This window comes from Enterococcus sp. ARL09-542 (assembly GCF_005234805.1).
In the GTDB taxonomy this organism is placed as follows: Bacteria; Bacillota; Bacilli; order Lactobacillales; family Enterococcaceae; genus Enterococcus_D; species Enterococcus_D gallinarum.
Genome location: NZ_QPQX01000017.1, coordinates 1 through 50,722, shown reverse-complemented (window position 1 = coordinate 50,722; position 50,722 = coordinate 1). Strand labels below are relative to the sequence as shown.

At 37.7% G+C, this 50,722-nt stretch carries 44 protein-coding genes and 9 pseudogenes; 38 read left to right on the top strand and 15 right to left on the bottom strand.

Features of this window, described 5'->3' with window-relative positions; all coding sequences use genetic code 11:
* Window positions 1–1,023, top strand: a pseudogene (locus DVW06_RS14690) (IS3 family transposase); the annotation flags it as partial.
* A gap of 215 nt (window positions 1,024–1,238) precedes the next feature.
* Here the strand turns inward: DVW06_RS14690 and DVW06_RS14685 are convergent.
* The 5 genes and pseudogenes from DVW06_RS14685 to DVW06_RS14665 form a co-directional block, all read right to left on the bottom strand.
* Window positions 1,239–2,051, bottom strand: coding sequence for a PTS system mannose/fructose/sorbose family transporter subunit IID (locus DVW06_RS14685; RefSeq protein ID WP_060805085.1), 813 nt, complete (start codon window positions 2,049–2,051; stop codon window positions 1,239–1,241).
* Between the two features lie 16 nt (window positions 2,052–2,067).
* Window positions 2,068–2,799 (bottom strand): PTS mannose/fructose/sorbose/N-acetylgalactosamine transporter subunit IIC, encoded by a 732-nt coding sequence (locus tag DVW06_RS14680; protein ID WP_137264815.1) that lies wholly within the window; start codon window positions 2,797–2,799, stop codon window positions 2,068–2,070.
* Between the two features lie 16 nt (window positions 2,800–2,815).
* Window positions 2,816–3,271: a PTS sugar transporter subunit IIB gene (locus tag DVW06_RS14675; RefSeq protein ID WP_060805081.1), complete on the bottom strand. Its 456-nt coding sequence runs from the start codon at window positions 3,269–3,271 to the stop codon at window positions 2,816–2,818.
* Complete coding sequence (locus DVW06_RS14670; protein ID WP_060805079.1) at window positions 3,264–3,674, bottom strand: PTS sugar transporter subunit IIA; 411 nt, start codon at window positions 3,672–3,674, stop codon at window positions 3,264–3,266. The genes DVW06_RS14675 and DVW06_RS14670 overlap by 8 nt, the downstream gene beginning before the upstream one ends.
* 530 nt (window positions 3,675–4,204) lie before the next feature.
* Window positions 4,205–5,164, bottom strand: a pseudogene (locus DVW06_RS14665) (IS30 family transposase).
* A gap of 433 nt (window positions 5,165–5,597) precedes the next feature.
* Between DVW06_RS14665 and DVW06_RS17855 the strand changes: the two are divergent.
* Window positions 5,598–5,784: pseudogene (locus DVW06_RS17855) on the top strand (IS1182 family transposase); the annotation flags it as partial.
* Window positions 5,785–6,024: 240 nt separating this feature from the next.
* On the opposite strand, the gene DVW06_RS14655 reads toward DVW06_RS17855, so the two are convergent.
* Entirely contained in the window at window positions 6,025–6,240 is a 216-nt protein-coding gene (locus DVW06_RS14655; RefSeq protein ID WP_137264814.1) for a DUF3955 domain-containing protein, read from the bottom strand.
* A 482-nt stretch (window positions 6,241–6,722) separates the two neighbouring features.
* Between DVW06_RS14655 and DVW06_RS14650 the strand changes: the two genes are divergently transcribed.
* The 8 genes from DVW06_RS14650 to DVW06_RS14615 all read left to right on the top strand — a co-directional run bounded on the left by DVW06_RS14650 (window position 6,723) and on the right by DVW06_RS14615 (window position 16,237).
* Window positions 6,723–9,341 carry a sigma 54-interacting transcriptional regulator gene (locus tag DVW06_RS14650; RefSeq protein ID WP_137264813.1) on the top strand — a complete coding sequence of 873 codons (2,619 nt, stop codon included), beginning with the start codon at window positions 6,723–6,725 and terminating at the stop codon, window positions 9,339–9,341.
* 64 nt (window positions 9,342–9,405) lie between these two features.
* On the top strand, window positions 9,406–9,906 hold the full coding sequence (locus DVW06_RS14645; protein ID WP_281515164.1) for a PTS sugar transporter subunit IIA: 501 nt from the start codon (window positions 9,406–9,408) through the stop codon (window positions 9,904–9,906).
* An 11-nt stretch (window positions 9,907–9,917) separates the two neighbouring features.
* Window positions 9,918–10,412, top strand: coding sequence for a PTS sugar transporter subunit IIB (locus DVW06_RS14640; protein WP_002287026.1), 495 nt, complete (start codon window positions 9,918–9,920; stop codon window positions 10,410–10,412).
* A 21-nt stretch (window positions 10,413–10,433) separates the two neighbouring features.
* Entirely contained in the window at window positions 10,434–11,243 is an 810-nt protein-coding gene (locus DVW06_RS14635) for a PTS sugar transporter subunit IIC (RefSeq protein WP_060805052.1), read from the top strand.
* The gene (locus DVW06_RS14630) at window positions 11,240–12,061 is read left to right on the top strand and encodes a PTS system mannose/fructose/sorbose family transporter subunit IID (RefSeq protein ID WP_002295014.1); all 822 of its coding nucleotides are present in this window, start codon (window positions 11,240–11,242) and stop codon (window positions 12,059–12,061) included. Before DVW06_RS14635 ends, DVW06_RS14630 begins: the two co-directional genes overlap by 4 nt.
* Before the next feature lie 50 nt (window positions 12,062–12,111).
* The gene (locus DVW06_RS14625) at window positions 12,112–14,211 is read left to right on the top strand and encodes a glycoside hydrolase (RefSeq protein ID WP_137264812.1); all 2,100 of its coding nucleotides are present in this window, start codon (window positions 12,112–12,114) and stop codon (window positions 14,209–14,211) included.
* Window positions 14,208–15,326 (top strand): glycoside hydrolase family 172 protein, encoded by a 1,119-nt coding sequence (locus DVW06_RS14620; protein WP_002287020.1) that lies wholly within the window; start codon window positions 14,208–14,210, stop codon window positions 15,324–15,326. Before DVW06_RS14625 ends, DVW06_RS14620 begins: the two co-directional genes overlap by 4 nt.
* Before the next feature lie 38 nt (window positions 15,327–15,364).
* Complete coding sequence (locus tag DVW06_RS14615; RefSeq protein ID WP_098381779.1) at window positions 15,365–16,237, top strand: ROK family protein; 873 nt, start codon at window positions 15,365–15,367, stop codon at window positions 16,235–16,237.
* 141 nt (window positions 16,238–16,378) lie between these two features.
* Here DVW06_RS14615 and DVW06_RS17850 read toward each other — a convergent pair.
* Window positions 16,379–16,510: pseudogene (locus DVW06_RS17850) on the bottom strand (lipase); the annotation flags it as partial.
* Window positions 16,511–17,071: 561 nt separating this feature from the next.
* On the opposite strand from DVW06_RS17850, the pseudogene DVW06_RS14605 reads away from it, so the two are divergent.
* From DVW06_RS14605 to DVW06_RS17110, 9 genes and pseudogenes are all read left to right on the top strand, one after another.
* Window positions 17,072–17,630: pseudogene (locus DVW06_RS14605) on the top strand (IS3 family transposase); the annotation flags it as partial.
* Between the two features lie 288 nt (window positions 17,631–17,918).
* The gene (locus tag DVW06_RS14600) at window positions 17,919–19,583 is read left to right on the top strand and encodes an extracellular solute-binding protein (RefSeq protein ID WP_137264811.1); all 1,665 of its coding nucleotides are present in this window, start codon (window positions 17,919–17,921) and stop codon (window positions 19,581–19,583) included.
* Window positions 19,584–19,670: 87 nt separating this feature from the next.
* Window positions 19,671–20,585, top strand: a complete 915-nt coding sequence (locus tag DVW06_RS14595) for an ABC transporter permease (protein WP_005470258.1) — start codon at window positions 19,671–19,673, stop codon at window positions 20,583–20,585.
* 20 nt (window positions 20,586–20,605) lie between these two features.
* Window positions 20,606–21,493, top strand: a complete 888-nt coding sequence (locus tag DVW06_RS14590) for a carbohydrate ABC transporter permease (RefSeq protein WP_005470260.1) — start codon at window positions 20,606–20,608, stop codon at window positions 21,491–21,493.
* Between the two features lie 72 nt (window positions 21,494–21,565).
* Window positions 21,566–22,186 (top strand): YesL family protein, encoded by a 621-nt coding sequence (locus DVW06_RS14585; protein WP_005470262.1) that lies wholly within the window; start codon window positions 21,566–21,568, stop codon window positions 22,184–22,186.
* 13 nt (window positions 22,187–22,199) lie between these two features.
* Window positions 22,200–23,822: a glycoside hydrolase family 13 protein gene (locus tag DVW06_RS14580; protein ID WP_086268985.1), complete on the top strand. Its 1,623-nt coding sequence runs from the start codon at window positions 22,200–22,202 to the stop codon at window positions 23,820–23,822.
* A 38-nt stretch (window positions 23,823–23,860) separates the two neighbouring features.
* Window positions 23,861–25,795, top strand: a complete 1,935-nt coding sequence (locus tag DVW06_RS14575) for a glycoside hydrolase family 66 protein (protein ID WP_117474738.1) — start codon at window positions 23,861–23,863, stop codon at window positions 25,793–25,795.
* Between the two features lie 192 nt (window positions 25,796–25,987).
* Window positions 25,988–26,983 carry a LacI family DNA-binding transcriptional regulator gene (locus tag DVW06_RS14570; protein WP_005470268.1) on the top strand — a complete coding sequence of 332 codons (996 nt, stop codon included), beginning with the start codon at window positions 25,988–25,990 and terminating at the stop codon, window positions 26,981–26,983.
* A gap of 158 nt (window positions 26,984–27,141) precedes the next feature.
* Entirely contained in the window at window positions 27,142–27,642 is a 501-nt protein-coding gene (locus tag DVW06_RS17110; protein ID WP_005470270.1) for an MSCRAMM family protein, read from the top strand.
* Between the two features lie 93 nt (window positions 27,643–27,735).
* Here DVW06_RS17110 and DVW06_RS14560 read toward each other — a convergent pair whose 3' ends face one another.
* The 4 genes and pseudogenes from DVW06_RS14560 to istA all read right to left on the bottom strand — a co-directional run bounded on the left by DVW06_RS14560 (window position 27,736) and on the right by istA (window position 30,823).
* Window positions 27,736–28,176 carry a hypothetical protein gene (locus tag DVW06_RS14560; RefSeq protein WP_137264810.1) on the bottom strand — a complete coding sequence of 147 codons (441 nt, stop codon included), beginning with the start codon at window positions 28,174–28,176 and terminating at the stop codon, window positions 27,736–27,738.
* 199 nt (window positions 28,177–28,375) lie between these two features.
* Window positions 28,376–28,765, bottom strand: a pseudogene (locus tag DVW06_RS14555) (tyrosine-type recombinase/integrase); the annotation flags it as partial.
* Window positions 28,766–28,824: 59 nt separating this feature from the next.
* Entirely contained in the window at window positions 28,825–29,586 is a 762-nt protein-coding gene (gene istB / locus DVW06_RS14550; protein WP_137264809.1) for an IS21-like element helper ATPase IstB, read from the bottom strand.
* A 10-nt stretch (window positions 29,587–29,596) separates the two neighbouring features.
* The gene (gene istA, locus DVW06_RS14545; protein WP_137264808.1) at window positions 29,597–30,823 is read right to left on the bottom strand and encodes an IS21 family transposase; all 1,227 of its coding nucleotides are present in this window, start codon (window positions 30,821–30,823) and stop codon (window positions 29,597–29,599) included.
* Between the two features lie 696 nt (window positions 30,824–31,519).
* Between istA and DVW06_RS14540 the strand changes: the two genes are divergently transcribed.
* Window positions 31,520–31,720 (top strand): LPXTG cell wall anchor domain-containing protein, encoded by a 201-nt coding sequence (locus DVW06_RS14540; RefSeq protein ID WP_002337566.1) that lies wholly within the window; start codon window positions 31,520–31,522, stop codon window positions 31,718–31,720.
* A gap of 314 nt (window positions 31,721–32,034) precedes the next feature.
* On the opposite strand, the gene DVW06_RS14535 is transcribed toward DVW06_RS14540, so the two are convergent.
* On the bottom strand, window positions 32,035–32,118 hold the full coding sequence (locus tag DVW06_RS14535; protein ID WP_071869432.1) for a type I toxin-antitoxin system Fst family toxin: 84 nt from the start codon (window positions 32,116–32,118) through the stop codon (window positions 32,035–32,037).
* 197 nt (window positions 32,119–32,315) lie between these two features.
* Between DVW06_RS14535 and DVW06_RS14530 the strand changes: the two genes are divergently transcribed.
* Window positions 32,316–32,672 carry a helix-turn-helix transcriptional regulator gene (locus DVW06_RS14530; protein WP_021150498.1) on the top strand — a complete coding sequence of 119 codons (357 nt, stop codon included), beginning with the start codon at window positions 32,316–32,318 and terminating at the stop codon, window positions 32,670–32,672.
* Window positions 32,673–33,051: 379 nt separating this feature from the next.
* Here the strand turns inward: DVW06_RS14530 and DVW06_RS14525 are convergent, their stop codons facing one another.
* Window positions 33,052–33,546, bottom strand: coding sequence for an AAA family ATPase (locus DVW06_RS14525; protein WP_002337568.1), 495 nt, complete (start codon window positions 33,544–33,546; stop codon window positions 33,052–33,054).
* 906 nt (window positions 33,547–34,452) lie between these two features.
* On the opposite strand from DVW06_RS14525, the gene DVW06_RS14515 reads away from it, so the two are divergent.
* The 7 genes and pseudogenes from DVW06_RS14515 (at window position 34,453) to DVW06_RS14475 (ending at window position 39,562) form a co-directional block, all read left to right on the top strand.
* A complete protein-coding gene (locus tag DVW06_RS14515) occupies window positions 34,453–34,875 on the top strand; it encodes a cupin domain-containing protein (protein WP_137264807.1) in 423 nt (140 codons plus the stop codon).
* A gap of 83 nt (window positions 34,876–34,958) precedes the next feature.
* Complete coding sequence (locus DVW06_RS14510) at window positions 34,959–35,612, top strand: ABC transporter ATP-binding protein (protein WP_002307505.1); 654 nt, start codon at window positions 34,959–34,961, stop codon at window positions 35,610–35,612.
* Window positions 35,609–36,373, top strand: coding sequence for an ABC transporter permease (locus tag DVW06_RS14505; protein WP_002318452.1), 765 nt, complete (start codon window positions 35,609–35,611; stop codon window positions 36,371–36,373). Before DVW06_RS14510 ends, DVW06_RS14505 begins: the two co-directional genes overlap by 4 nt.
* 175 nt (window positions 36,374–36,548) lie before the next feature.
* Window positions 36,549–36,755, top strand: a pseudogene (locus tag DVW06_RS14500) (IS256 family transposase); the annotation flags it as partial.
* A gap of 684 nt (window positions 36,756–37,439) precedes the next feature.
* Window positions 37,440–37,685 (top strand): annotated as a pseudogene (locus DVW06_RS14490) (MerR family transcriptional regulator); the annotation flags it as partial.
* A gap of 415 nt (window positions 37,686–38,100) precedes the next feature.
* A pseudogene (locus tag DVW06_RS14480) lies at window positions 38,101–39,009 on the top strand (IS982-like element ISEfm1 family transposase).
* Window positions 39,010–39,064: 55 nt separating this feature from the next.
* The gene (locus DVW06_RS14475) at window positions 39,065–39,562 is read left to right on the top strand and encodes a GNAT family N-acetyltransferase (protein ID WP_002295755.1); all 498 of its coding nucleotides are present in this window, start codon (window positions 39,065–39,067) and stop codon (window positions 39,560–39,562) included.
* 36 nt (window positions 39,563–39,598) lie between these two features.
* Here DVW06_RS14475 and DVW06_RS14470 read toward each other — a convergent pair whose 3' ends face one another.
* Window positions 39,599–40,282 (bottom strand): PHP domain-containing protein, encoded by a 684-nt coding sequence (locus DVW06_RS14470; protein ID WP_003125413.1) that lies wholly within the window; start codon window positions 40,280–40,282, stop codon window positions 39,599–39,601.
* Between the two features lie 306 nt (window positions 40,283–40,588).
* Between DVW06_RS14470 and DVW06_RS14465 the strand changes: the two genes are divergently transcribed.
* The 9 genes from DVW06_RS14465 to DVW06_RS14425 all read left to right on the top strand — a co-directional run bounded on the left by DVW06_RS14465 (window position 40,589) and on the right by DVW06_RS14425 (window position 48,387).
* Entirely contained in the window at window positions 40,589–41,341 is a 753-nt protein-coding gene (locus DVW06_RS14465; protein WP_003125416.1) for an amino acid ABC transporter permease, read from the top strand.
* A 35-nt stretch (window positions 41,342–41,376) separates the two neighbouring features.
* Entirely contained in the window at window positions 41,377–42,189 is an 813-nt protein-coding gene (locus DVW06_RS14460) for a transporter substrate-binding domain-containing protein (protein WP_117474740.1), read from the top strand.
* A 12-nt stretch (window positions 42,190–42,201) separates the two neighbouring features.
* Window positions 42,202–42,912, top strand: coding sequence for an amino acid ABC transporter permease (locus DVW06_RS14455; protein WP_021150492.1), 711 nt, complete (start codon window positions 42,202–42,204; stop codon window positions 42,910–42,912).
* A complete protein-coding gene (locus tag DVW06_RS14450; RefSeq protein WP_003125420.1) occupies window positions 42,909–43,655 on the top strand; it encodes an amino acid ABC transporter ATP-binding protein in 747 nt (248 codons plus the stop codon). Before DVW06_RS14455 ends, DVW06_RS14450 begins: the two co-directional genes overlap by 4 nt.
* Before the next feature lie 23 nt (window positions 43,656–43,678).
* Complete coding sequence (locus tag DVW06_RS14445; RefSeq protein ID WP_003125421.1) at window positions 43,679–44,899, top strand: aminotransferase-like domain-containing protein; 1,221 nt, start codon at window positions 43,679–43,681, stop codon at window positions 44,897–44,899.
* Window positions 44,900–44,911: 12 nt separating this feature from the next.
* On the top strand, window positions 44,912–45,883 hold the full coding sequence (locus DVW06_RS14440) for an NAD(P)-dependent oxidoreductase (protein WP_005470349.1): 972 nt from the start codon (window positions 44,912–44,914) through the stop codon (window positions 45,881–45,883).
* Between the two features lie 25 nt (window positions 45,884–45,908).
* Window positions 45,909–46,661 carry an amino acid ABC transporter ATP-binding protein gene (locus DVW06_RS14435; protein WP_003125423.1) on the top strand — a complete coding sequence of 251 codons (753 nt, stop codon included), beginning with the start codon at window positions 45,909–45,911 and terminating at the stop codon, window positions 46,659–46,661.
* A 14-nt stretch (window positions 46,662–46,675) separates the two neighbouring features.
* Window positions 46,676–47,848 (top strand): MFS transporter, encoded by a 1,173-nt coding sequence (locus tag DVW06_RS14430; RefSeq protein ID WP_003125425.1) that lies wholly within the window; start codon window positions 46,676–46,678, stop codon window positions 47,846–47,848.
* Between the two features lie 92 nt (window positions 47,849–47,940).
* Complete coding sequence (locus DVW06_RS14425) at window positions 47,941–48,387, top strand: Lrp/AsnC family transcriptional regulator (RefSeq protein WP_005470356.1); 447 nt, start codon at window positions 47,941–47,943, stop codon at window positions 48,385–48,387.
* 58 nt (window positions 48,388–48,445) lie between these two features.
* On the opposite strand, the gene DVW06_RS14420 is transcribed toward DVW06_RS14425, so the two are convergent.
* Window positions 48,446–48,877, bottom strand: a complete 432-nt coding sequence (locus DVW06_RS14420) for an Lrp/AsnC family transcriptional regulator (RefSeq protein ID WP_003125427.1) — start codon at window positions 48,875–48,877, stop codon at window positions 48,446–48,448.
* A 158-nt stretch (window positions 48,878–49,035) separates the two neighbouring features.
* On the opposite strand from DVW06_RS14420, the gene DVW06_RS14415 reads away from it, so the two are divergent.
* Window positions 49,036–50,382, top strand: coding sequence for an aspartate ammonia-lyase (locus tag DVW06_RS14415; RefSeq protein ID WP_003125428.1), 1,347 nt, complete (start codon window positions 49,036–49,038; stop codon window positions 50,380–50,382).
* Window positions 50,383–50,722: the final 340 nt, after the last annotated feature.

The window sequence follows — 50,722 nt, the reverse complement described above, 5'->3', positions numbered from 1 at the left end:
AAGAAAATACAACAACTGAAGAACGCGATCGTATCAAGGCATTAGAAAAGCAAGTCCGATCCCTTCAAATTGAGAATACCTTTTTAAAAGAATTGAGGAAGCTTAGAAAACAGGAAGTCTAACAAAGACGAACGAATCAATCGCACGAATCATCGACAACCTCCGAGGATCATTCAAATTAGTTGAGCTTCTTGAAACCTTGAAATTTCCTGAATTAACCTTTATGTATTGGCAAAGACGATTTGATCGAAGAAATTCAGATCAAGAAATCGAAGAGGAAATGCTTAAAATAAGAAGTCAATATAAAGATTATGGATATTTACGTATGACAAAGGAATTGTGGGACCGTGGGTTCCATGTTAACAAGAAAAAAGTACAACGTTTGATTCGAAAGCTGAGTATTGAAGTACGATCATTTACGAGAAAATATCGCCGCTATAATACTTATCGTGGAAGAATCGGCATGATTACAAAAAATCGAATTCATCGACGCTTTTACACAAGCAACTGTCATCAAAAGGTTACAACAGATACGACAGAACTAAAATATTTTGAAATGGATAAATACGGTGCCAATCGTGAAAAGAAGCTGTATCTTGATCCATTTTTAGATATGTACAACAGTGAAATTTTATTTTATCGCATTTCTGAGAAGCCAAGTGCGTTGGCTATCATGGAAGCTTTAGAGGAAGCTATCTGCGCAACGGAATGTATCTATCGTCGAACTTTTCACTCCAATAAGGATGGACCTACCAAATGAAAGCTTATAGTCATAAGTTGAAAGAACATAAGATCTTCCAAAGTATGTCCCGTAAGGAGACCTGCTTAGATAATTCGATCATTGAGAACTTCCTTAGTCTATTAAAGCAGGAAATTTATTATGGAAGAGACTATCGTATCTTTGAAGAATTGAAGCAAGCCATTGATGGCTATATTCATTACTACAACCATGAGCGTATGAAAAGGAAACTAAACTGGCAGAGTCCGGTGCAATTTAGAGTAATAGCATTCAAAGCTGTCTAAAATCATCAAGAAAAGCAAAGAAAAACGGAGTGAATTTTCTCCACTCCGAAAACATCTATCTTTTTTAGGTCACTACAGAATCAATTCTGATTCATCAGACCCATAAATTATAGATCCTAATAATTTATACCATGCTCTTTTTACTCATATTTACATTTATCTTTGGGTATTTTATGGTTTAAGTTGATGTCTGATCTAGTTTTATTCTGGATTAATTAACCTAATAATCCAATATAAACTCCAACAATACTAAAGACGAAGATAGCAAGTATAATCCAAAGAACCTTTACTTTTTTCTTTAATAGAAAGTAAACAAAGAATGTTAGCCCCAATGAGAGAATTCCTGGAAAAATATCATCGAGCATTTGCTGAACATTTATTTCTCCACCTTTTGATTTAAATACGGCGGGAATAGTAAAGCGTACCAGAGATGAGGTCATGGCTCCAATTGACATTAAACCTACGATAGATGCTGCTAACGAGAAACTTTCAAGGTAATTGTTCTCAAATGCTTTTTCAATGGCGTTTGCTCCCATCCGATATCCAATACGTAAGCAGCCATATCTGCCAAGAAAATGTAACAGCGTATAAATTGAAAAATACAATATTGGACCTAAAATGTTTCCTTGGGCAGCTAAAGATAAGCCGATGCCAGCAGCAATAACGCGAAATGTTCCCCAGTAGAAACTATCACCAATACCAGCTACAGGCCCCATCAATGCAGCTTTTATCGATGAAATTGTTTCAGTTTCAAATTGATCTGTTTTTGCATTTTCTTCTTCAAGTGCTAATGACATACCCATAATAAAGGTTGAAATATGAGGCGTTGTATTAAAAAATTCCGTATTTCGGTAAACAGCTTCATAATATTTTTCATCATTCCCTTGATATATTTTGTTTAAAGCAGGTAATATAGAAAAACTATATCCCATTCCTTGCATATCAGTGTATGACTCGGATCCCTGTAAAGCAAATGAACGCCAGAAAACCTTGTTTATTTCTTTTTTAGTTAATTTAGAATCTCCCATAATTATCACTCTCCCTTTAAATATTTACAGGATTGCGTTTAGTTTGGATAACTAATAAAGCAACCATAATTGCAGCAACAGCTACACCAACTACGGGGACTCCTAAATATGCCGCTAAAAGGTATCCAATGAAAAAATAAGGAACTGATTTTTTGTCAATCATTCCTTGAATTAGCATGGCAAATCCAACAGCGGGGAGTAAACCAGAAGCTACGGTGAAACCGGTCATTAATTTTTCTGGCATAATATTTACAAAACTTTCTGTAGCATTGGCACCAAAATATACTACTAAAAATGTAAGTACTGCGGAAGGTAAGCGAACGATTAATGGAAAAAAATGCCACTTCTGAAAAGATGATAATTTGCGGTTTTCAATTGCTTTTCTACCTTGTGAAACGGTAAAGGAGTTAATCGTAAAAGCCAACATGTTTAATCCTTGTGCCAATACAGCGAAAGGCATCGCCAATGTAACAGCTACATCAGCACCTGCTCCACTTTTTATTGCTAGAGCCGTTGCAATAGTACCAGCTACACCTACATCTGGTGGTAGTGCAGCACCAATCGTTACAATGCCAATAAACATTGCTTCTAATGCTGATCCTATCAAGATGCCTTGATGGAGATCCCCTAAGATAAGTCCAACAACAGGTCCAACTATTATCGGTCGATTCATCATAGATGCCCCAAAATATCTTTCATCTATTGTCGTTAAATACCCAACTATGCCAATTAAAATGCATTCAATCATTCTTATTCCCCACCTTCTAATAAATCTTCGCTTTACCAGTTGGAGTAGCCTGCATAATTAATTTGAAGCCGGACTCCTTTAATTTTGCTAAGTAGTTTTTGTCTTCTGATGTGATAGCCACATACTCGTTAACTTTCTCTTTTCCCTCGGCGTACCGTAAACCACCGATATTAATTGAATCGACTTCCCCTGGGATAGCGTTTACAATTTCAAATGCGCTTTTAGGGGAACTAGTGACTATCATCAAATTTTGATTTTTCCTTTTTTCAAAGGTACTTAAAAAATCTGCTGAAGTAATAATATCTAGTCCCGTTGATACAGGTTTTGCTAATGATAAAATCATTTGTTTCATTTTGTCATTAGCAGAGGCGTCATCAACTACAATAATGTAGTCAGCAGATACGGACTTAGTCCAAGCCATTGCAACTTGACCGTGGATCAGGCGATCGTCAATTCTTAATAGTTTAATCATTATCTTCTACCTCCATTAATTCTGAACAGTTTATAATGCTCTTTTGGCTTTCAGCAATAATCATGGAAATTTTTTCTCTCAATTTATAATCTTCAATGTTCATACTTAATTCCATAATTAAGGACAAAGTCATACCTGCAATTACTGTAATTTTTTTTGTTAATTTTTTTTCGTAAACATAATTCATCCAATGATTATTTACGCTACCACCAAGTAAATCAGTGATGACAAGGACTTTATCAGTTCCATCGAGAAGAATATTCGTATCTTTTTCAATATCATAGTTATCGTCTGTGTATGCAGTCATTACTTTTATGAATGGTGCAGGGCCAAGGATATATTCGACTGTCTCTTTCATTCCTTTCGCTAAATTTTTGTGGCTTGCAAGAATAATTGTGTACATAATCCACCTCCATTTATTTATAAATAATATACCATTGGTAATCTAAATGTCAATAAATTATTTCGTATTAAGAATAAATAAAATACCTTTGGTAATTAGTTGGGCGAATCTAAAAACTTTAACTAAAATTCTCTTTTGTAAATTTTTTTGAACGCGGCTATCGTGGTGATTTTTTATTTCTGTTTGTTTAATGAATTTGTAAATTAGGAGGTGATTTTTGTGATGGTGTAAACAAAGCCTATAAAAATGAAGTAAAGCATTGTGTTTTGTCCAGATGTCAAATCTTTTATGTATCGGTTGTATGTATAGTATGTTACACCCAAAATAGATAACCCAAGTCCAAATGGAGAGACAGATGTTCTTTATATTACTGGCGAAGACATGAAGTATTCTTATAAAATATCTAAAAATGAGTATAAGTTTAAAGAAAATAATTTATCTATATAAACTATTCTGCTTTGATTAGCAAGTCTTTCAATTGGTAAAATATTATTTGAATAGATGGGATATGGTTTATTATTTTCTAAATGTCAAATTAAGTTAGACAATTGCTCCTCACTTATGTAACTCAAAAATACTTCTAACGATGTTCGATAATTTAAAGATTTCCTTGGTATATGATTTCTTTTGGAGGCAACCGCCGCCACAAATTTTTGGTCAACCTGATTGAAATCCATTGTATTAGGAAGTCCGTCTTTACGTAACAATCCATTAGAATGTTCATTTAATCCCCGTTGTGACAGCGTTCCAGGATCTGCAAAATAAATAGAAATATCGTTAGCATTACTCATGTTTTTCCAATTCGAAAATTCTTTTCCGCAATCAAAGGTAATGGATTTGAACAAGTTTCGGGGAAGCTTTTGTAGCCAGTCAGTTGTCACTTTTTCAATATCTAGTGCTTTCCGTCCTTCGGGTTTTAAAGTAATAATCACTTTTGACAAGCGCTCAACCAGCGTGATGACAGCACTTTTATGATGGACACCCACAATAGTGTCGCCTTCCAAATGTCCAAATCCCTGTTGAAATTCAGGATAGTCCGTGAGACGTTCTGAAATATTCTGTTTGAAGGCTTGTTTCCCTCGACGTTCTTTATGCCCGTTGGGTTTCCGTTTTCCTTTCATGGGTAGTTTCGAGCAATCAAATTAGTTTGTTTTAAACTTGCGATAAAGGGTTCGAACAGAACATGAAATTGAAAACTCAGCACGACCGATAATCACATCGGGTGTCCATCCTTGCGCCACCTTGTTTCGGATATACGCATCTTGTTCTGCTGGCAAACAAATGGGTCGTCGGCCGCACCGTGTTTTATTTTTTTGATATTGTTGGTAATAGTCATGGATAGATTGGCCTTGTTTCAGGAAGTTGTACACATTGTAGATGGTCTGTCTGGAACGATTTAAGGTCTTAGCGACTACGGTAACAGATTGATGCATATTGAAATAGGCTTCTATCATCACGAGTTCATTTGTTGTAAGATGGATATAGGTCATTTGTCTTCACTCCTTATAATTCTTTGGTCGGAACTATTTTGAGTGTAGCACAAATGACTTTTTTAGTTGTCTAGCTTAATTTTACAATCTGCGTTTAATAAACTCTCAGTGGGATAGTTTGACACCGTATATGACTCCGGTTGATTTGATTGAATTCAGATGATTATACATACTATAAATTTCTCTATTATGTTGCCATTTGATTTGAATAATGCTGAAAGAAGGATTTTAGTCTATAACGAACAAGGGAATAAAACCAATAAAAAAAGATATAGAATATCAATATAACAAAAAGAGATTGTGACATAATTCTCTGAAAAAAGCTCTAGAAATGACGAGTCATTCGTCATTTCTGGAGCTTTTTAGGTAAAATAAAAGAGTACGAGAGGATACTCGCACTCTAAATCATTCAACCCTTGAAAGGATCAAAATCATGCATACAAATTATAACATGAATCAACTCACTTTAGATATCACAACTTCTTATTCCAAAAGAAGATAGCACCGCTGGGTTTGTCAATGAACTCGTTGAAACCCTTGAAATCAACGAGCCGTATCTTTTTGGCCGCCCTAGGAATTGTGATTTGAGTGCCATGTTAAAATTGGTTCTTTTCGCATATTGAAAATGATTGAAGAGGACTATCGGTATTACAAAAGACAATATAACCAGCAGGTGAAAAAATGGAGAAGGTAATTCCGAAAAAAGCTTCTTTTGGCGATTGGGAATAATTGTTGGTAATGGAGGAATAAAATGGATGTTTATGCAGACGTTTGATGTCTACATCAACATCCATTTTTAATACTCGAAGGTTCGTTGTTGAAAAAACTAACTTTTCTTCAACAGAGGATTTACGTGCAAATCAAGCCGAGTATTTCTTCAATAATCTTTGTTTGACGAAACTGTATAAGGCAGTAAAGAAAGCAAGTCCTAATGTTAAGTAGCCCAACGGAACACAAAAGAACGCTGGTTCAATCAGCATTCCGCTTGAATCGAGGTAAGAACCGACTAGGATGAAAGTCGAAAATAACAAAATACTCAAGAAAAGAAATATACAAGGAATAATGAATTTTTTCATGGTGTCTCCTTCTTTGTTTTTCTAGATTATATAGAATAGAACCTAGGAAAAGATAAGTGTGACAAAATTGATAGGTGTGAAAGGCATTGAGATATCAACCAGCTTTATCCTTTGGAGTATGCTATTGTGATTAATGAGACAGAGGATGTGGGACCAGACGATACTGAATCAACGGAAATTGTTCTAAACCACCATCAAATAGTAGTTTTTCTAGTATTTGAAGGTGATTTTTTTATGTTCGAAAGTAACTGTAAAAAAGATAAATAATCGGCAGTTATTCTTTCACATAAGTAGGTTGGATGCAGGTGAGAGAAGTTTATTGTATGAGAGGAAGATTGGTAATCTAACTATAGTTTTATAACTAATATCAGTTTAAGCTCGATTATTTTTGTTTCAAAGTAAAATTGGAACAGAAATATAGAATAGACATATTGTAGCCGATAGTTTATTATGCTTCTAGACACGTTGAACTGGAGGGGAAAATGAAAAAGAGCGCTAAAGATCGAGTTTTTGATGAGCTGATACGACTAACAGGGAACAAGTCTTCTGTCACTGCCGAGAAAATTTCGAAGAATCTAGGTATCTCTCGTCAGAATGCCAGCCATTATTTGACGAGATTAGTGGAAGATAAAAAGGTCGAGAAATTACCGGGAAAGCCTGTTTTGTGGAAGCCTTTAGATGAATATGCGATTGTAGATAATACGGAGCAAATAAACGAAGCCTTTCATTCTGTGGTGGGTCATGACGGAAGTCTGAGAGAGGTCATTCAAAAATGTATTGCAGCTGTCAAATATCCGCCTAACGGACTCAGTGTATTAATAAATGGAGCCACGGGGGTTGGAAAAAGTTTTTTAGCCACAAAAATTTTTGAATACGCTATCCACGAGCAAACTATTGAAGAAGATGCACCATTTGCTATTTTAAATTGTGCCGATTATGCGGACAATCCCGAACTGCTTTCGGCAACACTGTTTGGATACAAGAAAGGGGCCTTTACGGGGGCTGAGAAGGATACAGAGGGGTTATTGGCAACAGCCAACAATGGCTATCTTTTTCTTGATGAGGTCCATCGTTTGTCGAAAGAAAATCAAGAAAAGCTCTTTGTTTTTATTGATACTGGAAACTATCGTCCAGTCGGTGAAAATGTAAACTGGCATTCTGCTAAGGTTCGTTTTATCTTCGCCACGACGGAAAAAAGTGAAGATTATTTATTAGACACCTTTGATCGACGTATTCAAATCAGTGTTATGTTGCCAACTTTTGAAGATCGTCCCATTCGAGAACGGTTAGAGCTGATTCAATTATTTTTTCAAAATGAAGCGGATATTTTACAAAAAGATATTATTGTTTCAAAAGAAGCTTTGTCTCTAATGTTATCTCATCCCTTTAGTGGGAATATTGGTAAGCTGAAGAATATCATTAAAATCAGTTGTGCGGATGTGTACAGTCGAACACGGGAAGAGCCATTAACGATTGGGAAAAATGAGATCTTGATTCAGTTAAATATGCTGGAATCCGAAGTAGAAAGCTTGCCGATTGCTAGTTTATTGATAAAGAAAAATCAAAAGATAAAAACGGATCGAATCAAACCGTTTGATTATGATTCGATTTTGGAAAAAATTACTCAGCTGATAAATGAAGGTAATTTCAATGAAAAGTTTTCTTCGATAAAGAATGAAGTACAGCATTTGGTGCATCACATTGATAAGGATTCTTTTTTATCAATGAGTAGAAAATTGATGATTCAGATGTTTAGAAAGGTCTGGGTATCCGTTTTAGGAAAAACGTACGGATTGACGACGAGTGGACCTGTTGCAGAAATTATTAGCAGATCCTATGTCATTTCCCCAAGCTATAAGACAGACTTAACCGGGATAAATCGTACATTAGCTGCAAATCTACCTCGGACGACTTACTTATGTAATCAGTTCTTGGAGCATTTACCACCGCTCTCAGAAAAGTACGAGAACTTTCTAAGACTGCTTATTGTCGTGACTTTATCTGATTATGTAGATGAATCCATCGAGCTGAAGGGCCTGTTGCTTGCTCACGGAGATAGTACGGCTAGCAGCATTCAAGCAGTAGTGAATCAATTATGCGGCAATTATGTTTTTGAAGCGTTGGATATGCCAGTAGAGAGTAATGTGTCAGAGATTGTCGAATCGACAAGGAATTTCGTGAAACGGCAAGTGAATACAGATAGTCTAGTGCTGATCGTAGATATGGGCTCTTTAAATCAAATCTACACACAGATCAAGAACGATTTAAAAGGAGAATTACTTCTTCTGAATAATTTGACGACCTCCATTGCACTTGATATTGGCCTGAAGATGACGATGAATGCGCCATTTAAACAGATTGCGGAGGATGCAGCAGACAAGTATTCAATCAATGTTCAATACTTTGAAGGCTTTTCTCAAAGTAGCAACATCATCATTTCCTGCATGTCGGGATTGGGTATCTCGGATAAACTGAAGGATGTTTTTCGTCATCATTTATCGGATGAGTCCATCGAAGTTTTCACGAAGGAATACAGAGAACTACGTGAATTAATCGACCAAAATGATGAAACTTATTTTGACAAGACAAAATTGGTCATCACGACTTCGGATCTTCCACGTTCCTTTTCAATTCCTAATATCAATGTGTATGATATTTTAGATGGTGATGGAGCAGCCAATTTGAAGCATATTTTGAGTTCTGAGATGAAGCCGGTAGAATTTAACCGTTTGATTCAGGAGCTGATAAAATTCTTTTCATTGGAAGGAATCGCAGACCGTTTGAACTTTCTGAACCCAACAATCGTGATGAGTGAGGTGGAAACAGTCATTTCTAAATATGAAAATTACTATCATTTCACTTTAAATGGCCGCGTAAAACTAAATCTTTATATGCATACGGCATTGATGATGGAACGTTTATTCTTGGCGCGGACAGAAAAAGCAGAAGAACCAAATTATGATATGAAACCAGATGAAGATGAATTTTATTATGTTTCGAGAAGTATTTTTCAATCAATGGAGATGAAATATAATTTTAAAGTCAATGCTTATGAGCTTTCGCTGCTCTATGAATTATTAGGACCGTATATTCAAAAATAAAGTGTCTAAAAAAGTGTCTAATCTGATTTTTTCAGGTTAGACACTTTTTTTTTTGTGAATTAACGTGATTAAACCAATGTTTTTAAAAGTTGGCACAGGAATTGCTTATATGAAAGTGAACAGAAAGAAAGGAATTAACCATATGAAGAAAATTCTAATAGCGACTCACGGTCACTTAGCTTCAGGCTTTCTTAGCAGTATTCAATTACTGACGGGGAAGGTTCAAGAGATTACGGTGATTAATGCTTATGTGGATGAGTGTGATTATGAACAGGAGTTGAATGTATTTGTAAACCAGGTGAACGAGCAGGATCAGATTTTTGTTTTTACCGATTTATTTGGCGGAAGTGTCAATCAGAAGATTACCAAAACCTTTTTGGAGAAAGAGATTGCTGTAACTATTTTGTCTGGCTTTAATCTGCCAATTCTGCTCGAAATAGTATTGGCAACCAAGGAATTAACAAAGGAGGATATTCAGGAACTGGTAAATAAATGCCAACAGGAAATAAAGATGACCATTCTTGATGAGGTACATGTAGTAAATGAAGAGGAAGATTTTTTTTAGGAGGAAGAAAAATGATTAAAGCAGTGCGAATTGATGAACGATTAATTCATGGACAAGTAGCGATGACTTGGACAAAGAGTCTAAATTTAACCGGGTTAGTAGTAGCCAGCGATGAGGCGGCTACCAACGATATTCAAAAGATGACATTGAAGATGGCTGCACCATCGAATGTCAAAGTCATTATTAAAACAGTTGATGACGCGATTCATTTGTTAAAAGATCCGCGGGCGAAGGACATGCGCTTGATGGTTTTAGTCCCTAATGTCAAAGATGCGGTAAAAGTTGCGAAAGCTTTCCCAACGGAAATCGAATTAATGAACGTGGGGAATGCTGGGAAAATGACACCGCCATCGGAAGATAAGAAAACCTTATCAAAGGAAGTGATGTTAACGACGTCAGAAATTCAAGACTTAAAAGAATTAGTTGAACTTTATCCAGATACCGTTTTTCAGCCTACACCGGCGATGGAAAAACGTTCAGCTATCTCTATTTTGAGTGATTTTTAGAAAAAAGGAAGGAGAAAAATTATGTATGATGCATTTGTAGTCGCTTTGGCCGTTTTTATTGGAGTTGCTGGACATGAAATGTTCGGGATGTCCATGCTGAGTCGTCCGATTGTTGTTGCTCCGTTAGCAGGAGCGTTGATGGGGGATTTGCAGACGGGGTTGATTGTCGGGGCGTCACTAGAAGCCATTTTTATGGGTGTCGTCAATATCGGAATCTCTAGTACGGCGGAGCCTTCTTTGGCTGCTGGGTTGGCTACAGCGTTCGCAATCAAAATGGGAGGAAACGTGGATGCGATTATTCCCATTGTCTTTCCACTAGCAGTATTAGGATTACAGTTAATGAATATGATTTTTTCTTTTGTATGTGGACCGATGGCTGCTAAATTTTTCAAATTTGCAAAATCTGGTGATCAAAAAGGAATCATCAATCTGCACTTCGTTATGTGGTTTGTCCACTATGCGCTTTATGCTCTTATTCCATTCTTTGCCGTTTTATTTGGAGCAGATGTTGTCAAAAGCGTCTTGGATAATATTCCAGAGGTCATCATGAACGGATTAACAGTCGCTGGAAATCTGCTGCCGGCAGTTGGGATGGCGATGCTGTTACGGATGCTTTGGAGTAAAAATATTGCTGTGTGGTTTTTCTTTGGGGCCGTTGTTATGGCGTATCTCGAGTTACCATTGATTGCAATTGCCGCAGTTGGAACGATTATTGCAATTGTTATAGCCCAAAGAGATCTACAACTAAAAAATATATCTGTTCATGCAGTTCAAAGCGATGCTGCTGTAAATGCAACGCTTGACCAAGAAGAGGAGGATTTCTTTCAATGAAATTAGCTGATGGAATTTCTAAAGATGAGAAAAAATTGGTTCGGAAGATGTTTTGGCGCTCGATGACCATGTATGCTTCGGTGAATCCGGTGACGATGGGCGGCGGTGGTTTCGCCTATTCTATGATGCCCTTCATTAATCATTTCTACAAAAGTGAAGAAGATCGAGCTGCGGCGCTGGAACGTCATACACAGTATTTTTCGACGACCATTCCTTGCGCGTCCTTTGTCATGGGGATTGCGGCATCGATGGAGAAGGAAAATTCTGAAAAAGCTGGTTTTGACGTGGAAAGTATCAACGCGATCAAAACGAGTTTGATGGGACCATTGGCTGGAATTGGCGATTCATTGTTCTGGGGAGTTTGGCGTGTCGTTACCGCGGGACTAGCGATCAACTTAGCCAATGCCGGAAATATTTTGGCACCAATTATCTTTTTAGTTATGTTCAATATACCTAATTATTTGATGCGATACTATGGCGGCGTTTTAGGCTATTCATTAGGCTCTAAATATATTGAAAAGCTGTATGCGAACGGGTTAATTGAAATTCTGACAAAAGCTGCTAGTATCTTGGGTCTGATCATGGTAGGCGCAATGACGATCAGTATGGTCAAATTCAATACCGTTTTGAGCTTTTCAATGAAGGGCGAAGAACTAATGAATGTCCAAGAAATCCTCGATAGTATTTTTAAAGGAATTGTACCGTTATTGGTAACATTGGGCTGTTTCAAATTACTAGATAAAAAAGTCGGCGTCATCAAAATTATTTTTGGAATGGTCGTCTTGGGAATTTTATTGTCATTACTTGGAATCGCATAGTAGGAAGCTGCAGCTACTAGGCTGCAGTTTTTTTAGCAAGGAGGGAAAAGATGACTATTAATGAAGTAATTTATTCACCCAAACACCCATTATTTAATGCTGAGTTAAAAGACGGAAATGTGACTACTTCAAACGAATACAGCTACTATCGGAATATTCCTGATGTAAAGGGATTGACCTTTGATGTAAGTAATCAAAAGACATTAGGAAACCTTGATGTTTGCGGGACGATTCAAACGTTGACCTTTTATCGAGAAAATTTACTAACTGAGGAAAAACCAGGTGTTTGGGTCAATAAACAGCTTTCTCAAACCAATTCGTTATCCTTAAAGGTTGAAGTAAACGGGATTGTCTACCATTTGTCAGAATCGGATCATCGTATTGAAGTCGATGTGATTCAAGACTGTTTGCCTAGATATATTCATCATTATTCGACGTTTAAGGTCATTGTAGTATCCTTTGCTCCAATACTGGCTAATAAGCGTTTAAGTATGCTTGTTCAACAGGTTTACATTGTTAATGAAACACACGAAAGCCTTCAAGTTTCAGTGAAAGATGTGCCTTTGTACCAAGAGAAGTATTCGGATCAGCAAAATGTGTTGATTTCTCAAAAAGGAAATAAGGACACGATCGCACAACAGGAAGTGGCAAGCTTCGCCATTGCTTTTGTGGACCCAAATGCTTTTGAAGAAGTAATGACTTTTCAGGAATCTGATATCGAAAAATGGCTGAAGGAAACAATGAACTATTTTGCTCAGCTATTTGGGCAGCTGTCAATGTCAGACGATAGAGTTGTCCATCTCTATCGTCGTGCACTTTATCAAAGCTTTTCTAGTTTCGGTATGAATCGACATGGACAGGTCGTCGGCAGCAATTGGGGCAGCTATCCTGCTACTAATCGAATTTGGAATAAGGATATGTATTACGCATCATTGCCATTCACCATGTTTGAACCGGAGTTATGTCAAAAAACGGTTCTATGGTTTGATCAATATGGCGTTAAGTTTCCTGGTTCAAAATTTACAGGAGGTATCAATCATTCTCTGAGTAATTCGTTATCCAGTGCGTTACTGGCTAGTCTTTATTTTGAACATACTGGGGATACAAAATTCTTTGAGCGGTATCCGCAGGTTCTACTGAATGCTTCAAGAATTATTGAGGACATATTAGCTCAACGTCGGTCAGGGGAACCAATGCTTTTTCCATCTGTTTGGTTATCAGACGCCTTTGCACTTGGAAAGTATCATACCGGCAGCAATCTTTGTCTTTGGAAGGCCTGTAGTGGACTTGCAGAAATTTTTGAAGCCCTAGAACAACTGAGTCTTAGCGAGCGATACAAAGACATCGCCTGTAAACTAAAGGAATCAATTTGTAAACAAATGACCATAGATGGTACTTTTGGGGAGCAATTTTTGGAGGGGATCGGTGATGAGGAGAAAACAACCTATTCAGTGAAGAACTATCAAAAACCGATTCTTGAGCAAGGGTTAATCTTTTTAAGTGATGTGATTGTGGATGGGAAAATCAATTTATTGATGCATGATGGAGAAGAATCAGACACTACGTTGATGCCTTTTTATCAATTTTTAGATAATAAAGATCCTTTATATCAGAACACCATGACGTTTTCTGCTAGTTCTTTCAATCCAACTTATAGCGAGGAAATCAAAGGCATCACTTGGGGATTAGAATCCGGCGCCACTTTTCCTGGCTTTATCACTGTTTTAATGAGTGACCTGCACAACCATCAAGCCTTCGTAACCCGATTAGAGGAGCTGATTTGTTTGGCAGATTTAGACGGTTCATGGTGGTGGTGGCCGTATCGTTTAGAGGCTAAACAAGGAGAAGTTGTGCGAGACTTTGGCTGCGGCAAATGCGGCTGGGCATCGGGCCTTTTTGTCAGTATAATGATCAGTCAATATTTCGGATTGAAATTCAAAAAAGGAGTATTGCAAATTGATCCTGTTGATAATTTAACGTTTTCTTGGAAAAATTTGAAGTTCGGTCAAGCCTTCATTTCGATTGAATGTACGCAATCCGAGTTGAGTATTTCAAATTTGTCAGAAAAGCCATTGAAAATAAGTGATACGAAAAAAATTCTTCACGTAGAAAAGGGAAAAACGATTTACATTCAAAGGAGAAAAAGATGAGTATACTAAAAAATATTACCCAATTTAAAAAAATCCAGAGTCGAGCAATCACTCCCGAAAATCCAACAGGCGAGAAAGGTAAAGCTGCGATGTTGCCAAGCGAGCTAGGACCAAGCCGCAAAGGTCGTGGCGCAATTCCGCTGACTTCTGGTGAAGAAACTGTGATTGCGGATATTACTGGAACGGGAATAATTCGTCATATGTGGATGACGATTCGTGATCGAACAGAATTTGGCAGTTTTGTTTTACGTGATTTAATCTTAAGAATTTATTGGGATGGGTCGGATAGCCCTGCTGTTGAAAGTCCTTTAGGGGATTTCTTTTGTAATGGGTTTGGAGAGCGTTGCGAGGTGAACTCGTTGCCTATAGTGGTTAATCCTACGGGGGGCTTTAATTCCTATTTCGAAATGCCTTTCCAAACATCCGCTAAAATTACGATCGAGAATTTACATCCGAAGGATATGTCCTCATTTTTTTATACGATAAATTACGCTTTGGTGGACGAATTGGAAGAAAATAGCCTATATTTTCACGCAAATTGGCATCGGGAACGCATTACCAAATTACAGGAGGATTATAAGTTAATTGATCGATTAAAGGGTCAAGGCTATTACGTGGGTACTTACCTTGCGCTTACCTGCCTAGAACGTTATTGGTGGGGCGAAGGCGAGTTTAAATTCTACATTGATGGGGATAGTGAGTATCCGACCGTAACCTCAACAGGTTCAGAAGATTATTTTGGCGGGGCGTGGGCCTTTCATGAGTACGATGAGTTCGGACGTCCACATGCGAAAAACTATTCAACAGCCTTTTTAGGGTATCCTTACCAATCAAATAGAGATGCCACAAGAGATCGTTTTGAAACGGGAAAATTGAATGCCGTTCATGCCTTTGGTGACGACGCAATGCCACGACATGGTCTTTATCGTTGGCATCTTCAAGACCCCATCTGTTTTACCGAAGATTTATCGGTCACTTTACAACAAATCGGCAACGATGATGTTCGCTTATTTGAGCGGCAAGACGATGTTGCTAGTGTTGCCTATTGGTATTCAACAGAAGCTTCAGGAAATACTAAACGTCATTTCACTGATCGAGAACGCTTGCCGCGTTAATGAAGTGTTTTACACATATTCGAAGGGAGAAGCCTATGATGATATATGGGGCAATTGAAGCTGGAGGGACTAAATTTATTTGTGCAGTCAGTACTGAGGAATTGACGATTTTGGAAAGAGTCAGTTTTCCCACAACGACTCCAGTTGAAACAATGAAGCAGGTCATTGATTTTTTTAAACCTTTTAAGGAACAATTGGCAGGAATCGGGGTCGGCTGTTTTGGTCCAATTGATATTCAACGTAAATCAAAGAAATACGGTCATATCACATCAACACCGAAACTTGCTTGGCAGAATTTCAATTTTGTAGGAACGCTAAAGCAACATTTCAATATTCCGATTGAATGGACAACAGATGTTAATGCGGCTTGCTATGGTGAATATGTTGCTGGTTCTGGCAAAGGGTTAGCAGGTGTTGCATACTTCACTGTGGGAACAGGTATCGGAGGTGGTGCCTTGTTCAATGGGACTTTCGTGGAAGGGTTCAGTCATCCGGAAATGGGGCATATGTTGATCAAGCGACATCCAAAGGACAATTTTTCAGGAAACTGTCCCTTCCACCAAGATTGTTTAGAGGGGATGGCAGCAGGACCAGCGATTGAAAAACGGTTGGGTGTAAAAGGCCAGAATTTATTGGCTGACGATTCGTTTTGGCAGATTGAAGCCTTTTACCTTGCCCAATGTGCATACAATACAACACTGATGCTTTCGCCAGATAGAATTATTTTTGGCGGTGGTGTAATGAAACAAGAACACATGAAGAAAAAAGTTCAGGATAAATTTGTTGAGCTTATAAATGGATATGTTGAAATACCACCAATTGCTAGCTACATTGTTACGCCCGAATTAGGTGATAGTGCTGGAATAATCGGCGGATTGGCATTGGCTAGAAAGGCGATAAGAAATAAGTAATTTTAATGAATAAATGTTTCATTGGTACTCATGTCAAAAGTATTTAACTGAGTGATCAAATGATGTTTGATAAAGCGAAAATGAATTCAAATAAAAAAGGATCGAGCAAACAGGAACATTTGTCCGATCCTTTTTCACATTCTATTTATTTCGTTTATTCAACCAATCGGTAGAGACATCCATTGCGCTCTTGTCGCGTGGCTTTGATCCATATAATTGACCATTACGAAATCATGGATCATCGCTTTGAATGCGAACTTGTGTCACATCTACTTTTTTGACCAGATTTTGACCAGTCTATTTTACATTCTAATGTACTTATATGAGTTAATTTTTTGAGTAAATGGTAAGTTTTTCCTTGTTTGTTTTATCTTAAACTAGTGTGTAATTTGAAAATCTATATGGAAGGGTCTGTGGGGTAATAGAATTGTTTAAGCTAGAAATGCCTATTTGAAGGCGTTTCTGGCTTTTTTTGTTTGGGTGTGTAGAAAGTAACATCAAAATTAACACCAATGAGAAATGGATAGTTAGATTGTTATGGTAAAAATGATCTAAGTAATGAAAACCTTTCAGAGGAAAACGAAAATGTATAGGGGAAATAAAGATAAGATACTTTTTTTAAGATTGAAAATATAAAATATCATTGTTCTTATGCTGCTACCATTTGGAAATTAAGCTATCCGTCCGTTGGTGCACTACGTCAATGGTATAATGAATATTTGTTATCTGTGAAGCTTCATCATAATCACCGGAAAAATCAAAGTATTCTGAAGAACAAAAACGAATAGCCGTGGATTATTATTTTGAATATGGCCAATATTACGCACGAACCATTCGTATGCTCAGAAGATTTCTCCTGTACAACCAAATCTATTGAATCGTAACTTCAAAGCAAAAAAACCAAATGAAAAATAGTTAATAGATATTACTGAGTTTAAAATTCTTAAAGGGAAAATCTATTTGTTCCCGCTTGTCGATTGCTACGATGGAGCTTTTATTAGTTGGACCATTGAAACAAATCCTGACGCAGAATTAGTGAGTACTATGCTATATTGTGGACGAGCTGAGCTCTACCCTTCAAGGTCAAGAGCGTCCAATCATTCATTCTGAACGTGGGGCTCATTATCGATGACCAGATTGGATCGAGCGAATGAACAAAGCAAACTTGACTCGCTCCATGTCTAAAAAGGGGTGCTCACCAGATAAATTAGTGTATGAAGGTTTCTTTGGACGATTAAAAAACGAGGTGTTTTATCAACGTGACTGGAAAAACACAACAATCAATCAGTTTATAAACCAATTGGATAACTATATCCACTGGTATAATCATAAACGGATCAAGTTAACTTTAGGAGGACTAAGTCCTCTTCAATATCGGAAGAAACAAAGATGTATTTTTAAAAATGGTCCAGAAAAACATCCGCACCCCCAAACCCACAATTTTAAACTGCCCTTGACAGGAGATGATGGAGTCTCTAAATCACTATATTTTTAACTAGTGATACCGATATAGATATATATCTGTAATAAACAAAAAAATGAAAGCGCTATTGACAAGTTCGTATAGACAATGATACTATTATAGAGTAAACGTTTACGTTGTTTTGTTAGTAGTATTTTCTCATTTTTTTTAGTTATTTATGTAAACGATTACGTAAACCGAATAAAAGGAGTATTACGAATGAAAAAGATGCATAAAATTTTGACCGGTTCAGTTGTATTGAGTAGTGTTGTCTTACTTGCAGCATGCAGTGGCGAACAAGACAAAGAAGCAAAAACAGATACCGATGGAAATATTGTCATGACAGTGGGTCAACAGACGCAGCCAAACTCCAAACTCCCTGATGGAGACTCTTATGCAGATAATGCTTATAGAAGACTGATAAAAGACGAGCTAGGTGTGAGTATTGAGAGTGCATTTGAGGCAAATGGTGATGATTATACCAGACAAGTGTCGCTTGCCATTGCTTCAGGCGATCTACCAGATGTAATGGTTGTCAGCAGAGATGAGATGGAGGAATTGGCTGACAATGATTTGATTGCTGATTTAACAGATGTTTATGAAGAATACGCTAGTGATAATATCAAAAATATTTACAATTCTTTTGACAATGTCCAAATTGATTCTGCTAAAATAGACGATCGAATTATGGGACTACCAGGCACTGCGAATGATTTTGGTCCTAATTTGGTTTGGATTAGACAAGATTGGTTAGATGACTTGGATGTCCAATTGGACGAAGATGGCAATCATGCCATTACTTTGGAAGAGCTAGAATCAACGGCCAAAACGTTCAAAGACAAAGATGCAGGAGGAACAGGGAAAACACAAGGTCTCGCATTTGCCAATTGGCTAACTTCCGATAGTCATGGAGGATCTGGGTATACAGCAACTGCGATATTCAATGCCTTTGATTCATTTCCTAAAAATTATTTAGTTGGGGAAGATGGTCAGTTGGTTTACGGGTCAAATACTGCCAAAACCAAAGAAGGATTGAGCTACGTAAAACAACTATTTGACGATGGAATTTTAGATGATCAATTTGGTACGCGAACATACGACGACATCAATGCGATGATGATTAATGGAGAACTTGGTATTATACCTGGCCCTTGGCACTTATCTGATTGGGCTTTGGTTCAAGCAAAAACTGCAAACCCTGATGCAGCATTCACGCCTTATGCAATTGAGAGTAGTGATGGTCAAGTAAATGGTGTGAGCAAACCAGGTGTAGGTGGCTATGTAGTTGTTAATAAAAATTTTGCAAACCCAGAATTAGCCATAAAAATAATCAATTTATTGTTTGATGAAGTACCAAACTCAACCGATATGGAAACAGAGTATCCTGAAATATATGCCTATGCGCAAAAATCTGTAGACGGATCAGTACGTCCAATGAATATTGAAATGTTCGAAAACTTAAGTGAAATATCTGATGCAGTGGAAGCTTCTCAAGCGGCTGAAGGTGAGATAGATATTGATGATATTTCAAGTTTCACAGTAAAAAACAATGCACAAAAAATTAAAACCTATCTTGATGACCCGAGCACTGCAGATCCAACAGATTGGGCGGTCTATGCGTCGAGATTATTGGCTGTAACTAATGTGATGAACGGTGTACGGGAAGAGAATATCTATAATGAAATCACGCCATTTACGACATTTGAAACCATTAAAGCAAGTGAGCGGAATGGTGCCCAAATTTCAAAATTAGAAGAAGAGACGTTTATCAAATTTGTGACAGGGGAAGAATCTTTGGATAATTTTGATTCATATGTGAAGACTTGGAATAGTCAGGGTGGACAAGCGATTTTAGAAGAAATGCAAAAGCTTGCGGATGAATAAAGGTCATTTCTAAATTTTGGGTAGAGCATTTGTTCATTGCTGCAAATGCTCTACTATATTATCAATTATCAAATAAGGAGAAAGTTTATGGAAAAGCTTGCAACAAAAAAGAAGTGGTTTTCTAAAGATCAGTGGTTATTTCTAGCAATGATTGCGCCGGGAATGATTTTTCTACTAATCTTCTCGTATGCGCCAATGTTTGGTTTAATTATGGCATTTCAAGATTTTGTTCCAGCGCGTGGCTTTTTGGGTTCGGATTTTGTTGGACTAGATAATTTTATCTATATTTTTAATTTGCCTGATATCTGGCAAGTAACCTACAATACGGTTTTTATCGCAGTAGGGAAAATTGTGTTGAACACCATTATTCCGATTATCTTTGCCATTTTATTGAATGAGATTCGCGTCAAATGGATGAAGAAAACCATGCAAACAATCGTTTATTTGCCACACTTCTTATCATGGGTCATCTTGGCATCAGTTATTCTCAATCTATTTAATTTAGATGGTACTGTGAATCAAGTGTTACAAAGCTTAGGCTTGGACCGAATTAACTTTTTGGGCAGCAATGCTGTGTTTCCACATTTGTTGATTTGGACAGATGTATGGAAAGGATTTGGTTATAACTCTATTATTTTCTTAGCGGCAATCACATCGATTGATCCAGGGTTATATGAGGCTGCAACAATGGATGGCGCTAGTTGGTTGCAACGTGTAAAACATGTGACGATTCCAGGCATGATGTCTTTTATTATTTTGATGACCATCTTGGCTTTACCAGGTATCTTAAGTGCCGGATTTGATCAAGTTTACAACTTATATTCACCACCAGTCTATGCTAGTGGAGATGTTTTGGATACTTACATTTATAGAATTGGGTTAATCGGACGTGATTATAGTTTAGGGGCTGCAGTAGGACTTGTCCGGTCGATTATCGGTTTGATTTTGATTTATGTCTCGAATAAAACAGCTGAAAAAGCCACAAATCGGGTTATGTTTTAATTCATAGAGAGGAGAAAAAAATGAGAGAGAAATTCGGTATTCGACAATTTGTGATTTATTTAATCGTTATTTTATTAACACTATCTTGTTTGGTCCCTTTATTAAACGTTCTGGCGCTGTCCCTAAGTTCCTCCCAAGCAGCTGCAGGGAATAAAGTAGGACTTTGGCCAGTAGATCTCACGTGGGCAGCATATGAAAGAATCATTAACGATACACAGTTTTGGCGTTCGTTTGGGATCTCTGTTTTTCGTGTATTTGTTGCTTTGGTCCTTAATTTAGTGATGATCGTCACCTTAGCTTACCCATTATCAAAATCAAAAAAAGTGTTTCGGACTAGACGTTTCTTTATGGGATTTATGGTTTTTGCGATGCTCTTTAATGGCGGGATGATACCGACCTACTTGATTGTGCGTAATCTGGGAATGATCAATAGTATCTGGGCGTTAATATTACCGGGTGCTGTGCCTATTGGCAGTGTCATTTTAGTCATGAATTTTTTTCGAGGGGTACCTAAATCTTTGGAAGAGTCTGCATTATTAGACGGAGCAAATGCATTTGATGTTCTGCGTAAGATATACATTCCCATATCTTTACCTTCTTTGGCAACTGTATCATTATTTAGTATTGTCGGGAGCTGGAATGATTTCTTTGGTGGTTTGATTTATATGACAAAAATTGAAAATTACCCATTAATGACGTACATTCAATCTCTGTCTGTCAATATTGCAGAAACTTTGCAAAATGCAAGCGGCATGACATCAGAACAATTACAAAGTTTATTAGCTGTTTCAGATCGTAATCTGAATGCAGCGAAAATCATTGTAGCGATTGTCCCCTTGTTGGTGATTTATCCTTTTTTACAGAAATATTTTGTACAGGGAATTGTTGTTGGGGCTGTAAAAGAATAATTCTAATCATGAGATAATTGAAAAACAAGTCAATGGATTCGATAAGAACCTAAGAAGAAGGGAAGTAAACCTATGAATTCTTTTTTTCGAATAGATGGACCCGTCTATAACCTTTTGATGAAGTTGTGGAGTCTGTTCGTTCTCAATTTATGTATTTTAATAGGGAGTATCCCAATTGTAACAATTGGTGTTGCAACCAGCGCAGCTTATGCCGTTTGCTTTAAGTTGCATGAAAACAATGATACACGTGTTATTGAAAACTTTATTTTGGCATATAAACGAAATTTCAAACAAGCTATTGGTTTTAGCATCATGCAATCTATTGTTTTTTTCGTTGTGGTTGTCGATTTGAATTATATGATTCATTTGGATCAGCAAAATCTCATTGGCTTGCTTGGGGTATCTATCGTGGGTCTTGTCCTTGTGTTAAGTAGTCAATATACGTATGGTTATATTGCACGCTTTAAAGATTCGGCTAAGCTTGTTTTCATGAACTCTATGAGGCTTGTCTTAGCAAATATGCGGGTGAGCTTTTTGTTATCAGTTATCACATTGTTCTTGCTATTTTTGATAGTGACCTCCCCAATTGCATTTGTTTTTGTGTTGTATCTGAGCATTTTTATTGGGTGTAGTTTTCTTGTATTCTTAAAATCATTTTTAATGTTAAGTGTATTTAAAAAGTATGAAATGTAAAAGGAGATTCAATATGAGTTCATGGTGGCAAAAAGCAGTCGTATATCAGGTGTATCCTCGTAGTTTTCAAGATAGTAACGGGGATGGCATAGGTGATTTAAAAGGGATTATCCAACGATTGGATTACTTGGCGTATTTAGGCATTGATGCGATATGGTTAAGTCCTGTCTATAAATCGCCAAATGATGATAATGGTTATGACATTTCAGATTATCAAGAGATAATGGACGAATTCGGAACAATGGAAGACATGGAAATTCTGATTGCAGAAGCTATGAAGCGGAATATCCGAATCGTTATGGACTTGGTTGTTAATCATACCAGTGATGAACATCCCTGGTTTGTTGAGGCGAGACAGTCAAGAGACAATCAATATAGAGATTTTTACATTTGGTCAGATCCTGATTCACAAGGGAATCCGCCCAATGATTTAGGTTCAACATTTTCTGGTCCAGCTTGGGAATATAGTGAATTAACGGGACAGTATTATTTACACTTATTCAGTAAAAAACAGCCGGATTTAAACTGGGAGAATCAAGAAGTAAGACAGTCTGTTTATGACATGATGAATTTTTGGATTGAAAAAGGGATTGGCGGATTCCGAATGGACGTTATTGATTTAGTTGGTAAACAACCATTCAAAAAGATAACAGGGAATGGGCCTAAACTGCATGAATACTTGCAAGAAATGAATCGAGCTACATTTGGCAACAAAGATCTTATGACGGTTGGAGAGACTTGGGGAGCAACACCAGAAATTGCTAAATTATATTCCAAACCCAATCGTAATGAACTGTCAATGGTTTTCCAATTTGAGCATTCCGGTCTTGATCAGCAACCAGGAAAAGAAAAGTGGGATTTAATCGACCTGTCTATTCCAGCACTAAAGGACGTTTTTTCCAAGTGGCAAACAGAGCTGGCTTCCGAGGGATGGAATAGTTTATTTTGGAATAACCATGATTTACCAAGAATCATTTCTCGCTGGGGGAATGATAAAGAGTTTCGCGTCCAAAGTGGAAAAATGTTTGCAATTTTGCTGCATTTATTAAAGGGAACCCCGTATATTTATCAGGGAGAAGAAATCGGTATGATCAATTATCCGGTTGAAACCATTGAAGAAGTCGATGACATTGAGAGTATCAATATGTACAATGTCCGCTTGTCGCAGGGCTATGCAAAAGAGGATATTTTGGACTCGATCAATGCAAAAGGGAGAGATAACGCAAGGACACCGATGCAGTGGAATGATTCAAAAAATGCAGGATTTACCTCGAATAAACCTTGGCTACATATAAATCCTAATTATCCTGAAATCAATGTGGAGAAAGCTCTTGAGGAAAAAGATTCCCTTTTCTACACATATAAAAAATTAATCCAATTGCGACATGAACATCCAATTGTAGTTTGGGGAACTTATAATTTGGTTGATACCGAAGACGAAAATATTTTTGCTTATTGCCGTGTGCTAGATGAGCAAAAATGGTTGATCATTACTAATTTTCAAGAAAAGACAACTACTTTTGATCTAAAGGAAGAGCCAAAATCAGTTTTGATTCAGAATTATACGAAGAAAGAATATACAAAAGGTATGCTCTATTTGGACCCCTATGAAGCTGTTGTCTTAGAAATAAGCTGATTTACTTAGTGACTGAAATATTTAGAAAAGGAGTAAATATGACGAAAATAAGAGAAAAAAATAATAGAAAAGTTCTTGCAACAAAAAAAGATACACAAAAAAGCTGGACTGTTTCGATTATTATCATTGCCTTTCTTTTCGTTTTTATTTTTGGTAGTGCTTATATGAACAAAAAATTGCAAGAGGAGATGGTGGGCATTCAATATGATGCAACATTAAAGTTTTCAGTAGATAAATCTATGTATGATCCCGGGGAAACCATCATCTTGGCGTTATCGACAAGTTCAAATTCTCTAGAAACATCTAAAGGCAAGTATCTTGTCAACGTGAAATACTTGAACGAAACAATCGATACGATTGAAGGCGTTTGGGAAACGACATCAGAAGGGAGCATTCAAGAGGAAATTGAATGGACTGCACCAAACGAAGACTTTAAAGGCTATTTATTTGAATTGGACATACTCGATTCAGAGGGTCACGCTATTCGACACATGAATACAGCAGCAGATGTGTCAAGCACATGGACGAAGTTTCCTAGATATGGCTTTTTGACAAATTTCGATAAGGATATAGACACTGAAGCAGTGATTGAGCAAATGAACGACTGGCAATTAAATGGGATTGAATACTATGATTGGAAATACCTGCATCATCAATTAATTCCTGAAGATGGAACAATGGAGTGGCAAGATTGGGCTGGTCGCAAGATTAGTGGAGAGACCATCAAAAGCTACATAGCTGAAGCAAAAGCAAGAGGGATGACAAATATGTCCTATAATATGATTTATGCTGCGACAAATAATTATGCTCAATATGGTATCAAAGAAGAGTGGGGGCTGTGGTATGCAGAAGATCATGAAGCTGGTAAAAATAAAGGTGATCGATTTACATTCTCAATGGGTGCAAGTCCTACAGGTCAATCCAATCTCTTTTTCTTTGATATTCAAAATCCAGAATGGCAAAACTATATTATTCAAAAAAATTTAGAAGCTCTACAAGTGATGGGATTTGATGGTTGGCATGGAGATACAGTGGGTGAATGGGGAAAAATGTGGACTCATGATATGATTGGTGATGAGACACAAGGTATTTATGTGAAGGATGGGTATAAAGAATTCTTGGATATTGCCAAAGAGAAGCTTGATAGCTATTATCTATCATTTAATCCTGTAGGTGCTCAAGGTATCGAACAGGTAAATGCCTCTGCTGTGGATGTCCTATATGCAGAAATCTGGCCTTGGGATACAACAAGTGATGGAGAGCAGTACAATACTTATCAAAGTCTAAAGAACGTCATCGATAATTCTCGAGACCAAAGTGATGGGAAATCTCTAATCATTCCAGCATATATGGAATACGATTATGCTGAGAGTGTGGTGAGTGAACCTTTTAATATGTCTGCAGTTTTATTAACAGATGCGGCAGTATATGCTGCAGGAGGTTCACGTATTGAATTAGGTGATGGCGACGAAATGCTATCGAATGAATATTTTCCCAAGCATAATTTATATATGTCAGATGAACACAAAGTACGTCAAAAAGCGCTGCAAAATTTTATTGTTGCTTATCAAAATCTTTTGCGGGATGGATTAGAAGATAATGGGCATCAGATTGAATTTGTCGATCAAAATCAATCGAGCGATGGACAGCCTAATACAATCTGGGCATATAGTAAGTCTGGTAATGGATTCGATACGATTCAAATGATCAATTTACTTGGCGTTTCTGATAATGATTGGCGAGCAAATCAAGGAGAGAAAGAAACACCTACTATTGTTGAAGATTTGACAGTGAAATATTATACGAATGACACATTTGAAAGTGCTTGGCTCACTTCCCCAGATCCGAGATATAATTCCGTTTCTAAAGAACTGGATATGGAATATGGACATGATGCGCAAGGAAATTTCGTTACGATCACTGTTCCCTCGTTAGAGTATTGGGACATGCTTTACTTTAAGCAAAAAGGATGAACGACAGAAGATCAACCCGCAGAAGGCGCATGTTCAAACGTTGAACAAGAAAATTTATTGTGAACCCGTGTGCTTCATTTATTTCACTAATGAAGGCGCGAGGTTCTTTTTTTATACTAAAACCTCTCGCATTTCCCTCATATTTGTGTAATACTAGAGCTAACAACGTAAGCGTTTACTCAGGAGGTTTCTATGCAATATACAATTAAAGACATTGCCAAGAGAGCGAATGTCTCGATAGCTACAGTTTCACGAGTTATTAATGGTCTTGGTGGATACAGCGAGGAAACAAAACAAAAAATTTTAGCTATTACTCATGAGTTGGGCTATAGTCAGAATAAATCTGCTGTATCATTGGTGAGTAGAAAGTCAAATTTGTTAGGTATTATTATGCCGCAGTATGCTACTACTTTTTATGGTGATATTATTAGCGGGATTGAAGATGAAGCCTATCAAAGAGGCTATAACGTTATTTTGACACATGCAGGCGTAGATGGGTCTAGGATGAAAGAAAGCATCACGCTTATGAAGGAGAGAAATGTTGACGGGTTTATCATTTTTTCTGTAGATTTATCAAATGATGAGATCCATTTAATTAAAAAACACAATATTCCTTGTGTGTTGCTTTCTGCAGATACGGTGAAGGGGGATATTCCGTTTGTTAAAGTCAATGATGAACAGGCGATTGCCGATGCTACTTCATATTTAATCAAGCGTGGAAGTCAAAAACTAGCTCTGATTGGTGTAAATCCATCTGATCGTATCGCAGGGAAGGCACGGATAAAAGGATTTAAAAAAACGTTGATCCATCATCAATTGATTTATTCTGATACAGATATTTATTTTGGAGATTATGGTTTTGATTCTGGAAAGAAGAATATGGAGGAAATTATTCAATCGGGTGTTTGCTATGATGGAATTGTTAGTGCCAGTGATGAAACAGCATTGGGTGTCATGTCAGCTTGTTCTGAAGCTGGGATTAAAATTCCTGAGGAATTGTCAGTGATCGGCTATGATAATTCATTAACAGCAAGAATGAGTACACCAGCTTTAACAACAGTATCTCAACCTTTTCATGAAATGGGGAGTGAGGCAATTGACATGTTGATTCAACTTGTTGAAAAAGGCGGAAACGTAGAATCTAAGATTGTAAAACATGAAATTGTAATCAGAAATTCAGTTAAATAATCGTTTTCTGTTTTTGTTAGTATATGTTGAATATCTTTCCAATACCATGTCAATCATGGCACTAGTCAAAAGTAGCCAATTATCTATCGGTTAAAGATTTCACTATAAATGACTCAACAGAGGGACAACCTGAAGTAGGTATTGCAAGTGAAGGTTTTGTGAATTATCAAGAATCAGCACAATTGGTGAAAACAGATAGTAAAGAAAACCCATTGCCTGGCGCAAAATTCAAGCTCATCGATAAAGAAGGAAAAACGGTTATACAAAATCTTGTATCGGATGATAAGGGGGTTGTATTGGTAAAAAATCTGGCACCAGGAGATTATCAATTTATTGAGACAAAAGCGCCTAGAGGATATGTGTTAGATGAGACACCTGTTGAACTTACATTTGCAAGCAAAGCCCTAGGTGAGCCAAGCTTAGTTGATGTAGGGGAATTTGAGAACTCGAGTTATCTAATTGGTAAAAGGCATATTTATAGATATTTTTTTGATGTGGGTGTAAGGGATAGTAAAGGGAGTAAATTTGGAAACTTCATTTCCTATGCTAGAAGATGTCAAAAGAAATTTGATCAAATATCTCCTCTGACGGAGAATTTAATGATGGAACAAATAAAAAACAGACGTAAAAAGCTATTAAAGAAAATGTATAAGAACTGATAATCAAATGATATGCTCCCATCATAGTAGACGTTAGAAAAAAATATTGATAATCTACTATGATGAGAATTTATCAAATCGTGACTTTCATATCTATCGTCCATTAACCGCTGAAACAAACACCAAATAATTCGCGAAATCGCCAATCCGTTGTCGGTGGTCATTCACATCACTTCTTGTACGTTGTTCTTGTTCTTCTTGTAAGAATAAGCGTGATGTCCAAGAATGACTGTCCCAATGGTTTAATTGAAAGATGCGTTCCAATAGGATGAAATGGTCGATAATGGTATTGTGAATATTCGTTCGTTCGGAATCTTTTTCCAGTTTTTGTTCCTTAGAAAATTGATGCCATTCTGCACGAATGACTGTATAACGAATAGCAGCACCCATCAACTCTTCCCAAATTTCGATAAAATCATTATCATTCATATCAGCATTTTTTAATATCTCTTGATAGATAGTGGTCATTTCAGTAAAAGATAGCGCTTCTGGTTGTTGTAAATAATTTTCGTATGTTTGATTCAATTGGGACATTAAATCACTCCTTGAAATGTTTTTGTTTTAACTAGTTTACTACAAGCAATAAGTTAGTGCATCAAAAGAAAAATAGGTAAGCATACCATTTTGGTAGTTTTTTCTCGTTGATTTGGTAGAAATTTGATGAGACAAATAGGCTAGTATCACTTTATTCATTGATACTAGCCTATTTTGTATCCAAAATTTATGAAAATGATTAAAACAAATCTTTTTCTTGCTCGATAAATTGAGCAAATTTATCAGCACTTCGTTCTTCTCGTTCTGGATAAAAATAGTTGTAGACTTGTTTTGTCATTTTTGAATCTTTATGACCAACACGATACATAATATCCTCTAGTTTCATATCTGCCATTGCGCACAAGGAAACGTGGGTTTTTCTAAATTCATGAAGAGTTATCCGTTTTTCAAGCTGATATTTATTAGCGATCATATCATACCAATCATTTGGTTGGCCAGGACGACAAAAGTTATTTGAGCGATTGGGGAAGATTAGCTGTTTATTGCTGTGATGACTTAAACCTAGTATAGAAAGCTCCTTTTTTTGACGTTGTTGCCAGTTGTTTAAAAATTGTATGGTTTGCCAGTTGTCAAGGGCCATAATAAAATGTTGGTTTTGGGCCATTGAAATTGTAGGTAGTTTTCTCTTTATCGTTTCGTTTCTTTTCCTTTCGTTTCACTATAACTTTTCATTCGATAGGAAGGTCCTGTAATTTGAATAATTTTAGAATGATGGACCAATCGGTCCAATAAAGCATTAGTCAATTTCTTATTACCAAAAATTTCGGACCATTGAGACAGAGGAATATTCGTTGTAATAATCGTTGATTTTCTTTCGTATCGCATATTAATTAGTTGAAACAGTAAGTTAGATCCTTCTTTTGAGAAGCGGAGATACCCGACTTCATCAATAATTAATACAGAATAGCTCGCATATTTTTTGAGCATGGTATCACTTGTCCCACGTTTATGTGCCCGAATAAGTCGATTAACCAGTTCTGTACTAGTGATAAATAAACAGCTCTGCCCTCTATCAATACACTCTAAACCAATTGAAACGGCTAAATGGGTTTTTCCAACACCGCTATTTCCAATGAATAAAAGGTTGTCATACGTGTCTAAAAAGCGTAATGTCACTAAATCTTGAATTTCACTTTTTTTGATTTTGGGTTGAAAATCAAAGTTAAAATCATGAAGGCGTTTATGATAGGGAAACATTGCCCGTTTTAAAATTTTTCTTTGGGTCTCCTTTCTACGATAGCTAATTTCTTGATGTGTTAATTCAAATAAAGAATCAACTAGAGATTGTTCATTTTTAGCTACTTCATCTAAATGGGCAGGTAAAATTTCTTTGATACAGGTAAGATTTAAATCTGATAATTGATTTAATAACTGATGGTAATTTGACATATGAGCCTCCTTATAATTCATCGTAAGCATCTAAATTTTCTTCTACAAAGCGCTCCAACTCTTCGTCTTCTAAGTATTTGAAGACATCAGATCGAAGAATCTCAAGAGAGTCATCACGTTGATAATTTAAGGTTTTTTTGCTTAATGGGTGCGAGCGAATACATTGATGGCCATACCAAATGAATAGACTGTCCTTACGGACATCTAAAGTTACCTCTTTACCAATATATTTCACGGGAACAGAATACTTTGAGTTTTGATATTGGACCATGGATTCAATGGAAACTTTTCTAATTACGTGTTGGGTTCTAGAAACATATCTGACTAATTCTAAACAATTGAAAGGACGCAACACCGATTGTTCATCTATAAGAAGCTTAGAGGGATGATTATTCACTGCTTGAGAACGTTCATTATTTAAGTCATTCATAAACTCATAGACGATTCGTTTTAGCTCCTGCTCATTTTCAAACTCGTAGTTAAAGACCATTAAGCGGTTAACAGTACGAGCTAAAGCTTCAACTTTGCCTTTGGTTTGTGGACGAAAAGGGCGACAAGCAATCGGATTGAATCCAGCATCTTTAGCAAATTGACGAAATTTTTCGTTAAAAACGGTTTGACTAAATTGGCTTTTACTTCTATCAACAACTGTTTTCATATTGTCAAACCAAATTTCTTGAGGAACACCATTCCCGCAGTACTCAAACGCATTGACCAAACAATTGAAGACATTCGCTTGGGTTCGATCAAAGGTTACCTCTAAGTATTTCATGCGAGAATAGCCTAGAATATATAGAAAAAGATTGAAGTAAAAGACTTCACCATGTTTACTCACCATCTTAATATTTTCTTTCCAATCGACTTGAGCAGAAAGACCTGGCGTCGTTTCAATTCGAATGGTTGCTTTTTTTACACGCTTTTCTCGATAGTTCTGACAATATCGTTTGACGGTGGTATAGCCACCTTGATATCCTTTTTTCTTAATAAAATAATAAATTGAAGAAGCGGAACAGCTTAACTCCATTTTATCTTTAATAATTTCTTCAAAACCGCTTAATAAAAGAGGAGCAGAAGATTGTCTCTTTTTGATCTGTTCTACTTCCCATTTAGTTCCAGCTTCATAGTAACGCTTGACTGTTCGGTAATCACAATTATATTGCTTGGCCATGGCTGCATAGTTAGGTTGAATATCGTTCATAATGTGTCGTAAGACTCCTTCTAAGACATCTTTTCGCATGAGTCACTCTCCTTGAATGGTTTCATGAAAAAGAATATCAGATTTTAAATCTAACCTACATTTTCGATGGCCCTTTTCCTACATTTTATCGTGGCCCTTTACACAATGAAGAAATGAAGATAAAAAAAGAAGTTGCGAAAATTGTTTGAATAGTGCTGCATGAAAGATACTTTTCTACTAGAATTGTCTAATTAAGTTCAATATTAAGAGTGTTTGTAAAAATTATAAAAATGAGATAAAGTATCTAATAAGTATTTTTTTAAACACTATTTTTTATTAAAAAGGTTTAAAGAATTGAAATTCTTATAGAGTTAAATTTTTTGTCATGATACCTTTGTTTAAAAGGAGGAAGAGACTTATGCTCTCATACACAATTTATTTTTTTGCAGTTTGGTTTATACCCTTAGCCATAATTATTTATGGAATTTATAAAAAATCAAAGAAGTTTTGGCTTACAGGAATTTGCTTAATTCCAATCTTCCTTATCGTTATGCCGGTAATAGCTATGTTTTTTGGTGGAGATAATATGTAAATTATTTTAGATGAGTCAAAAAAATTGACTCTTCGTAAAATTTTTCATGTTAGTTTTTCCATTCTTGCTATTCTATAGGCTGATTATTTAGCTTATTAACGATAGACTCAATTGGTTTATTGAAACATACGCTACCTAAAAAATAATTAATCGTCAAATGATTTTTGAATATAGGAACAACAAAAAAAGTTGAAGCTAAAGAAATTGGAGCAGACGTTCAAAAAGACGGAACAGTTACAGTTAAAGGTTTAGACGGAAAAATGAAAGTTTTACCAAAAACAGGTGAAACAGCAAATATTGCATTGTCTGTCCTAGGTTCATTAATGGTATTAGGATCAGGAATCATTTTTAAAAAGAGAATTTAAGTAAATTTAAAAGCATGGTCGCAAGTTTCACTAGCAGCCATGCTTTTATTGAATCATTGTAGGACATTTTAAAGATAAAATTGCCCACTTTAAAATTAAACATGTGCTTAGAATCGTTCTAGGCAACACCAATAACAACAGATAGAATCAGCAACTTGGCTTCATTTTAAAATCATGCTATAATGAATGTGCGAAACGAGATAAGTTCTAATGAATAGCACAAAAGCCCAACCTATTGCGAGTAGGTCGGGCTTTTCTTTGCACTTGTTGCGAATACAAGCGTGTGAGTTAGACAGCAACTTGCTTGCTATCGTCTAATCATCTAACCAATGATCAACTAATGTGATTATTAGACCCACTAAAAGTGGTGCGATAACTAACGAGATAATTTGTTCCATGAATAGCACCCCCTTACGGGGCAAGTTGCCGTTAATTAGTATAGCATACTTAATATTCTAAACAGTTGATAAATTAAGATAAAAGCTAAAATCACTAATCACAAGTGATTTGTGATTAATCACTTGTGATTTACAAGGTGTAACGATATAATTAAATGGAAAACGTGCAAAATATTTACATAAACAGGGGGAGAAACTTGGAACTAGCATTTAGAGAAAACTTAAAAAAGATGAGAGGTACCAAATCAAAAGAAAAATTCTCCCAAGAATTAGAAATGAGTAGATCAAATTATTCACGAATAGAATCAGGAAAATCAGATCCAACCATAAAAACACTAGAACAAATTGCAAAGTTAACTAACTCAACGCTAGTAGTGGATTTAATCCCAAATGAGCCAACAGAACCAGAATCAGAACAAGTAACATTGGATTTAGAAATGGAAGAAGAAATAATCTCAACTCTCCAAAATCCTCAAAATACCGCTATATCAAGCCATTTCCAGCCTCTACTTATCCACCCTTGTTATCAATCCCACCAACTCGATGTGGCTTGAGAGGACAGAATGAATGTCATTTGAGTATGTTCGTTCTCGGAAACATATCCACTGCGTTTTTAGCACTATCGGTAGACGGGAACATATCCATTCATGATAAAAAATAACGTGTCTAATTGCATAATCATTATTGAGTAGAGTTGTCAAAAGAATAAACATAACGTATTTCAGTAAGTTTTTTTCCTGTAATTTCAATAATGCATTCATCGTCTTCATTGCATCGCCACTTATTCTTCCGGCTGAATCAATACTACCCCCTGCTCTGAGATGACAATAATGATATCACCTGAAGCTGGTATCCCCTTGTTGAAAGTATATCTTTCAAAAAATTTGACAAAACTTATCATCTAGTACAATTTCCATGCCTAAAACCACAATATTAATATCCCTCGACTACTATAACTTCACCTTCTTCATCAGTTGGGGGTTGAAAATGATCATAATAAGTGGAAGCTGTTTGCTCCGTCAATATGATATCATTTTGATGATTTCCGTTTCTTTTTCGAATACGTTCCATAACAACTTCCTTAGGTGTCTTTATATAATAGATTTTGGGTTCTATGTCGTATTTCTTTAATAATGAAATATATTCATTTCTCATTTCTCTAGACCAAAATGAATAATCGAGAACAATATCAATGTTTTGCATGATAAGTGAAATTAGTTTTTCATCAAGATAGGTTTTAATATCTTCTAAAACCTCCTGAGGTAAAGGATGTTCATTCAAACCTCGTTTGAATGATTCTTCATCATAAGATAGTATTGTCATCCCGGTACTTTCAAATTTTTTTGCTAGTGTTGATTTACCTGCTCCCGCAGGGCCGCACATTAAAATAACTTTACTTTTCGACAAATTATCTACTGTATTTTTCATTGATATAACCTCCTATAACAAACCAAAAAAACATGACACTCTCCTTAAGCATTATTACTATTCGCTCTTTTCATGATTTCCTGTACTATTGATGTTTTAGCATTCGCATAGTGCTGGACATGCCTCCATTTATGCATTGGCACTTAATCTCTTATTACTGGAGTTAAATTCATATGATTTTTAATCTGCAAAAAAGTTTATAGCACCGTCGCTTATACCAGAAAATATAACAAACGCCGCATTGTTTTTTTGTGCACTTTAATAATCTATTCAACTAAGGAATTAAGCTGGCTGTCAAGAGAGTAATATCGTATTGAATCTCAGGTGGAAATTTTCTGCGGTATCTTTTTTGACTGAAATGACATTAGTGTCTTTTGGGGATTGTGTATGTAAGTATTTTTTAAAATCATTTTAACAAGTTTTGGACAAAAATTCTCATGAAAAAACAGAATTTAAATAGCATGATAAATTAGAGAAGATAGTTTAATGTGCTTATAGGAACACCCCACTTTTACAGTCACAATCAATAACCTTGCTACTTTCTTTCGAAATTGATAAGAGTCTAAAGGATTGACAACGCTTGATAGTGAGCATAAGCTTAGTGTACGCTAGTTAGTTTACAAGTGTAAACTAAAAAGTATGATGTGTCGTCTCTGAAATTCTCCCTGATTCAAGTCATAACCAGAGTACATATCGGTTATTTTTTGATTCCATATTTTTTCCTTTATGTGCTGAGGATTAAGGGGTACCAATTGTAATTGCGCGTTATATGGTCTTTGTTTAGAATCGCTCTCCAAAAAGCCAATTTTTTTGCATAGAATTTTAGATGTGGTACCATTAATTAGAATTATTATAAATAAGAAGTAGGTATCATTGTTTCAGTACAAAGACTAGGAGGAATGGAAGATGGAAATAGACTACAAGGATCATGGGAAGAAGCCGTATATCATTAATATTGAAGACGCCACCACAGGAAATGATAATTACCGGACGACCATTTGGACAGGCAGTAAACTGCAAGTCACCGTAATGTCCATTCAACCGGGCGATGACATCGGTTTGGAAGTGCACGAAGGCATTGACCAATTTATCCGTATTGAAGAAGGAGAAGGCGTGTGTAAAATGGGGCCTTCTAAAGATAACTTACATGTTCAACAAAAAGTGATGGATGATGACTCCGTATTTGTTCCGGCGGACATGTGGCACAACATCGAAAACACCGGTGATAAGCCGCTCAGACTGTATACCATTTATGCTGGTCCAGATCACCTTGAAGGAACGGTTCACCCTACTCATGAAGACGCCAAAAACGATCCAAACGAACACTGAGGTACACTAGGATGAAACAAAAGCCCAGCACCCGTATGGATGGTCCACTGGTGCAGGGCTTTTTTATAAAGGAGAGAAGTGGTATGAGTGATTCATTGTTTCAATTAGAGAAGGTTGGTTTTCAGGCAAACGGAAACCAAATCCTTCAAGATATCTCTTTTACAGTAAACAAAGGGGAAGTGATTGTTTTTTCTGGTCCTTCTGGAAGTGGAAAAAGTACCCTTTTGAAATTAATTGGTACGCTGCTTTCTCCAACTTCCGGAAAAATTTATTATCGAGGTACGGATCTGCAAAAAATCGATCCTGTGGAGTATAGAAAAGAAGTCTCTTATTTCTTTCAAAACGCTTCTCTATTCGATGAGACAGTTCAAGAGAACTTGTCTTTTCCTGCCCGCATAAGAGAAGAAGGATTTGATCGGGAACGTGCAAAAAAATTATTAGAACGAGTTCAAATACCTGAAACTTACTTATCGAAAGAGGTCAAGGAACTATCAGGAGGGGAAAAACAACGGGTTGCATTGGTCCGAAATTTGATGTATCAACCGAAAGTGTTGCTCCTGGATGAAGTTACCAGTTCATTGGACCAAGAAAACAGAGCGATTGTCCTTGATTTAGTCCGAGACATGATGAAAGACCAACAAACTACGGTGTTGGCCGTCACTCACAACCAGGAAGAAATCGACCAAGCTTCTCGTCTGATTACTATCAAAGGTGGAAAAATGGAGGAATCGAAATGACAAACAATTTGGAAATCAGTAATCTTTCTTTGCTTTTATCCTCTGTCCTCTTGATAGTTGCCTTGTTGATTGATTACAAAGAGAAATTGGGATTAGGAAACGACATTTTTATTGCGGGAATTCGCGCTGTCGTTCAATTATTCCTTATTGGATATGTATTGAGCTACGTATTACGAGTGGATAACAACTTTCTCACTTTAGCGATGGTTTTGTTCATTGTGTTCAACGCTTCTTATAACGCCCATACACGCAGTGAGGGGATCAACCGCTCTTTTAAAATTTCAACGACGGCTATTGGAGTAGGAACAGCCTTGTCCTTACTCATTCTTGTTTTTTCAGGAGTCATTGACTGGTCCCCTTCCCAAATAGTTCCAATTACAGGCATGATTGCCAGCAACGCCATGACTGCGATTGGAGTGACCTATCGGTCTTTGAATTCAAAATTTACGGACCAACGCCAACAGGTATTGGAAAAATTGGCATTGGGAGCCAATAAAAAACAAGCGTCCATGAGTATTGTAAGAGAAAGCGTCAAAACGGGCATGGCTCCTTCTATTGACCGAACAAAAACGGTTGGACTTGTCAGCCTACCAGGTATGATGTCAGGGTTGATTTTTGCGGGAATTGATCCTGTTCAAGCGATTCGTTACCAAATTGTTGTGATGTTTATGTTGATTTCAGTTACTGCGATTTCTTCGTTTATTGCTAGTTATATGGCTTACCGTGAGTTTTATAACAATCGCAGTCAATTAATTATATGATTTGGGATGATACACTACTCTTAAAACCAGTGGTTACAATTTTATGTAGTTAAAAGAAGACCTCACGAGAATAATTACAAAAAGAACTTCATTTTTTAAGGAAGAAGGATATTTTTGTCATCGAATCTTTGGAACGACTAGGGCGAAACTATGATGAAATTTTTTATATAGTGCAGCAACTGGATTAATTGAATCCTTTAATAAGCAAATCAAGAAATACAGCCACCGCAAGGAACAGTTCCAAAATGAAGAGTCGATGGAACGTTTCTTAGTCTCGTCTTTTGATACTCACAACCAAAAATTCCTAGGTCGCAGTCATAAAGGTTTCCAACAGGCCGAAGGCGAGCTCGAACAAATGCTGAGTCAACCGATGGAGAATTAGAAACAATCTACAGTAGGGAAGAATCATTTACACAAAATTATTGACACTCCCTTAGCTTCCTCTAAAGTAGAAAATTTTTCGATATCAATATCGTAAATAAATAATTTGAGTTGAATATTGTGCAACTCTTTCAAATTTAGCACAGCAAATGACGTGATCAAAGGTGGTCTCGATTGAAAATCATACAAATTTGTTTTTGCTTTTGATGAATATAAACGGTAGTCCGAACTAAAAACTTCCACTGGATAAAAATTAGTATTCATATTTGAACACCTACTTTCATGGTACTTATCCAGTATAGCACTTAAAAGAAGTCAAAAGTAAAAATAGAAAAAACGTAAGGGATTCCTAAGCATTGCTTCTACATCGTAATTACTTGCAAAAAAGAAATATATAGCGTAGGCTGATTAAGCAACATGCATTAATCTAAGAAGAGTACCGGCACAGAAAACTTGGGGAAGTTTTTCTGGACTGCGCCGAATACTCTTCGTTTTTTTATTTTAACATTATTCTTACTTAATAAACATTAGAATATGAGAAGTTGCATTTAACTGATTTTATCTATTGCTTAATATTTTAATAGTCTACGGAATGTGAGGAGGTATTTAGTATAGTATTAGCATAGAGACAAGAGGCTTCTGGTTTCTCTAGAGTTGACTCCATGGTTTATTATAAATAAGAAGAATGAGGAGGAGATTCGATGAATATAAAAAAGCAGCTGAAATGTTTGATTTAAGTGTGGATACACTAAGCTATTATGAGCGTGTTGGCGTGATACCACCCGTTCACCGCCACGAGAGCGGCTACCGAGATTATACTACCAATGATTTAAATTGGATTTATCTAGCAAAAAACTTGCGAAATGCTGGATTGTCGATTGAATCTTTAATTGATTTTGCTCAACTAGTTCAATTACGTGAAACACAAAATGATGCTATATAGATAGAAGGAAAAATTTGGGAGGTTATCATTCTGGATGAAAAATAAGCGTAGCTATTAAAGAATTTTACATTTAACTGCTGAAAAGGAATGGTAAGATTCTCCAAAAATTGTCAATGAGGTTCAAACGATAGAAACAACTATTTTAGACGGACGCGCTTCGCCCATGAACTATTAGGAGTCAAACGGAATAAGAGTTACTGAATCATAAGAACAATGTCAGAAACTATGCAACGATCAGTGGCTGCGTAGCTAACGAACTACCGTGTCGAGTAATTATTACAAAACTTATTAAACCCGTGGTGCTAGTTAATTTTTTCCTAGAGGAAAATGTCTAAACATGTTGGTAAATCAACAAAAAAACGCATATAGTAGTCTCAAAACTCCCAAGAAATGAGGACCACATATGCGTTCATCAAAATATACTGAACATTATACAGATACTTTTATAACATTCAAGGAAATTATGAGAACTGTTTCTAACATATACCACAATTGTGTACCAGATAAGATTAAAAACCGAAGAAATACTGATCAACTGAAGCAACGCGATACAGTGATTATTGCTTGTGTTATATGGGGCATAATTAATGGCTATACTAACCAAAGAGCCACGTATAGAGCGGTTTGTTCCGTCTTATTTCCTAATGGTGACTTTCCTAGTAGGAGTCGATTCACTCGCTTAAGTTCAAACTTAGCTTACACTATCAAGATTATTCGATACTTTTTCATCAAGAAGCTCACCAAAGGTGAACTAGTCGGAATTATAGATAGTTTTCCTAGTTTATTATGTAAACCAGTTAGAAATAGACAAGCAAAACTATTGAATCAAATAGCCAAAGTTGGCTATAACTCAACAAAAAAATCTTATTTTTATGGTCTTAAAATTCATATGATCGTTACTAAGACTGGCTTTCCGATTACTTACTAAATCACGAATCCAGGTGTCCATGACGTGAAAGTGTTAGAGACTTTATCGGAAGAAGCGAATCTTCCCAATATCCTAGGGGACAAAGGATATATTAGCCATAAAATCCATGAAAAGCTTGCCCTTAAGGGCATTACTATATCCGTTCCGCCACGTAAAAACATGGATAAATCTGAAAAACTAGACCACAGCTTACTTGGAAAACAAAGAAAAACAGTTGAGACTGTTTTTTCTTCCTTAGAAAAATTAGGTTGTCAAAATTTCAACTCACGTTCTGTTAAAGGGCTAGAGAGTAGATTTGAAAGCATATTACTGGCTTACAGTGTTCTATTAAGTCGAGCACAACGACGTTTTGAAGGAACTTTGAGATATTCTTTAGGATATTAAAATTAACTAGCACCACGGGTGATTTATAGTATACTATGTCAAAAGGAGGAGTTAGATGAACAATCAAATCACACTAGCGTATTTAGATTATGATGATCTAGATGCTTTACAAGTTGTAAGTGTTGTCAGTTTTTATGAATCGTTTATCGATGGCGCAGATCCACTTGATATGCAAGGATATTTACAGACACAATTGACAACTGAAATATTGGCAGTAGAATTGGCACAGTCAACCAGTAAATTTATTGGTATTAAGGATCATCAAATACTCATTGGTTATATGAAAGTCAATGATGAAAAAGATGCTATAGAGATTCAACGGCTCTATCTGCTCAAAGATTATCAAAACAAAGGGTTAGGGCAACGGTTACTCGATGAAGCGAATCGTTATGCTAAAACGAAACAAAAACGTTATTTACGTTTGACTGTTTATGAAAAAAATCATGCAGGTATTCGTTTTTATGAACGTCATGGATTTAAAAAAATCGGGATCAAACATTTTCCTTTAGGAAAACAAGATCGTATTTGTCCGATTTTAGAAAAAGAAATCTAAAAAAACGTCCTCACTTTTGATGCTGAGGACGTTTTTTTAGACTGGTAATGGAACCATAATTCGCTTTCCTTTTTGATAAATCGCTAATTCCGTCACATCTTTTGCTTTTAACAGAGCAAAAAGATCATCGAAATGGAAACGGAAATGTTCAAGGTAATGCCCATCTGATCCAACACTAAACAAGGTACCACCACGTGAAAGATATAAATCGATGACATATTCATATAACGCTAAATTGTCATACAAGTAAGCGCTCTTAGCATTTAATTCGAATGCCAATTTATTTTTGATTACTTGATCTAGAATCGGTAAAAACTGCGCTTCATATTGTTTAAATTCAGCAACGGATAGACCAAATACCCGAAAACCATAGTCAAAATGAGCAAAGACATCTGCTTCTATAACAACTAGTGCTTCTGAAAGTTGTGCAAAATACTGAGGAATCACAATAGCAGGATCCATATCTTTGACTTCGTCATCTAAATAATCAAATTGACCATTATGATGCACACTGAGTAATTTTAAATCGTAATCTTTATCGGCTAAATAGTCGATGATCCGATCCTTTTCAGAAGCGATGTAACCGATTTCGATGCCTTTTAAAACACGATTGCCAAAACGCTTATTTAAGCTATCGATTGTTTGACTGTACATTTCATAATCGGGGATATCATCGACTTTAGTAACAGGATTGGCTAAGTCAAAATGTTCAGTTGTCACGACGTAACCATCGTAGTTTGTTAAATAGTCCTCATTTCTTGGGAGTTTTGAGACTACTATATGCGTTTTTTTGTTGATTTACCAACATGTTTAGACATTTTCCTCTAGGAAAAAATTAACTAGCACCACGGGTAGTATTTTATATTCTTATATTAAAAAGAAAGATACCGTTTGCATCTTTCTTTTTTTAGTTAAAAGGGAGAATTTATAAAATTAATGAAGTTTTAGTAATGAATCTATTGAAAAATTTTTTTCCATTAGTAATATTGTCTAATAATCAGAATATTCAGAAAAAGGAGGGGCAATATGTCGGAATTTTTTCAGTGGAAATTAGTTTGGGAATATTTTCCAAAGGTTTTAAGTGCTTTGCCGGTTACGTTGATGATAGTAGCAGTGGCGTCGATTACAGGATTGCTTTTAGGGATTTTACTTGCATTTATTCGTGTCGAAAAAGTGCCATTTCTGAGTCAACTGGCGGCAGTCTTCGTTTCATTTATTCGAGGCACACCGATATTGGTTCAACTGTATGTTGTGTATTATGGTGTACCCGCCTTATTACAAATGATTCAAATCGATGTTTCCTCATGGAATAAAATTATTTTCATCTATATCACCTACGGATTAAATACTGCTGCCTTTCAGTCTGAAACTTTCCGGGCTGCGATTCTAAGTGTACCGGTCACACAGAAGGAAGCGAGTATTGCTTGCGGATTGACGAAAACACAAATGTATCGACAAGTGATTTTACCGCAAGTTGTCCGTGTCGCATTACCTGCATTTGGTACAACTACGATTGCACTGCTGCAAGACACATCGCTGGCTTTTACCATTGGGGTAGTGGATGTTGTCGGCAAAGCGCGAGCGATAGGCGCAGTGACCTTCCATACACTTGAAGGCTATGTCGGTGCGGCGATCTTGTTTATTACCTTAAGCTTCCTCTTAGAACGTGTTTTCACCGGTCTGGAACGTCGGATGAGTTTTTCGAAAACAAAACAACAAACAGCAAAAGTACCACTGATATCATGGACCAAAAAACAGCAAAAAATCAAAACAACATAGGAAAATTTTGGGTAGAGGGAAAGGGAGGAATTCAAATGAAAAAAACGATTTTAGGTGCAATTACATTGGTGACACTTTTGGTTTTAGGGGCTTGCGGAAGCAGTTCTGCCGACACTGCAAGCAGTGGAGCAAGTGATGCAACAGAAATCAAGGTGGGTACTGGGAATGAAGCATTGCCATATGCTTATTTAGACGAAAATGGTGAATATGATGGCTATGATGTCGCCGTCGTTAAAGCAATCGACGAAAAATTACTTGATTATACCTTTACCTTTGAAGGAGCGGATTTCCCAACGACGTTATCAAATTTAGAAAGCAATAAAGTCCAGATGGCTGCCTATGAATATGAAGTCAATGATGAACGGAAAGAAAAATTCGTCTATGGGGATGTTGGGTATGTGGTCTGGGATACGTATATTGTCTCTGATTCAGATGCCGGTACGGTCTACGATAGCTTCGAAGATTTAGCAGGAAAAAAAGTCTATGTGACGACTGCTACTAACCAAGCAGCAATGGCTGAGGCTTATCTGGCAGAAAATCCCGAAGCTTTTGAATTGGTTTATGGGGAATACAACAACGAGCAAATCGTACAAGCAGTCACTTCAGGTGCGGTCGATGCAACGTTAGCACCAGAATATCAAGTCGATAATTGGAACAATTCATTTAGTGAAAATCTAGAGATCGGCAGCGAACCAGTCCACAACTCAGATGCCTACTTATTGTTCAACAAAGAAGCTGACCAAGACTTTATTGATGCGGTCAATACAGCATTAGAGGAATTGAAAGCAGATGGAACGATCAAAGAATTATCAGAAAAATATCTAGATGGGGATTATGTCCCAGAATAGGGAGGAATGGCGATGAGTTTTCAATTGTCTATTATGATCGAAGCGCTGAAAACAGCAAGTCATTATATTGGTACGACGCTTTTTATGGCGTTGACCGCACTAGTCATTGGCGCGGTGGTTGGGTTGATCATCGCCTTGATTCGTCTGTATAGGATCAAGATCCTCGCACCAGTTCTGCAAGTGATTGTCACGGTCTTAAAAGGGGTCCCAGTGGTTTTAGTGATTTTAGCGTTATATCTTATTTCTGCTAAACAGTTTGATATTTGGGCGGAGTCGATGCATTGGACTTTGCGGTTTAAAGATTTCAACATGGTTTGGATAGCGATCGCCGCCTTGAGTTTAATGTCTGCTATCAATAGCAGCGAGATTTTCAGGGGCGCATTTGCGGCAGTCAAAAAAGGGCAGTTCGATGCAGCCAAATCGATCGGCATGACGAACTTACAAGTCATCCGTCGTGTGCTGCTCCCGCAAGCCTGGCCGATTTCATTGCCCATGTTCAGTAATTTGCTGATCTCGTTGGTTAAAGCGTCGGCCTTAGCTTCCATGGTCAGTGTTGTCGATGTTTTTGCGGCAGCTAAAATCACGGCCCAGCAAAATTATCGGTTTTTAGAAGCGTATGTGGCTGTTGCGATCATTTATTGGCTGATTAGTTTGGTCATCGAAAAAGGGGCACAATTACTGGAAAATCGGCTGTTGCGCAAACTAAGGAGGGCCGCATTATGATGAAAGTAACGGATATCCATAAGCGATTCGGCAAACAAGAAGTGTTAAAAGGGATTGATCTTGATGTCGCTAAAGGCGAAGTAGTCGTCTTATTGGGGCCTTCCGGTTCGGGAAAAACGACCTTCTTGCGTTGTCTTAATTTTTTGGAACGAGCAGATCAAGGTGTGATTCAATTGGGAGAAACCACCACCACATTGCACAAAGCAAGTAAAAAAGAAATATTGACCCATCAACGGCAAACAGCGATGGTTTTCCAAAATTATGCCTTGTTTCAAAATAAAACAGCCAAAGAAAATATCATGATGCCATTGATCGTGACCAAAAAACAAAGCAAAGAAACTGCCCTGCGAACAGCAGAGGCTTTGTTGGATCAAGTCGGTTTGTCTGAACGACAAGATTTTTATCCTAGCCAACTGTCAGGTGGACAACAACAGCGTATCGGGATCGCCCGTGCGTTGGCGTTGAATCCTAAGGTCATCTTGTTTGATGAACCTACCTCGGCATTGGACCCGGAACTAGTGGGACAGACATTGGCGCTGCTCAGAGAAATTGCGGAAGCCGGTGCGACCATGGTATTGGTGACCCATGAAATGAAATTCGCGTATGAAGTAGCAGACAAAGTAGTTTTCATGGAGAATGGACATATTGTTGAACAAGGCACACCGCAACAAGTATTCGAGGAAACCAAAGAAGAACGAACCAAAGCCTTTTTAGCCCGCTTTACCACACAGCTGGCCGGCTAACAACTATGTAGGGAGGAAATAGAATGGCCTATCAATTCGCACAACGTATCATGACATTAGAAGCATCTCCATTAAGAGAGAATGCAAAAAAAAATATGGAGTCTGCAGCAGCTATTTCCTTTGCTTACGGATTTCCACCGACAGAAGCATTTCCAATGGCTACATTGAAAGAGATCTCGCAAAAATTATATAACGAAGCGAACCCAGAGTCTTTCTTGCAGTATGGGGCATCAGAGGGGTATCCGCGCTTACGGACCTTGATCAAAGAACGTTTGCGTCAATTGTCAAATATCGATAACGAAGAGGAGGTGCTGGTGGTTTCGGGCTCGACCCAAGCCATGGATTTGGCGGTAAAAGTCTTTTGTAATGAAGGCGATGTGGTGTTATGCGAGGAGCAAACATTTTCCGGTGCGGTGAATGCTATCAAAGGATATGGGGCGATACCAGTGCCGGTACCGATGGATCTTGCAGCAGAATCAATGGATCTTGACGCTTTAGAAACAATCCTCAAAACAGACGCAAGAGTGAAAATGTTGTATCTGATCCCCACTTTCCAAAACCCTTTAGGCACATCAATGCCATTGGAAAAACGTAAAGCCATTTATGCATTGGCATGTCAATATGATGTGCTGATTTTTGAAGACGATCCTTACGGTGAGTTGTTGTATGAAGGTACACCGATCCCTAAGATGAAAACATTAGATACCGAAGGACGAATCATTTATGCGGGATCTTTTTCAAAAATTTTGGCACCCAGCAGCCGGATTGGTTTTATGATGGCTGCTGGTCCTGCAATGGAAAAATTGATTTTGGCCAAGCAATCCGCCGATTCCCACACCAATTTTTATTGGCAAGTGGTATTGGCCGAATATATGGATCATCATGATTTCGAAGGTCATGTGGCCCAATTGACCTTGTTGTATCAAGAGAAATATGCCCGCATGCTGCAAGCATTACAGGCACTGCCAACGGATAAGCTTACCTTTATCAAACCAACAGGCGGCTATTTTATCACCTGTTTCCTATCGACTGAGATGGACGCAGAGCGGTTCTATGATTACCTTGATGAGGCGAAAGTTGCGGTCATTCCAGGCAATATCATGAGTGTTGCGGGAAAAGGCTATGAGCATTCATTTCGGCTGAATTTTACGAAGCCGACATTGGCACAGATCGATCAAGGGATCGCTTTATTAGGTGATGCGTTGGAATACGCTATGCCGCCAGCATATGAAGGGGTCATTTAGGAGGTGTTGCCAATGAAATTGATTTATTACGGGGTAAGTGAAGAGGAAATTGCTTATATCGAACGGTGGCAATTTATCCACAAAACACCAGTGACGATCGTAATGGAGGGCTTGTCTTGGGAGAATATCCATTTGGCAGCAGGGCACGACGGCATCTGTTTGTATCCTAGTCTGGCTATGCAGCAAGATGAGTCCCTGTACCAACGCTTGCATATTTTAGGGATGAAGCAGTTATCGATCAAATCAACGGGGGTCGACGGTGTTCGTTTTGACTGGGCGCAAAAGCATCAGTTGACGGTCACCAATGTCCCTTCTTATAGCCCAACATCGGTGGGCCATTACACTGTGATGTCGATCTTGATGGCTTTACGCAATATTCCAGCAATGATCAAAGGAAAACTTGATCGACGGTCTGTGATTGGTCGGGAGCTACAAGACGTAACAGTCGGTTTGTTAGGCACTGGTCGAATCGGTGCTCTAGTCGCAGAAGCGATTTATCATATGGGGGGACATGTGATTGCCACTAGTAGGAGTGAAAATCCTCGGTTGAAGGGGATTGTCGAATATGTGTCCTTTGAGACCTTGATTGCTGCATCGGACGTCTTGTCGATCCATATCCCGCTGACAAAAGCATCAGAAGGGCTATTTTCGGCCTCTGTTTTTGCACAGATGAAGCCTGGCAGTTGTCTGGTCAATACGGCACGTGGGGGAATCGTTGATACGGATGCGTTGATTGCCGCACTCGCGCAAGGGCGTTTGTCTGGTGCTGTATTAGACGCTATCGCCAATGAAGAACGGTATTTTTCAGTTGGGTGGGATCAAAATCCTTATTATCAACAGCTGAATCAACTGCCAAATGTGCTTTTGACCCCGCATATTGCGTATTATACCCAATTGGCTGTACAAGAAATTGCAGAAACAGCTTTGAACAATGCAAGAGATATTTTGCTAGAAGGACAATCTGCCAATACGATCGCGCTTTGAGCGATAGAAAAGAAAGGGTGGGAGTATGCTGCAAGCAGAAATCAAAGGATTGAAGAAGTCTTTCGATAAACAAGTCATCTTAAAAAAAGTTGGCTTACAAATTGAACGTGGGGAAGTTGTATGCATCATTGGTCCTAGCGGCTCTGGAAAAACGACCTTTTTGCGTTGCTTGAATTTGTTGGAGCAGCCTGATGCGGGGAGTTATTCTATCGGTGACTTCCAGTATGATCTCGCACATATTGGCAAAACCCAACGATTGGAGATCGCCCGCAAAACAGCGATGGTCTTTCAATCCTATGAGCTGTTCAGCCACATGAATGTGTTGCAAAATGTGGCGGAAGGACTACGCACACCACGGCGTTTTCCAAAAAAACTGGCAGAAAAAGCAGCTTTATCTGCCTTAGAAAAAGTGGGTTTGGCAGATAAAGCTATGATGTATCCTAGTCAACTGTCTGGCGGACAGCAACAACGTGTAGGTATCGCCAGAGCGATGGCTTTGACGCCAGAATTATTACTGTTTGATGAACCCACTTCAGCGCTCGATCCAGAACTTGTCGGTGATGTCCTAAATGTCATGAAGCAACTGGCTGATAGTGGGCAAACGATGATCATCGTGACGCATGAAATGCAATTTGCACAAGAAGTCGCGGATAAAGTGATATTCATGGCGGATGGTGTGGTGGTAGAAGCGGGAACACCAGAAGAAATTTTTGAGGATCCGCAAGAAGAACGTACACAGCAATTTTTGACACAAGTACGTTTTCAATTAGCTGTATAGAAGCGAGGCACAATATGGAAAAGGTGAACAGCTCTAGTCGGCTTTGGTCGAAAGATTTTTACTTAGTGATGGTGGTCACGGTACTAGCAATGACAGCCATCACGACCCAAATGGGGACTATGCCGTTATATGTTGCTTCTTTAGGTGGTTCTAAAGCAGTATCCGGCGCCATTGTAGGTGTCTTGGGGCTATCTGCTTTGTTTTGCCGTTTGCCAATCGGTGTGGCATTGGATCGATATGGACGCAAAGTCTTGCTTTGTATGGGATTAGCCATTCTGTTGATTGATTTTAGTTTATTGAATCTGCTGCAGGGGCTATTGATGCTTTTTTGTCTGCGCATCTTGCAAGGGGTGGGCAATAGTTTGCAAGCGACAGCAGCAGCGACGATGGCAGTTGATACGATTCCTGAAGGCAAATTAGCAGTCGGATTGGGGTATTTCAGTATCGCCCAGGCTGTGCCGAGTGCCATCGGCCCGTTGATAGGACTTGCTGTTGTAGAAAATTATGGATTTCCTGTACTTTTTCGGATGGCCGTCTTGTTGAGCGGAACAGCTTTTTTGTTGAGTTTCTTTTTGAAAGAACAGCCCTTTTCACGGAGGAATACGCACTCTGGCGAAGCGAAATCATCGTTACGAGAACTGCTTCGCATCAAAGCGGTTGTGTTTCCTAGCGGTATCCTTTTTTTGATATGCTTTGCCAATTCTGGCGTGGTGGCGTTTATTGCACAATATGCCCTTGAACGTGAGATTATCGGCGCAGGCTATTATTTTACGGTCATGTCGATCATGACGGTCACAACACGGGTCGTATTTCCACGTTTGCTCGCCAAAATCCAAACGGCTACATTGATTTATGGCAGTTTATTATTGATTTTGGTTTCTTTTTGTCTGTTGCCATTTACGACACAGCTCAGTAGCTTGCTTCTGGCCGCGAGTTGTTATGGTGTCGGTTATGCCGGCTTATTGCCTGTGATGAATACGATTGTATTAGAATCGGTGTCTGAGGCGCAGCGAGGGCAAGGGACAGCGGTATTTTCAGCAGCCTTAGATGTAGCTTATGGAGGTGGGGCTTTTTTGTGGGGAATCATCGCCAGTCTTTTTGGCTTTGACATGATGTTTTTTGGGTGTGGTCTGTTTGCTTGTGGGGCGATGATTGTTTATCGCTATTTCCAATTATCTCAGCGTTGATGTTAGGAAATTTAACATAGGATGTAATCTGCAACTTGCGCTTCTGTTGTTTTCTCGATAAACTGAGAAAATAATGAGAACGGGGGATGATTATGGATAACTTAGACCGCAAGATACTGAACATCATGCAGCAAAATGCCCGAGTCACTGTCAAACAGATCGCAGAGCAATGCTTTATTTCATCGCCATCTGTTTCTGTGCGGGTACAAAACCTTGAAACCCTTGGGTATATCCGTTCTTATCAGGCACTGATCGACTACCAAAAACTTGGTTATCTGATCAAAGCGTATGTCCATTGCGCAGTGAATGCCAAAGATAAAGAAGCCTTCTATGCCTATATCGCAGACATCCCAAATGTGATCGAGTGTGACTGTATCACTGGAGATTATTCTATGCTCTTGAAGGTTTATTTTAGTGATACGGTCGTCTTGGATCGGTTTATCACAGATTTGCAATTTTATGGGGATACCAAAACCCACATTGTATTTTCAACGAATGTCGGACCACGAGGGTTGCAAGTGCCAGTCGATGACCAGTGACCCCTGTATATAAAAAAAGCGTGCCTGTCTATGTGAGATAAGCGCGCTTTTTGGGTTTTCAGAATTGATATCCTCGAGAGGGAACTGGCGTCGAGAAAACGATTTGGGTGTTGGTTCGACCGAATTTTTGCAAGTCATTGATAAAGCTGTCCAATGATTTGGTAGAAGGGAAAACGACTTTGATTAACATTGAATAAGGGCCGGTGACACAATCACATTCCAACACATTGGGGATCGCCTGTATGAAAGGATAGAAACTTGCTTTTTGCTGTGGTTCGATCGACAGGTGGATAAATGCTTTGATCGGCAAGCCGGCTTGTTCATAGTCAATCGTCGCTTGATAATACAACAATTGCTCGGTTTCTTCTAAATGTTTTATTCGTTGGGAAACAGCAGGTGCAGTGATGAATAACGCTTCACTTAACTTTTTGATCGATAACCGACCATTTTGCTGCAACAGATTCAACAACTTTTTATCTAGTTCATCCAAATACTTTCCTCTTTTCTGTTTTTGTACTGTTTCTCTTTGTTTTTCAAAGTGAAAGGAATCAATTTCAAGGATTAACAAAGAGATGGCTGAAAAGGCTCGTGTCTTTTTCTCTTATGTGATATTTTATCACATATAATACAAAAAGGGGCGTTTAAATCATGATGAGGATCGAATCAGATACAATTGGCAGTCTACCTATATACGAGGGGGCTTATTATGGTATTCATAGTTATCGCGCAAAAGAAAATTTTGCTTTCACTGATCAAAAAGTTGATCTGACGATGATCAAACAAGTAGCACGTATCAAAGCCGCAGCTGCGCTAGCCAATCAACAATCTGGCACGCTATCCAAAGAAAAAGCACAAATCATTGTGACTGCTGCGGAAGAAATCATCATGGGCAAGTGGGATGAAGAATTTATTGTTGATACATTTCAGGGGGGAGCAGGAACATCCACCAACATGAATGTGAATGAAGTGATCGCCAATCGCGGGTTAGAATTGATGGGGCATAAGAAAGGGGAATATCAATATCTTCATCCTTTAGACGATGTCAATCAAAGCCAATCCACCAATGATGTCTATCCTAGTGCTGGGAAACTGGCTTTGCTTGTATATATTGAACAATTGGATGAAGCGCTGGTACAGTTGATTGACAGATGGCATATGAAAGCGAAAGAATTTCAGCACGTGGCAAAAATGGGGCGAACCCAACTGCAAGAGGCGGTGCCAATGACAGTAGGGGAAAGTTTCGCTGCATATGCCCACAGTTTGACGCGTTGCCGTGAACGGCTGCACCACTTATCGGCAGAACTATTGACCTTAAATATGGGTGGGACAGCCATTGGGACAGGTCTTAATGCGTCCTATCGCTATCAAGAATACCTCTATCAAGAATTGAACCGACGTTTTCCAAGACCCTTACGGCCAGCGAATGACCTGATTGATAGTACACAGCATACCGACAGTTTCGCCTCGATTTCAGGTGGATTAAAAACGATTGCCATCACATTGAACAAAAGCGCCAATGATCTGCGTCTCTTAGCCAGCGGTCCGCGAACTGGTTTTCATGAACTCAACTTGCCAGCAAGACAAGCAGGCTCATCGATCATGCCGGGCAAAGTCAATCCAGTCATTCCAGAAGTTATCAGTCAAATTGCATTTCAAGTGATTGGAAATGACGGTGCCATCACCTTTGCGGCAGCTTCCGGAGAATTGGAATTGAATGCTTTTGAGCCGGTGATGTTCCATAATTTATTTGAATCATGTCAACTGTTGACCAAAGCGTGTCAAATTTTTGCCGATAAATGTGTGGCAGGTATTACCGTCAATGAAACAGCTTGTTCGAAAGCTGTAAATAACAGTACAGGGACTATTACAGCCCTTTCACCGCAAATTGGTTATGAAAAAGCCACTGCTTTTGTCAAAGAAGCATTGGAAAAAAATTGTTCCATCGAGGAGCTATTAAAGCAAGAAGAATTCTTGCGGACAGAAACTTATCAGTAAGGAAAAACTGAAATATCCATATACCTAAAAGCCTAAAAGCATAAAAAAATAAAAAACTTATCTGTAGTAGGGATTTGTGTCTGGTAAAAGACACTCAATCTCGCTGAGGATAAGTTTTTTAGATTTTTGTCAATGAGTCAAACAAAAGTATGGTAATCCATCTTAAAATTTATATAGACAGAATGATATTCAGTTTAACTCAGGAGAGTGTAAAATATTTTGTGTAAATAGAAAAAAGGAAGTCCCTTCTGTAGAATAGAGTCACCACAACACATTCACAGAAGAGAGGACTTCCCTATGAACGATTTTACTACAGAAATTCTAAAGACTCTAGCGAACA

Excerpts from the sequence above, each read along its gene's own strand:
- DVW06_RS14685 (WP_060805085.1), bottom strand. The coding sequence starts at position 2,051 with ATGGGAGATTCTAAATTAACTAAAAAAGAAATAAACAAGGTTTTCTGG.
- DVW06_RS14680 (WP_137264815.1), bottom strand. The coding sequence starts at position 2,799 with ATGATTGAATGCATTTTAATTGGCATAGTTGGGTATTTAACGACAATA.
- DVW06_RS14675 (WP_060805081.1), bottom strand. The coding sequence starts at position 3,271 with ATGATTAAACTATTAAGAATTGACGATCGCCTGATCCACGGTCAAGTT.
- DVW06_RS14670 (WP_060805079.1), bottom strand. The coding sequence starts at position 3,674 with ATGTACACAATTATTCTTGCAAGCCACAAAAATTTAGCGAAAGGAATG.
- DVW06_RS14655 (WP_137264814.1), bottom strand. The coding sequence starts at position 6,240 with ATGAAAAAATTCATTATTCCTTGTATATTTCTTTTCTTGAGTATTTTG.
- DVW06_RS14650 (WP_137264813.1), top strand. The coding sequence starts at position 6,723 with ATGAAAAAGAGCGCTAAAGATCGAGTTTTTGATGAGCTGATACGACTA.
- DVW06_RS14640 (WP_002287026.1), top strand. The coding sequence starts at position 9,918 with ATGATTAAAGCAGTGCGAATTGATGAACGATTAATTCATGGACAAGTA.
- DVW06_RS14635 (WP_060805052.1), top strand. The coding sequence starts at position 10,434 with ATGTATGATGCATTTGTAGTCGCTTTGGCCGTTTTTATTGGAGTTGCT.
- DVW06_RS14630 (WP_002295014.1), top strand. The coding sequence starts at position 11,240 with ATGAAATTAGCTGATGGAATTTCTAAAGATGAGAAAAAATTGGTTCGG.
- DVW06_RS14625 (WP_137264812.1), top strand. The coding sequence starts at position 12,112 with ATGACTATTAATGAAGTAATTTATTCACCCAAACACCCATTATTTAAT.
- DVW06_RS14620 (WP_002287020.1), top strand. The coding sequence starts at position 14,208 with ATGAGTATACTAAAAAATATTACCCAATTTAAAAAAATCCAGAGTCGA.
- DVW06_RS14615 (WP_098381779.1), top strand. The coding sequence starts at position 15,365 with ATGATATATGGGGCAATTGAAGCTGGAGGGACTAAATTTATTTGTGCA.
- DVW06_RS14600 (WP_137264811.1), top strand. The coding sequence starts at position 17,919 with ATGAAAAAGATGCATAAAATTTTGACCGGTTCAGTTGTATTGAGTAGT.
- DVW06_RS14595 (WP_005470258.1), top strand. The coding sequence starts at position 19,671 with ATGGAAAAGCTTGCAACAAAAAAGAAGTGGTTTTCTAAAGATCAGTGG.
- DVW06_RS14590 (WP_005470260.1), top strand. The coding sequence starts at position 20,606 with ATGAGAGAGAAATTCGGTATTCGACAATTTGTGATTTATTTAATCGTT.
- DVW06_RS14585 (WP_005470262.1), top strand. The coding sequence starts at position 21,566 with ATGAATTCTTTTTTTCGAATAGATGGACCCGTCTATAACCTTTTGATG.
- DVW06_RS14580 (WP_086268985.1), top strand. The coding sequence starts at position 22,200 with ATGAGTTCATGGTGGCAAAAAGCAGTCGTATATCAGGTGTATCCTCGT.
- DVW06_RS14575 (WP_117474738.1), top strand. The coding sequence starts at position 23,861 with ATGACGAAAATAAGAGAAAAAAATAATAGAAAAGTTCTTGCAACAAAA.
- DVW06_RS14570 (WP_005470268.1), top strand. The coding sequence starts at position 25,988 with ATGCAATATACAATTAAAGACATTGCCAAGAGAGCGAATGTCTCGATA.
- DVW06_RS14560 (WP_137264810.1), bottom strand. The coding sequence starts at position 28,176 with ATGTCCCAATTGAATCAAACATACGAAAATTATTTACAACAACCAGAA.
- istB (WP_137264809.1), bottom strand. The coding sequence starts at position 29,586 with ATGTCAAATTACCATCAGTTATTAAATCAATTATCAGATTTAAATCTT.
- istA (WP_137264808.1), bottom strand. The coding sequence starts at position 30,823 with ATGCGAAAAGATGTCTTAGAAGGAGTCTTACGACACATTATGAACGAT.
- DVW06_RS14535 (WP_071869432.1), bottom strand. The coding sequence starts at position 32,118 with ATGGAACAAATTATCTCGTTAGTTATCGCACCACTTTTAGTGGGTCTA.
- DVW06_RS14525 (WP_002337568.1), bottom strand. The coding sequence starts at position 33,546 with ATGAAAAATACAGTAGATAATTTGTCGAAAAGTAAAGTTATTTTAATG.
- DVW06_RS14515 (WP_137264807.1), top strand. The coding sequence starts at position 34,453 with ATGGAAATAGACTACAAGGATCATGGGAAGAAGCCGTATATCATTAAT.
- DVW06_RS14510 (WP_002307505.1), top strand. The coding sequence starts at position 34,959 with ATGAGTGATTCATTGTTTCAATTAGAGAAGGTTGGTTTTCAGGCAAAC.
- DVW06_RS14505 (WP_002318452.1), top strand. The coding sequence starts at position 35,609 with ATGACAAACAATTTGGAAATCAGTAATCTTTCTTTGCTTTTATCCTCT.
- DVW06_RS14475 (WP_002295755.1), top strand. The coding sequence starts at position 39,065 with ATGAACAATCAAATCACACTAGCGTATTTAGATTATGATGATCTAGAT.
- DVW06_RS14465 (WP_003125416.1), top strand. The coding sequence starts at position 40,589 with ATGTCGGAATTTTTTCAGTGGAAATTAGTTTGGGAATATTTTCCAAAG.
- DVW06_RS14460 (WP_117474740.1), top strand. The coding sequence starts at position 41,377 with ATGAAAAAAACGATTTTAGGTGCAATTACATTGGTGACACTTTTGGTT.
- DVW06_RS14455 (WP_021150492.1), top strand. The coding sequence starts at position 42,202 with ATGAGTTTTCAATTGTCTATTATGATCGAAGCGCTGAAAACAGCAAGT.
- DVW06_RS14450 (WP_003125420.1), top strand. The coding sequence starts at position 42,909 with ATGATGAAAGTAACGGATATCCATAAGCGATTCGGCAAACAAGAAGTG.
- DVW06_RS14445 (WP_003125421.1), top strand. The coding sequence starts at position 43,679 with ATGGCCTATCAATTCGCACAACGTATCATGACATTAGAAGCATCTCCA.
- DVW06_RS14440 (WP_005470349.1), top strand. The coding sequence starts at position 44,912 with ATGAAATTGATTTATTACGGGGTAAGTGAAGAGGAAATTGCTTATATC.
- DVW06_RS14435 (WP_003125423.1), top strand. The coding sequence starts at position 45,909 with ATGCTGCAAGCAGAAATCAAAGGATTGAAGAAGTCTTTCGATAAACAA.
- DVW06_RS14430 (WP_003125425.1), top strand. The coding sequence starts at position 46,676 with ATGGAAAAGGTGAACAGCTCTAGTCGGCTTTGGTCGAAAGATTTTTAC.
- DVW06_RS14425 (WP_005470356.1), top strand. The coding sequence starts at position 47,941 with ATGGATAACTTAGACCGCAAGATACTGAACATCATGCAGCAAAATGCC.
- DVW06_RS14415 (WP_003125428.1), top strand. The coding sequence starts at position 49,036 with ATGATGAGGATCGAATCAGATACAATTGGCAGTCTACCTATATACGAG.